General features: G+C 70.7%; 50 protein-coding genes, 2 tRNA genes and 1 pseudogene (2 of these 53 running past the window's edge). 33 read left to right on the top strand and 20 right to left on the bottom strand.

The genetic code is table 11. The features are described 5' to 3' along the window. Positions 1–14, bottom strand: partial view of an iron-sulfur cluster assembly accessory protein gene (locus tag J2X36_RS15515; protein WP_132251394.1) — the 5' end (the start) only. 313 nt of this gene lie to the left of the window's left edge; only the first 14 of its 327 coding nucleotides appear in the window; the start codon lies at positions 12–14; its stop codon lies beyond the left edge, outside the window. Between the two features lie 162 nt (positions 15–176). Here J2X36_RS15515 and J2X36_RS15520 point away from each other — a divergent pair, with 162 nt between their 5' ends. The 12 genes from J2X36_RS15520 to J2X36_RS15575 all read left to right on the top strand — a co-directional run bounded on the left by J2X36_RS15520 (position 177) and on the right by J2X36_RS15575 (position 12,893). Next, a complete protein-coding gene (locus J2X36_RS15520) occupies positions 177–1,424 on the top strand; it encodes a deoxyguanosinetriphosphate triphosphohydrolase (protein WP_310351236.1) in 1,248 nt (415 codons plus the stop codon). Between the two features lie 2 nt (positions 1,425–1,426). After that, positions 1,427–1,867 carry a thioesterase family protein gene (locus J2X36_RS15525; RefSeq protein WP_310351238.1) on the top strand — a complete coding sequence of 147 codons (441 nt, stop codon included), beginning with the start codon at positions 1,427–1,429 and terminating at the stop codon, positions 1,865–1,867. A 104-nt stretch (positions 1,868–1,971) separates the two neighbouring features. After that, on the top strand, positions 1,972–3,729 hold the full coding sequence (gene argS / locus J2X36_RS15530; RefSeq protein ID WP_310351241.1) for an arginine--tRNA ligase: 1,758 nt from the start codon (positions 1,972–1,974) through the stop codon (positions 3,727–3,729). A gap of 30 nt (positions 3,730–3,759) precedes the next feature. Continuing rightward, the gene (locus J2X36_RS15535; RefSeq protein WP_310351248.1) at positions 3,760–5,199 is read left to right on the top strand and encodes an SPOR domain-containing protein; all 1,440 of its coding nucleotides are present in this window, start codon (positions 3,760–3,762) and stop codon (positions 5,197–5,199) included. A 199-nt stretch (positions 5,200–5,398) separates the two neighbouring features. Next, positions 5,399–6,406 (top strand): beta-N-acetylhexosaminidase, encoded by a 1,008-nt coding sequence (nagZ, locus tag J2X36_RS15540; RefSeq protein ID WP_310351250.1) that lies wholly within the window; start codon positions 5,399–5,401, stop codon positions 6,404–6,406. Positions 6,407–6,539: 133 nt separating this feature from the next. Beyond that, positions 6,540–6,833: a twin-arginine translocase TatA/TatE family subunit gene (locus J2X36_RS15545; RefSeq protein ID WP_132251381.1), complete on the top strand. Its 294-nt coding sequence runs from the start codon at positions 6,540–6,542 to the stop codon at positions 6,831–6,833. A 125-nt stretch (positions 6,834–6,958) separates the two neighbouring features. Further along, on the top strand, positions 6,959–7,432 hold the full coding sequence (gene tatB, locus J2X36_RS15550; protein WP_310351256.1) for a Sec-independent protein translocase protein TatB: 474 nt from the start codon (positions 6,959–6,961) through the stop codon (positions 7,430–7,432). Positions 7,433–7,435: 3 nt separating this feature from the next. Then, positions 7,436–8,236: a twin-arginine translocase subunit TatC gene (gene tatC, locus J2X36_RS15555; RefSeq protein WP_132251377.1), complete on the top strand. Its 801-nt coding sequence runs from the start codon at positions 7,436–7,438 to the stop codon at positions 8,234–8,236. 117 nt (positions 8,237–8,353) lie between these two features. Beyond that, entirely contained in the window at positions 8,354–9,637 is a 1,284-nt protein-coding gene (serS, locus tag J2X36_RS15560) for a serine--tRNA ligase (RefSeq protein ID WP_310351259.1), read from the top strand. Then, positions 9,637–10,401: a 5'/3'-nucleotidase SurE gene (surE, locus tag J2X36_RS15565; RefSeq protein WP_132251373.1), complete on the top strand. Its 765-nt coding sequence runs from the start codon at positions 9,637–9,639 to the stop codon at positions 10,399–10,401. Before serS ends, surE begins: the two co-directional genes overlap by 1 nt. A gap of 74 nt (positions 10,402–10,475) precedes the next feature. Further along, positions 10,476–11,153 (top strand): rRNA adenine N-6-methyltransferase family protein, encoded by a 678-nt coding sequence (locus J2X36_RS15570; RefSeq protein ID WP_310351264.1) that lies wholly within the window; start codon positions 10,476–10,478, stop codon positions 11,151–11,153. Between the two features lie 255 nt (positions 11,154–11,408). After that, on the top strand, positions 11,409–12,893 hold the full coding sequence (locus tag J2X36_RS15575) for a peptidoglycan DD-metalloendopeptidase family protein (protein WP_405029796.1): 1,485 nt from the start codon (positions 11,409–11,411) through the stop codon (positions 12,891–12,893). A 70-nt stretch (positions 12,894–12,963) separates the two neighbouring features. Here J2X36_RS15575 and J2X36_RS15580 read toward each other — a convergent pair whose 3' ends face one another. Next, on the bottom strand, positions 12,964–13,839 hold the full coding sequence (locus tag J2X36_RS15580; RefSeq protein ID WP_132251367.1) for an ATP-binding protein: 876 nt from the start codon (positions 13,837–13,839) through the stop codon (positions 12,964–12,966). Between the two features lie 251 nt (positions 13,840–14,090). On the opposite strand from J2X36_RS15580, the gene yajC reads away from it, so the two are divergent. The 7 genes from yajC (at position 14,091) to J2X36_RS15615 (ending at position 21,015) form a co-directional block, all read left to right on the top strand. Then, entirely contained in the window at positions 14,091–14,426 is a 336-nt protein-coding gene (yajC, locus tag J2X36_RS15585; protein WP_132251365.1) for a preprotein translocase subunit YajC, read from the top strand. Positions 14,427–14,490: 64 nt separating this feature from the next. Continuing rightward, positions 14,491–16,098, top strand: a complete 1,608-nt coding sequence (gene secD / locus J2X36_RS15590; protein WP_132251363.1) for a protein translocase subunit SecD — start codon at positions 14,491–14,493, stop codon at positions 16,096–16,098. 124 nt (positions 16,099–16,222) lie between these two features. After that, positions 16,223–17,167 (top strand): protein translocase subunit SecF, encoded by a 945-nt coding sequence (secF, locus tag J2X36_RS15595; RefSeq protein ID WP_132251361.1) that lies wholly within the window; start codon positions 16,223–16,225, stop codon positions 17,165–17,167. A 15-nt stretch (positions 17,168–17,182) separates the two neighbouring features. Next, positions 17,183–17,572, top strand: a complete 390-nt coding sequence (locus J2X36_RS15600) for an Mth938-like domain-containing protein (protein WP_132251359.1) — start codon at positions 17,183–17,185, stop codon at positions 17,570–17,572. Between the two features lie 10 nt (positions 17,573–17,582). Next, positions 17,583–18,464 carry a phytoene/squalene synthase family protein gene (locus J2X36_RS15605; protein WP_310351277.1) on the top strand — a complete coding sequence of 294 codons (882 nt, stop codon included), beginning with the start codon at positions 17,583–17,585 and terminating at the stop codon, positions 18,462–18,464. 153 nt (positions 18,465–18,617) lie between these two features. Further along, positions 18,618–20,336, top strand: coding sequence for an L-lactate permease (locus tag J2X36_RS15610; protein WP_405029797.1), 1,719 nt, complete (start codon positions 18,618–18,620; stop codon positions 20,334–20,336). Between the two features lie 130 nt (positions 20,337–20,466). Next, positions 20,467–21,015: a GNAT family N-acetyltransferase gene (locus J2X36_RS15615; protein ID WP_310351283.1), complete on the top strand. Its 549-nt coding sequence runs from the start codon at positions 20,467–20,469 to the stop codon at positions 21,013–21,015. Positions 21,016–21,072: 57 nt separating this feature from the next. On the opposite strand, the gene trmFO is transcribed toward J2X36_RS15615, so the two are convergent. Continuing rightward, on the bottom strand, positions 21,073–22,509 hold the full coding sequence (gene trmFO / locus J2X36_RS15620) for a methylenetetrahydrofolate--tRNA-(uracil(54)-C(5))-methyltransferase (FADH(2)-oxidizing) TrmFO (RefSeq protein ID WP_310351285.1): 1,437 nt from the start codon (positions 22,507–22,509) through the stop codon (positions 21,073–21,075). A 208-nt stretch (positions 22,510–22,717) separates the two neighbouring features. Here trmFO and J2X36_RS15625 point away from each other — a divergent pair, with 208 nt between their 5' ends. Further along, positions 22,718–23,287: an FUSC family protein gene (locus tag J2X36_RS15625; RefSeq protein ID WP_310351382.1), complete on the top strand. Its 570-nt coding sequence runs from the start codon at positions 22,718–22,720 to the stop codon at positions 23,285–23,287. A 4-nt stretch (positions 23,288–23,291) separates the two neighbouring features. On the opposite strand, the gene J2X36_RS15630 is transcribed toward J2X36_RS15625, so the two are convergent. Then, complete coding sequence (locus J2X36_RS15630; RefSeq protein WP_132254300.1) at positions 23,292–24,266, bottom strand: S1C family serine protease; 975 nt, start codon at positions 24,264–24,266, stop codon at positions 23,292–23,294. 294 nt (positions 24,267–24,560) lie between these two features. Here J2X36_RS15630 and J2X36_RS15635 point away from each other — a divergent pair, with 294 nt between their 5' ends. Together J2X36_RS15635 and J2X36_RS15640 are read left to right on the top strand one after the other, a co-directional pair. Next, positions 24,561–25,112 (top strand): sigma-70 family RNA polymerase sigma factor, encoded by a 552-nt coding sequence (locus J2X36_RS15635; RefSeq protein ID WP_132254299.1) that lies wholly within the window; start codon positions 24,561–24,563, stop codon positions 25,110–25,112. Beyond that, a complete protein-coding gene (locus J2X36_RS15640; protein ID WP_310351292.1) occupies positions 25,109–25,807 on the top strand; it encodes an anti-sigma factor domain-containing protein in 699 nt (232 codons plus the stop codon). Before J2X36_RS15635 ends, J2X36_RS15640 begins: the two co-directional genes overlap by 4 nt. Before the next feature lie 183 nt (positions 25,808–25,990). On the opposite strand, the gene J2X36_RS15645 is transcribed toward J2X36_RS15640, so the two are convergent. The 3 genes from J2X36_RS15645 to uvrA all read right to left on the bottom strand — a co-directional run bounded on the left by J2X36_RS15645 (position 25,991) and on the right by uvrA (position 31,379). Continuing rightward, positions 25,991–26,554, bottom strand: a complete 564-nt coding sequence (locus J2X36_RS15645) for a fasciclin domain-containing protein (protein ID WP_310351295.1) — start codon at positions 26,552–26,554, stop codon at positions 25,991–25,993. A gap of 246 nt (positions 26,555–26,800) precedes the next feature. Then, a complete protein-coding gene (locus tag J2X36_RS15650; RefSeq protein ID WP_310351296.1) occupies positions 26,801–27,751 on the bottom strand; it encodes a transporter in 951 nt (316 codons plus the stop codon). A gap of 559 nt (positions 27,752–28,310) precedes the next feature. Next, positions 28,311–31,379: an excinuclease ABC subunit UvrA gene (gene uvrA / locus J2X36_RS15655; protein ID WP_310351298.1), complete on the bottom strand. Its 3,069-nt coding sequence runs from the start codon at positions 31,377–31,379 to the stop codon at positions 28,311–28,313. Between the two features lie 461 nt (positions 31,380–31,840). Between uvrA and J2X36_RS15660 the strand changes: the two genes are divergently transcribed. Continuing rightward, entirely contained in the window at positions 31,841–33,898 is a 2,058-nt protein-coding gene (locus J2X36_RS15660) for a nitrate- and nitrite sensing domain-containing protein (protein WP_310351299.1), read from the top strand. 84 nt (positions 33,899–33,982) lie between these two features. Further along, a pseudogene (locus J2X36_RS15665) lies at positions 33,983–35,146 on the top strand (efflux RND transporter permease subunit); the annotation flags it as partial. A 1-nt stretch (position 35,147) separates the two neighbouring features. On the opposite strand, the gene J2X36_RS15670 reads toward J2X36_RS15665, so the two are convergent. From J2X36_RS15670 to J2X36_RS15680, 3 genes are all read right to left on the bottom strand, one after another. Next, positions 35,148–37,940, bottom strand: a complete 2,793-nt coding sequence (locus J2X36_RS15670; protein WP_310351301.1) for a PAS domain-containing protein — start codon at positions 37,938–37,940, stop codon at positions 35,148–35,150. 145 nt (positions 37,941–38,085) lie between these two features. Next, entirely contained in the window at positions 38,086–38,904 is an 819-nt protein-coding gene (locus J2X36_RS15675) for a Crp/Fnr family transcriptional regulator (protein ID WP_310351303.1), read from the bottom strand. A 157-nt stretch (positions 38,905–39,061) separates the two neighbouring features. After that, positions 39,062–39,931: a GH25 family lysozyme gene (locus J2X36_RS15680; RefSeq protein WP_132254291.1), complete on the bottom strand. Its 870-nt coding sequence runs from the start codon at positions 39,929–39,931 to the stop codon at positions 39,062–39,064. 212 nt (positions 39,932–40,143) lie between these two features. Here J2X36_RS15680 and J2X36_RS15685 point away from each other — a divergent pair, with 212 nt between their 5' ends. After that, positions 40,144–40,587 (top strand): DUF488 domain-containing protein, encoded by a 444-nt coding sequence (locus J2X36_RS15685; protein ID WP_310351307.1) that lies wholly within the window; start codon positions 40,144–40,146, stop codon positions 40,585–40,587. 8 nt (positions 40,588–40,595) lie between these two features. Here the strand turns inward: J2X36_RS15685 and J2X36_RS15690 are convergent, their stop codons facing one another. The 4 genes from J2X36_RS15690 to J2X36_RS15705 form a co-directional block, all read right to left on the bottom strand. Beyond that, positions 40,596–41,021 carry a DUF6894 family protein gene (locus J2X36_RS15690; protein ID WP_310351310.1) on the bottom strand — a complete coding sequence of 142 codons (426 nt, stop codon included), beginning with the start codon at positions 41,019–41,021 and terminating at the stop codon, positions 40,596–40,598. A 77-nt stretch (positions 41,022–41,098) separates the two neighbouring features. Then, entirely contained in the window at positions 41,099–41,305 is a 207-nt protein-coding gene (locus tag J2X36_RS15695) for a hypothetical protein (RefSeq protein WP_132254289.1), read from the bottom strand. Between the two features lie 120 nt (positions 41,306–41,425). Next, positions 41,426–41,887 carry a hypothetical protein gene (locus tag J2X36_RS15700; RefSeq protein ID WP_132254288.1) on the bottom strand — a complete coding sequence of 154 codons (462 nt, stop codon included), beginning with the start codon at positions 41,885–41,887 and terminating at the stop codon, positions 41,426–41,428. Positions 41,888–42,038: 151 nt separating this feature from the next. Then, positions 42,039–42,320, bottom strand: a complete 282-nt coding sequence (locus J2X36_RS15705; RefSeq protein ID WP_310351313.1) for a hypothetical protein — start codon at positions 42,318–42,320, stop codon at positions 42,039–42,041. A 538-nt stretch (positions 42,321–42,858) separates the two neighbouring features. On the opposite strand from J2X36_RS15705, the gene J2X36_RS15710 reads away from it, so the two are divergent. Beyond that, positions 42,859–45,978: a hypothetical protein gene (locus J2X36_RS15710; protein ID WP_310351316.1), complete on the top strand. Its 3,120-nt coding sequence runs from the start codon at positions 42,859–42,861 to the stop codon at positions 45,976–45,978. 401 nt (positions 45,979–46,379) lie between these two features. On the opposite strand, the gene J2X36_RS15715 is transcribed toward J2X36_RS15710, so the two are convergent. Next, a tRNA-Leu gene (locus tag J2X36_RS15715) sits at positions 46,380–46,464 on the bottom strand. Positions 46,465–46,582: 118 nt separating this feature from the next. Continuing rightward, entirely contained in the window at positions 46,583–46,888 is a 306-nt protein-coding gene (locus tag J2X36_RS15720) for a FliM/FliN family flagellar motor switch protein (RefSeq protein ID WP_132254285.1), read from the bottom strand. A gap of 69 nt (positions 46,889–46,957) precedes the next feature. On the opposite strand from J2X36_RS15720, the gene lipB reads away from it, so the two are divergent. Continuing rightward, a complete protein-coding gene (gene lipB / locus J2X36_RS15725) occupies positions 46,958–47,677 on the top strand; it encodes a lipoyl(octanoyl) transferase LipB (RefSeq protein WP_132254284.1) in 720 nt (239 codons plus the stop codon). Between the two features lie 6 nt (positions 47,678–47,683). Here lipB and J2X36_RS15730 read toward each other — a convergent pair whose 3' ends face one another. Then, the gene (locus J2X36_RS15730; protein WP_132254283.1) at positions 47,684–48,571 is read right to left on the bottom strand and encodes a cation diffusion facilitator family transporter; all 888 of its coding nucleotides are present in this window, start codon (positions 48,569–48,571) and stop codon (positions 47,684–47,686) included. A 129-nt stretch (positions 48,572–48,700) separates the two neighbouring features. Continuing rightward, positions 48,701–48,931 (bottom strand): hypothetical protein, encoded by a 231-nt coding sequence (locus J2X36_RS15735; RefSeq protein ID WP_132254282.1) that lies wholly within the window; start codon positions 48,929–48,931, stop codon positions 48,701–48,703. Positions 48,932–49,102: 171 nt separating this feature from the next. Here J2X36_RS15735 and queA point away from each other — a divergent pair, with 171 nt between their 5' ends. Both queA and tgt read left to right on the top strand, forming a co-directional pair. Then, positions 49,103–50,197 carry a tRNA preQ1(34) S-adenosylmethionine ribosyltransferase-isomerase QueA gene (gene queA / locus J2X36_RS15740; protein ID WP_310351320.1) on the top strand — a complete coding sequence of 365 codons (1,095 nt, stop codon included), beginning with the start codon at positions 49,103–49,105 and terminating at the stop codon, positions 50,195–50,197. Beyond that, a complete protein-coding gene (gene tgt / locus J2X36_RS15745) occupies positions 50,197–51,372 on the top strand; it encodes a tRNA guanosine(34) transglycosylase Tgt (RefSeq protein WP_310351323.1) in 1,176 nt (391 codons plus the stop codon). Before queA ends, tgt begins: the two co-directional genes overlap by 1 nt. Positions 51,373–51,381: 9 nt before the next feature. Here tgt and J2X36_RS15750 read toward each other — a convergent pair whose 3' ends face one another. After that, positions 51,382–53,442 carry an EAL domain-containing protein gene (locus tag J2X36_RS15750; RefSeq protein WP_310351326.1) on the bottom strand — a complete coding sequence of 687 codons (2,061 nt, stop codon included), beginning with the start codon at positions 53,440–53,442 and terminating at the stop codon, positions 51,382–51,384. Between the two features lie 275 nt (positions 53,443–53,717). Here J2X36_RS15750 and J2X36_RS15755 point away from each other — a divergent pair. From J2X36_RS15755 to J2X36_RS15765, 3 genes are all read left to right on the top strand, one after another. Then, positions 53,718–53,793, top strand: a tRNA-Lys gene (locus tag J2X36_RS15755). A gap of 230 nt (positions 53,794–54,023) precedes the next feature. Then, complete coding sequence (locus J2X36_RS15760) at positions 54,024–54,341, top strand: hypothetical protein (RefSeq protein WP_310351328.1); 318 nt, start codon at positions 54,024–54,026, stop codon at positions 54,339–54,341. Beyond that, entirely contained in the window at positions 54,342–55,127 is a 786-nt protein-coding gene (locus J2X36_RS15765) for a CDP-diacylglycerol diphosphatase (protein ID WP_310351331.1), read from the top strand. 134 nt (positions 55,128–55,261) lie between these two features. Here the strand turns inward: J2X36_RS15765 and J2X36_RS15770 are convergent, their stop codons facing one another. Next, positions 55,262–55,441, bottom strand: coding sequence for a hypothetical protein (locus tag J2X36_RS15770; RefSeq protein WP_310351335.1), 180 nt, complete (start codon positions 55,439–55,441; stop codon positions 55,262–55,264). 1,308 nt (positions 55,442–56,749) lie between these two features. On the opposite strand from J2X36_RS15770, the gene J2X36_RS15775 reads away from it, so the two are divergent. Further along, a protein-coding gene (locus J2X36_RS15775) for a hypothetical protein (RefSeq protein WP_310351338.1) crosses the window boundary here: on the top strand, positions 56,750–56,857 show its start. The gene runs 171 nt beyond the window's last position; the window shows 108 of its 279 coding nt (coding positions 1–108); its start codon is at positions 56,750–56,752; the stop codon falls past the right edge of the window.

Consider the following 56,857-nt stretch of genomic DNA (forward strand, 5'->3'; position numbering starts at 1 on the left):
GTGATCTCGGCCATGGTTGCTCGCGAATCTCGTGGCGACGCCCGGACGTCTCGGCCCGGATCGCCTGGGGACACGGGCGGCAGCGGATTGCCAGACGGGCGCCCGGCCACAAGATATGGGCATGATCCCGTCGCCGCAACGCGGCCGGCCGGATCCCGGATGTGTGAGGAGCGGCCTTGCGGCAGAACGGAGAGCGCTGGCGCGCGCCCTACGCCACGGACCCGGCCGCGTGCCGGGGCCGCCTGATCGCGGAAGCCGCCTCGCCGACCCGCAGCGATTTCCAGCGCGACCGGGACCGCATCGTCCACTCCACCGCCTTCCGGCGCCTGAAGCACAAGACGCAGGTCTTCGTGCACCACGAGGGCGACCATTACCGCACCCGGCTCACGCACACCCTGGAGGTGAGCCAGATCGCCCGGGCGCTCGCCCGCGCGCTCGGCCTCGACGAGGATCTGGCGGAGGCTTTGGCCCTCTCGCACGACCTCGGCCACACCTGCTTCGGCCACACGGGCGAGGACGCCCTCGACGCCTGCATGGCCGAGCACGGCGGCTTCGATCACAATGCCCAGGCCCTGCGCATCGTGACGCGGCTGGAGCGGCGCTACGCGGGCTTTGACGGCCTGAACCTCGCCTGGGAGACGCTGGAGGGCCTCGTCAAGCACAACGGCCCGCTGCTGACTCCGGACGGCCGCCCGACCCCGCGCTACGCCGCCGCCGGCATCCCGGCCGCGATCCTCGAGTACAATTCCGTCAACGACTTGGAACTGTCGCGCTTCGCCGGGCCGGAAGCGCAGGGCGCCGCGCTGGCCGACGACATCGCCTACGACAGCCACGACCTCGACGACGGCCTTCGCGCCGGCCTGTTCGACCTCGCCGACCTCGCCGAGGTGCCCTTCCTGAAGGGTCTTCTCGACGAGATCGAGCGGTTGCACCCGGGGCTCGAAACCTCGCGGCGCGTGCACGAACTCGCCCGCCGCGTCATCACGCGCTTCGTCGAGGACGTCATCGCGGAGAGCGGACGCCGCCTGGAGGCCCTCGCCCCCGCGAGCGTCGCCGACATCCGGGGCGCGGGCGCGCCCGTCATCGCCTTCTCGGAGCCGATCGCCGAGGCCGACGCCGCCATCAAGCGCTTCCTCTACGCGCGCATGTACCGGCATCCCGGCGTGATGGCGGTACGCGCCCGCGCCGCGCAGATCGTCGCCGACCTGTTCGCGGCCTTCTGCGCCGACCCCGCCCGCATGCCCGAGGAGTGGAGCGCGGGTCTCGCGGGAGCGGAGGAGGGGCGGGTGCGCCGCCGGATCGCCGACTACATCGCCGGCATGACCGACACCTACGCGGTGCTCGCCCACCGGAAGCTCTTCCCGGAAACGCCGGACCTGCACTGGAGCCCGGAGAGCCGCGGCCTTCCGCTGGCGGAGCCGTGAGGGTGGGCGAGCCCGCACGCCCCGCGCCCGAGACCCGGGACGCCTATCCCCGCCAGATCGCCCTCGGAACGCGCTGGGGCGACAACGACGTCTACGGACACGTCAACAATGTCGTCTATTACGCCTTCTTCGACACGGCGGTGAACGGCTGCCTGATCGAGGCCGGCGTGCTCGACATCGCGAAGAGCTCCGTCATCGGCCTCGTGGTCGAGACGGGCTGCCGCTACTTCTCGGGCGTCGCCTTCCCCGACCGGATCACGGCGGGCCTGCGGGTCGCCCATCTCGGCCGCTCCAGCGTGCGCTACGAGATCGCGCTCTTCCGCGAGGACGAGGAGCGCGCCTCGGCGCAGGGACATTTCGTGCACGTCTACGTCGATCGCGAGACCCGCCGGCCGGTGCCGCTGCCGGATGGGATGCGGGCGGAACTCGCGGGGTGGATGTGAGCCCCCGTCCGTGACACCACCCGCCCCCCTTGCTATGCGGCCGGCCTGAACCTTCGGCCGCGGCGTCCCCGACACCGCGGCCGCGCGAGCGGGCGTTTCGAGACATGAACATCTTTGCGATCTTCGAGGCGCGGGTGCGCGAGGCCCTCGAGAGCCTCACCCGCGCCGGGCAGCTCCCGGCGGGTCTCGACCTCTCGCGCGTCGTCGTCGAGCCGCCGCGGGACCCGAGCCACGGCGACCTCGCCACCAACGCCGCCCTCGTGCTCGCCAAGGAGGCGCGGACGAACCCGAAGGCGCTCGGCGAGGCGCTGGCGGCCGAGCTGCGCTCGGATCCGCGCGTCGTCGAGGCCGGGGTGGCGGGCCCCGGCTTCATCAACCTGCGCCTCGACCCGTCCGTCTTCCACGACGTGGTGCGGTCCGTGCTGGCCGCCCCGGAGAGGTACGTGCGCGCCGAGTTGCCGGGCGGCAAGGTCAACATCGAGTACGTCTCGGCCAACCCCACCGGACCGATGCATGTCGGGCACGGTCGCGGCGCGGTGTTCGGCGACGCGCTCGCGAACCTCCTCGTGGCGGCCGGCCGCGACGTCACGCGCGAGTACTACATCAACGACGCGGGCGCGCAGGTCGACGTGCTCGCCCGCTCCGCCTTCCTGCGCTACCGCGAGGCGCTCGGCGAGGAGGTGGGCCCGGTGCCCGAAGGGCTCTACCCGGGCGACTACCTCAAGCCTGTCGGCGCGGCGCTCGCGCGCGAGCACGGACGCGCGCTGCTCGGCAAGCCCGAGGCGGAATGGCTGCCCCTCGTCCGCGAGACCGCGATCGCCATGATGATGGACATGATCCGGGCGGACCTCGCCGCGATCGGCATCCACCACGACGTGTTCTTCTCCGAGCGGACGCTTCACGGCGAGGGGGCGGGGTCGGTCTCGGCGCTGCTCGCCGACCTGCGCGCCCGCGGCCTCGTCTACGAGGGCCGCCTGCCACCGCCGAAGGGGCAGGTGCCGGAGGATTGGGAGGACCGGGAGCAGACCCTGTTCCGCACCCGGGAGTTCGGGGACGACACCGACCGGCCGCTCCTCAAGTCGGACGGCTCCTTCACCTACTTCGCCTCCGACATCGCCTATCACCGGGACAAGTTCCTGCGCGGCGCCACCGACATGATCGACGTGCTCGGCGCCGACCACGGCGGCTACGTCAAGCGCATGCAGGCGGCGGTCACGGCGGTCACGGGCGGGGAGGCGAGCCTCGACGTGAAGCTCTGCCAGCTCGTGCGGCTGCTGCGGGCGGGCGAGCCCGTGAAGATGTCCAAGCGGGCGGGCGAGTTCATCACCCTGCGGGAGGTGATCGACGAGGTCGGGCGCGACGCGATCCGCTTCATGATGCTCTACCGCAAGAACGACGCGACGCTCGATTTCGACCTCGCCAAGGTCGTGGAGCAATCCAAGGACAATCCCGTTTTCTACGTGCAGTACGCGCATGCCCGCTGCCACTCGGTCTTCCGGCAGGCGCGCGAGGCGATGCCGGACGAGGATCTGTCGGCGCAAGCCCTTGCGCAGGCGGATCTTTCCGTCCTTGCCGATGCCGGGGAGGGGGAGATGATGCGCCTCGTCGCGCAAGTTCCGCGGGTGCTCGAATCAGCCGCCATGGCCCACGAGCCGCACCGGATCGCCTTCCATCTCTACGAAGTCGCAAGTTCGCTTCATAGTTTCTGGAACAAGGGCAAAGACTTGCCGCAATTACGGTTTGTTAATCCAACCGACCGAAAGTCCACACGGGCGAGGTTGGCCCTCGTCGAGGCCGTCCGAGGCGTTCTCGCCTCCGGTCTCGCCATCCTGGGTGTCACCGCGCCGAGCGAAATGCGGTGAGGTGAGTCGGCGTTAGATGAGGATGCTGCCATGACCAACGCATCGCGGGCGCAGATCGATTTCGAGGCCTTCGCGCGCGACCTGCAGCACCCTCAGCCGAGTCACCCGCGCCCGACGGCGGTTCCGGGTGGCGGCTGGGCCGAGCCGCGGATCGAATCGCGACCTGAGACGAAGTCCGACCCGCTGGCCGAGCTTGCCCGCATCGTGGGCCAGGACGACCCCTTCCGGGCGCTGTTGGAGGCTCGCGACGGCCGCCGCGGCGGCGAGAGCGTGCCGGCCCGGCGCGTCGAGCCGAGCTTCGTCACGGAGCAGGTGCCGGCCCATCAGGCCTCCGCCCATTCCGCGGCGGCGCAAGGAACGAGCCCGGCCGACGCCTTCGACCAGTACCTTGCCACCGTCGACCGCGAATACCCGGCCGGGCCCGGCTACGACGGGCACGAGACGGATGATTCGGGAATGGAGGCCGAGGCCGCCTATGGCGGACGCGCCCTGAAGCGGGCCCCGCGGCGGCGGCGCCTCGTCTCGGTCGGCGCCGGCATCGCGGTCGTCGCGATCTCGGTCACGGGTGCGCTGACGTGGCGCAGCCTGCATTCCGGCCGGATCGGCGGCGGCGTGCCCCTCATCCAGGCCGACACGGCCCCCCTCAAGATTGCGCCGAAGACCGCGGACGGCGTCGAGATCCCGGACCAGAACAAGCAGATCTACGAGCCCAAGGCCAAGGACGGCCAGATCCGCATCGTCAACCGCGAGGAGCAGCCCCTCGACGTGGCCCAGGCCGCGCGGGCGGCGCAGGGCGCTTCCGGTCTCTCGCAGGGCGGGCAGGGCACGAGCGAGTCCGGCACGACCCCGGGCGGCCTCACGGACGCCTTCGGCGAGCCGCGCCGCGTCCGCACGGTCTCGGTCAAGCCGGACACGCCGCCCCCGCCGCCCGCCCAGCGCGAGGCGGCCGCGGCCGAGACGGCGACGCCCTCCGTGATCCCGACCATGACCCTGCCGGGCTCCGAGGAAGCGGCCCCCGCCAGGCCGCGTCCCTCCCGTCAGGCGTCCGCGCTGCCGACGCCGGCCCCCACGCCCACCGCACCGCCCCCGGCGGCCGAGAGCACGCCCGTCGTGGCGGCGCCCGCGCCGACGCGACCCAAGGCGCCCCAGCGGGTCGCCTCGGTGGCTCCGGAGACGGCGGCTCCCGTCGAGGCTCCGACCACGACGGCGGCCACCACCGCCGCTCCCGTCGGCGGATTCTCGGTGCAGCTCGGGGTGCGCACCAGCGCCGCCGAGGCGCAAACCGCCTTCCGGCAGATGCAGGGCAAGTACGCCCAGCTTGCCGGCCAGCCCGAACTGATCCGGCAGGCCGAGGTGAACGGCAAGACGATCTGGCGCGTGCGCGTCGGGCCGCTCGGCAAGAACGAGGCGACGAGCCTCTGCAGCCAGCTGCAGGCCGCAGGCGGCCAGTGCTTCGTCGCCAAGAACTGAGGGCGGGCTGAGCGGGCCCGGCACTCTGCCGGGTCCGAGCCACATCGTCCGGAACGCGTCCGATACCCGGATGCAACAGTGGGGTGCCGCTCGCCCGGAACCCCGCCGGTCTCCCCGATTTCGCCTTGTCGCGGGCCGAGAGCCCGCCCGACGCTGATCCCGCGATTCGCCGCAGAGCCCTCCGCGAGCCTGAAACCCGATGACCTCCCGTGCACTCATCCTCGGTTGCGCCGGCCGGACCCTCGCTCCGGAGGAAGCCGATTTCTTCCGGGCGGTCCGGCCCTGGGGCTTCATCCTGTTCAAGCGCAACATCGGCACGCCCGACGAGGTGCGGGCCCTGACCGGGGCGCTGCGCGCGGCCGTCGAGCGGGAGGACGCACCCATCCTGATCGATCAGGAGGGGGGGCGCGTGCAACGGATGGGCCCGCCCCACTGGCCCGCCTACCCGGCCGGGCGGCGCTTCGGCCGCCTCGACGGTTCGGCCGCCGCCATGGCTCGGCTCGGCGCGCGCCTGATGGCGCACGATCTTGCCAGCGTCGGCATCAACGTCGATTGCGCCCCGGTGCTCGACGTGCCGGTGGAGGGCAGCCACGACATCATCGGCGACCGCGCCTACGGCACGAGCCCGTCCGCCGTCGCCGAGATCGGCCGGGCGGTCGCCGAGGGCCTGATGGCGGGCGGCGTGCTGCCGGTGATGAAGCACATCCCCGGCCACGGCCGCGCCGCCTGCGACAGCCACCATGGGCTGCCCGTCGTCGGAGCCTCCCGCGACAGCCTCGCCGCCCAGGATTTCCAGCCCTTCCGCACGCTCGCCGACCTGCCGCTCGCCATGAGCGCGCACGTCGTCTTCACGGCGCTCGATCCCGAACGGCCCGCGACGCAATCGCCGATCGTGGTGCGCGAGATCATCCGCGGCGCGATCGGCTTCGACGGCCTGCTGATGACCGACGATCTCTCGATGCACGCGCTGACCGGCCCGTTCCGGACCCGCGCCGAGGCTGCCTTCGCGGCCGGCATCGACGTCGCCCTCCACTGCAACGGCGACCAGGCGGAGATGGAGGCCGTGGCCGAAGAGTCGCCCGAGCTCTCCGGGGACGCCCTGCGCCGGGCCGAGGCCGCGCTTGCCCGGCTGCGGCCCGAGAGCGACGGCTTCGACGTCCGCGAGGCCCGGGCCCGCTTCGAGGCGGGACTCTCCGCCGCGGCCTGAGCTCGCGCATCCGGCCTCTTGGACGGAAGGCCGCGGACGCCTTGTGTTCGCGGGGTGCGATCCTTAGTTTCGCGCCAACCCGACCACGTAGGACGGCGTCGCCCGGCAGCGGCTCGCGGCGCAGGAGGTTGCCATGGGCAGCATGAGTATCTGGCACTGGATCATCGTCGCCGCGATCGTGATGCTGCTGTTCGGCCGCGGCAAGATCTCGGACCTGATGGGCGACGTCGCCAAGGGCATCAAGGCGTTCAAGAAGGGCATGGCGGACGACGAGGCGCCGCCCCAGGGCACGCCGGCCCAGGCCCCGCCGGTCTCCGCGAACGAACCCGTCCGCACGATTCCGCACGCCGGCCAGCCCGCGAGCGAGCCGAGCCCCGGCACGGCGATCCCGGCGAGCCACCTGCCCGCCCGCGACAAGACCGTCTGAGGGTGTTGCCCGGAGCGGCTGGCACGCAAGCCGCGTTGGTGTAAGGGCTCTTCCCGCGCCGCGCCGGGTCCCGTCCGCCCTGCCCGGGACTGTACGGCTCGCGGGAGCCCAGGAACGTCGACGACATGCTGGACATGAGTTGGGGCGAGGTGATGCTGATCGGCGGCGTCGCCCTCATCGTGATCGGGCCGAAGGACCTGCCGAAGGCCTTGCGCACCGTCGGGCAGATCACGGGCAAGCTGCGCCGCATGGCCGGCGAGTTCCAGATGCAGTTCAACGAGGCGATCCGCGAGGCCGAGCTCGACGAGGTGCGCCGCGAGGTCGATGGGATCAAGCGCACGGTCGGGTCCGGCACGCAGGGCTTCAACCCGGTCCAGACGATCCGCGACGAGCTCAAAGGTGCGATCGAGGCCCGCGAGGGACGCACTGCACCGCAGCCCGGTTCGGGCACCCTCGCTGAGGCGACCGCGCAATTGCGGGCGGAGACGGGATATGGCGGCCAGGGGGGCAGCTACGACGTGCCGCGTCCTCCGCTGCCGGACGCCTCGGCCGTCGATCCGCTCGCTTCCGATCAACCCGCCAGACCGCCGGGCGCCTGAGCCATGATCAACGAGGCGGATGAGGCCGAGATCGAGGCCTCGCGGGCCCCGCTCATCGAGCACCTGATCGAGCTGCGCTCGCGGCTGATCAAGTCGCTCGTCGCGTTCGTGGTGATGTTCTTCGGGTGCTTCTTCTTCGCGAAGGACATCTACAACATCCTCGTCCACCCCTACGTCTCGGTGGTCGGCGCGGAGAACGCGAAGCTCATCGCGACGCACTTCCTCGAGCAGGTCTTCACCAACATCAAGCTCTCGGTGTTCGGGGCGGCCTTCCTCGCCTTCCCGGTGATCGCGACGCAGATCTACGCCTTCGTGGCGCCCGGCCTCTACCGCAACGAGCGCAAGGCCTTCCTGCCCTACCTTGTCGCGACGCCGATCTTCTTCGTTCTCGGCGCGCTGGTGGTGTTCTTCCTCGCCATGCCGCTGCTCATCAAGTTCTCGGTGAGCCTGCAGCAGGTCGGCGTGGCCGGCGAGCCGACGATCGCGCTCCTGCCGAAGGTCGACGAGTACCTCTCGCTGATCATGACCCTGATCTTCGCCTTCGGCATCGCCTTCCAGCTGCCCGTGATCCTGACGCTGCTCGGCCAGATCGGCGTGATCGACTCGGCCTTCCTGAGGGAGAAGCGCCGCTACGCCATCGTCCTCGTCTTCGTGGCTGCGGCGATCCTGACCCCGCCCGACGTGATCTCGCAGCTCTCCCTCGCGATCCCGATGCTGCTGCTCTACGAGGCCTCGGTCCTGTCGGTCTCCCGCATGGAGAAGCTGCGCGCGGCGCGCCGCATCGCCGAGGGGCTGGAGCCTTAGGGCGCATCCTGGTCGGCCTTCCGCTCGGCGGCAGGCCCGGTTCGTCGATGCGCCTCCGGCCTTGTCCCGCGGGGAGCGATGCTGCAAAGCGTCTGCGCCCAGGATCAGAGCCGTCCCATGCACGACATCCGCGCCATCCGCGAGAACCCGTCCGCGTTCGATCACGACCTGCAGCGGCGCGGGCTCCCGCCCCTCTCCGCCGAGTTGATCGCGCTCGACGAGGCCCGCCGCGGCGCCGTCTCGGCGGCGCAGGGAAACCAGGAGCGGCGCAATGCGCTCGCCAAGGAGATCGGCGCGGCCAAGAAGGCGCGGGACGAGGCGCGGGCGCAGGAGCTGATGGCGGAGGTGGCCCGGCTCAAGGAGGAGGCGCCTGCCCTCGACGCGGCGCAAGCGCAGGCCGCCACGGCGCTCGACGAGCGCCTCGCCGCGATCCCGAACCGGCCGAAGGCGGATGTTCCGGAGGGGGCGGACGAGCACGGCAACGTCGAGTACCGCCGCTTCGAGCCGACCCATCCTTGGCTGGAGAGGGGCCGTCAGCATTTCGAGATCGGCGAGGCCGCCGGGCTGATGGATTTCGAGGCGGCCGCCAGACTCTCCGGCTCCCGTTTCGTGGTGCTGAAGGGTCAACTCGCGCGGCTGGAACGCGCCCTCGGCCAGTTCATGCTGAACCTGCACACGGAGGAGCACGGCTACACCGAGGTGGCGCCACCGATCCTCGTGCGCGACGAGGCGATGTTCGGCACGGCGCAATTGCCGAAATTCCGAGACGACCAATTCGCGGCGGGCGACGGCTACTGGCTGATTCCCACGGCGGAAGTCCCCCTGACCAACCTCGTGCGCGAGAGTATCCTGTCCGAGGACGAGTTGCCGCTGCGCTTCACCGCCCTCACGCCCTGCTTCCGGGCGGAGGCCGGTGCGGCGGGGCGCGACACCCGCGGCATGCTGCGCCAGCACCAGTTCAACAAGGTCGAGCTCGTCTCGATCACGGCACCCGAAAAGTCGGCCGAGGAGCACGAGCGCATGCTCGCCTGCGCCGAGGCCGTGCTGAAGGCGCTCGAACTGCCCTTCCGGGTCATGACCCTGTGCACGGGCGACATGGGATTTGCATCGCAGAAGACCTACGACATCGAGGTCTGGATGCCCGGCCAGGAAACCTACCGCGAGATCTCCTCCTGCTCCGTCTGCGGCGATTTCCAGGCGCGGCGGATGAACGCGCGCTATCGCCCGAAGGACGGCAAGCCCGTTTATCTCCACACCCTGAACGGCTCGGGCGTCGCGGTCGGCCGCGCACTCATCGCCGTCATGGAGAACTACCAGAACCCGGACGGCAGCGTCACGATCCCGTCCGCGCTCCAGCCCTATATGGGCGGCCTCAACCGGATCGAGGGACCGAAGATCTGATGCGCATTCTCGTCACGAACGACGACGGCATCCACGCGCCGGGGCTGGAGACGCTGGAGACCATCGCCCGCCACCTCTCCGACGACGTCTGGGTGGTGGCGCCGGAGACCGACCAGTCCGGCGTCTCGCACTCGCTCTCGCTCAACGATCCCCTGCGCCTGCGCCAGGTCTCCGAGAAGCGCTTCGCCGTGAAAGGCACGCCGTCCGACTGCGTGATCATGGGCGTGCGTCACATCCTGCAGGAGCGGGGGCCCGACCTCGTCCTCTCGGGCGTCAACCGGGGCCAGAACGTCGCGGAGGACGTGACCTATTCGGGCACGATCGCGGGCGCGATGGAGGGCACGATCCTGAACGTGAGGTCGATCGCGCTGAGCCAGGCCTACGGCGTGGGCGGGCGCGGGGCGATCAAGTGGCATTGCGCGGCCCATCACGGGCCGACGGTGATCGCGAAGATCCTGGAGACCGGCATCGAGCCCGGCATCCTCGTCAATGTGAACTTCCCCGATTGCGAGCCGGAGGAGGTCGTGGGGATCGCCGTGGCGGCGCAGGGGCAGCGCAACCAAGCCCTGCTGGCCATCGACGCGCGCATGGACGGGCGCGGCAACCCCTATTTCTGGCTCGCCTTCGCCAAGGCCCGCTTCGAGCCCGGCCGCGGCACCGACCTCAAGGCCATCGCCGAGAACCGGATCTCGGTGACCCCGCTGCGCCTCGACCTGACGGACGAGCCGACGCTCACGCGCTTCGCGCAGGCCTTCGCCGAGTAGCCGGAACGCGAAGCGGCGCCTTTCACGCTCCCCGCCACTGGCTCTGACCGTCGCTTCCGTGCGAGCCTGCCCCGGTGACGAGCGCCGATCCGACATCCCTTCCCGACGACGCCGGTAGCCCCGTCGAGAACGCCGCCTTCGTGCTGGCCCTGCGGGAGCGGGGCGTTCGCGACACGGGAATCCTGCGCGCGATGGAGCGCGTGCCCCGGGAGCGCTTCGCACCGGCGGCCCACCGGGAGCTGGCCCGGCGTGACCTCGCCCTGCCGCTGCCCTGCGGCGCCACCATGACGGCGCCGACGACGGTCGCGGCCATGCTGGTCGCGCTCAACCTCGCGCCGGGCCAGCGGGTGCTGGAGATCGGCACCGGCTCCGGCTACGCCACCGCCCTGCTGCTGCAGCTCGGCGCCGCCGCCGTGACGAGCCTCGAACTCTATGCCGGCCTCGCGGCCGCCGCCCGCGAGCGGCTGGGGCCGGGAGAGGGCCTGCGCGTCCTGCGGGGCGACGGACTCACGGCGATGGGGGAAGGGGCTTACGACCGCATCCTGATCAACGGCTCGGTGCCGAGCCTGCCGGAGGGCTTGATCGCGGCGCTGGCGCCCGGCGGCCGGCTCGTCGCCGGCCTCGCCGCGACGGGCCGGGGCGGGATCGGCCGTCTCGTCACGGTGCTGCGGGGGGAGGAGGGGGTGTCCGAATCCCTCGGAGCGCCCCTGCGCCTCGTGCCCCTGCAACCGGGACGCGCCGCGCACGCCTGAGACGGCCCCCTCTCAGGCTCCGAGAGCTCCGTTGGAACCGTACCTCGGCGTCCGGACGGGGCCGAAGGGCTCTCGCGAGGCCCCTCTCCGCCCGCTGTGCCCGGATTGCAACCCAAGGGTCGGCAAAGGTTCCGTCACCTCGCGAAACAGGGTGAACGGGAACGGTTGCTTAACCTGAATCCGATTTGAATGACGGCATCAAGTTGCGTCAGGCAAACGGGTGCGTCGATGCGGGTTCGCGGGGCTGGTCGGGGGATGCGGACGCTGTCGCGCTTCGCCCTCATCGGAGTGATCGGTGGCGGCGCTGCCGCCTGTTCCTCGGACGCCTCGCGGCTCGGGGATCCCTTCGTCAATCCGTTCGCCTCGAACCTGTCGAGCGAGCCCTCCGCCACGGGCAGCCTGCCCGAGAACGAGGCGGCGCCCGCTCCCGCGATCCGCACGGGCCGCATCCAGTCCGAGGCGCTCGGCGCCCCGGCGAGCGCGCCTCTCAGCCCGGCCGCGCCGCGGCCCGCCCTCTCGCGGCCGGCGCAGCCCCCAGCCCAGAGCACCCGAGTCGCGGCGACCGGCGCCGCCGGCTGGAACGCGCAGGGCGGCACCCGGATCACCGTCGCGCAGGGCGACAGCCTGAACCAGATGTCGACCCGTTACGGCGTACCGGCCTCGGCCATCCTCTCGGCCAATGGCCTGACCAGCGCCGCGCAGGTGACGCCGGGCCGCCAGATCGTGATCCCGGTCTACACCGCCTCCGGCATGAACCCCGACGCGATGACGGCCCGCACCGTGCCGGCCGCGCCGCAGGAGCGCCTGCAATTCTCGAAGGGCCCGAAGCCCGCCGACAAGGCCACGGACGCCAAGGCCGCGGACACCAAGGCGCAGGCCGAGAAGGCCCAGGCGGAGAAGCTGCAGGCCGACAAGGACGCGAAGCGCCGGGCCGAGAAGCTGGCCGAGGCCAAGCTCGAAGCCAAGCGCGAGACGGAGCGCAAGGAGGCCGAGGCCCGCAAGCTCGCCGAGGAGAAGGCCCGCAAGGAGGCCGCCCAGAAGGAAGCGGCGAAGAAGCACGTTCGCCCCGGCCAGACCGCGAAGGTCGAGCCGAAGGCTGAGGTGAAGGCTGAGGTGAAGGCTGAGATGAAGCCCGATCCGAAGGCGGAGGCCGCCGCGAAGGCGAAGATCGAGGCCGCGCGGGATGCGGCCAGGAAGCTCGCCGAGGCCAAGGCCGCCAAGGAAGGCGCCGAGAAGGCCGCGAAGGAGGCGAAGGAGGCGAAGGAGGCGAAGGAAGCGGAGAAGGCCGCCAAGGTCGCGGCCGCCAAGCCCGCTCCGGCCCCCGAGAAGACGGAGCCGTCCGCGACGGGTTCGGTTGCCGCGGCCGCGCCCGACCAATCCTTCCGCTGGCCGGCCAAGGGCCGGGTGATCGCGGGCTACGGCTCCAGCGGCAATGAGGGCATCAATATCGCGGTGCCCGAGGGCACGGCGGTGAAGGCCGCCGAGGACGGCACGGTCGCCTATGCCGGCTCCGACGTGAAGGGCTACGGCAAGCTCGTGCTGGTGCGCCACACGAACGGCTACGTCTCGGCCTACGCCCATAACGGCGAGATCGACGTGAAGCCCGGCGAGAAGGTGAAGCGCGGCCAGACGATCGCCAAGTCGGGCGCCTCGGGCAACGTCACCTCGCCCCAGCTCCACTTCGAGATCCGCAAGGGCGGCTCGCCCATCGATCCGATGTCGCAGCTCGCCAGCAACTGACGCGGGCCGTCTCGGACGCAGAATCGCGAAGGGGCGGTCCCGCCGGGGCCGCCCCTTCGCGTTCCGGGCCTCAGCCGAGGCGCTGGCCGAGCCGCCCGGCGAGGTCCTGGATGAACTGGAAGGCGGTGCGGCCGGAGCGCGAGCCGCGGGTCACGGCCCATTCGAGGGCTTCCGCCCGGACCCGCTCGGGCTCGGCCGTCAGGCCGTAGCGCTCCACGTAGGCGCGGATCATGGCGAGGTACTCGTCCTGGCTGCACTTGTGGAAGCCGAGCCAGAGGCCGAACCGATCGGACAGGGAGACCTTCTCCTCCACCGCCTCGCCGGGATTGATGGCGGTCGAGCGCTCGTTCTCGACCATCTCGCGCGCGAGGAGATGCCGCCGGTTGGAGGTGGCGTAGAACAGCACGTTCTCAGGCCGCCCCTCGATGCCGCCGTCGAGCGCCGTCTTCAACGACTTGTAGGAAGTGTCGTCGGCGTCGAAGGAGAGGTCGTCGCAGAACACGATCCAGCGGTGCGGGTCGGCCCGCAGCGTCGCCATCAGGTCGGGCAGCGCCTCGATGTCCTCCCGGTGGATCTCGACGAGCTTCATCGGCAGCGCGCCCTCGGGGGCCTTCGCGTTCGTCTCCGCGTGCACCGCCTTGACGAGGGACGACTTGCCCATGCCGCGCGCGCCCCACAGGAGCGCGTTGTTGGCGGGCAGGCCCCGGGCGAAGCGCTCCGTGTTCTCGGCCAGCGTGTCGCGGGCGCGGTCGATCCCGGTGAGCAGGCCCATCTCGACGCGGTTGACCCGCGGCACCGGGATCAGCCGACGCTCCGGTCCCCACAGGAACGCGTCGGCCGCGCCGAGGTCCGGGGGGGCGGGCTCGCGGGGGGCGGCGCGCTCCAGCGCCGTCGCGATCCGCTCCAGGAGCGGCAGGAGCGTGTCGAGGGTCGTGGGGCTCGTCATGGGAAACGCCGCTTCGCGCCTGTTTCGGGAAGGATGGGCCGCTGTTTAGGAGGATCGAGGCTGGAAATCACCGCCCCCGCGCGACGGAAGTTCCGTCATTGGCGCGGCCGCGGCCGGGGAAGTCCGATTCGCCTCACCCATACGGCGTTGCTTTCACTTAGGCCGTGGCTATAGTCCGCGCGCTTTTCGGCCCGGCCCGGGCAGGCCCAGCAGGCCGTCGGGCAGCCGACGCTTTTTGAGGAGTCACGCGCTTGATCACCCCCGCCTTCGCGCAAGGGGCCGGCACCGCTTCCAGTGGGGCGGACATCGCCTTCCAGCTGGTGCCGTTCGTCCTCATCTTCGTGATCATGTACTTCCTGATCCTGCGGCCGCAGCAGAAGCGGGTCCGGGACCATCAGTCCATGGTCAAGAACGTGCGCCGCGACGACACCATCGTCACGAATGGCGGTCTCGTCGGCCGCGTCGTCAAGGTGACGGACGAGTCGTCCGAGATCGAGGTCGAGATCGCGCCGAACGTCCGCGTCAAGGTCGTGCGGTCCATGATCTCCGAGGTCCGCGTCAAGGGCGGCCCCGTCAAGGCGGCCTGAGCGCCGCTCACGGTGCCGGCCTGATCCCATCCCCGGCACGCAAACGACACAGCAGGACCGGCGGATGTTGCGCTTCTCCCGAACCAAGATCATCGCGACGCTCGCCGTCATCCTGATCGGCCTGAGCCTGGCCGTGCCGAGCTTCTTCCCGGCCGACAGCCGCAAGGCGTTCATGGCCGCGCTGCCGGGCTGGTTCCCGAGCTGGATCATCCCGCAGCGGGCGATCGTGCTCGGCCTCGATCTCCAGGGCGGCTCGCAGCTCCTGCTCGAGGTCGACCAGAACGAGCTGATCGCCTCCCAGGCCAAGGCGCTCCGCGACGACGTGCGCCGCATCCTGCAGCAGGAATCGGTCCGCGCCGAGGGCGGCATCCAGCTCCTGCAGCGCGGCGTTCAGCTGCGCGTGCCCGACGCGGCGGCCCGCGCCAAGGTGCTGCCGAAGCTCCAGGAACTGTCGCAGCCGATCTCGAACCCCCTCGTCGGCCAGACCGGCGGGCGCACCGTCGAGATCGTCGACCAGCCCGACGGGCCGATCCGCCTCACCCTCACCGATGCCGGCGTCAACGAGCGCACCCGCCGCGCCGTGAGCCAGGGCATCGAGGTCATCCGCCGCCGCCTCGACTCGACCGGCACGACCGAGCCCTCGATTCAGCAGCAGGGCGCCGACCGAATCCTGATCCAGGTGCCGGGCGAGCAGAATCCGGAGCGGCTCGAGAAGCTCCTCGGCTCCACCGCCAAGCTCGAGTTCCGGATGCTCGCCGACAGCCCGTCCGGCGACGTCGACCTCCTGCCCTCGAAGGACGAGAAGGGCGCCAAGGTGCCCGTGGAGCGCCGCGTCATGGCCGATGGCGGCGACCTCACCGACGCGCAGCCCGCCTTCGACCAGCAGACGCATGAGCCGATGGTGAGCTTCAAGTTCAACCTGAAGGGCGCGCAGCGCTTCGGGCAGGCGACCTCGGAGAATGTCGGTCGGCGCATGGCGATCGTGCTCGACAACGAGGTGGTCTCGGCCCCCGTGATCCGCTCCGCCATCACCGGCGGCAACGGCCAGATCACCGGCAATTTCACGGTTCAGCAGGCCAACGACCTCTCCGTGCTGCTGCGCGCCGGCGCGCTGCCCGCGAAGTTCACCGTGGTCGAGCGCCGCGTCGTCGGTCCCGGCCTCGGGCGCGACTCGATCGAGGCCGGCAAGCTCGCGACGCTCGTCGCGGCCGTCCTCGTGATCGGCTTCATGTTCCTGACCTACGGGACCTTCGGTTTCATCGCGAACATCGCCCTCATCGTCCATGTCGGCCTCATCCTCGGCCTGATGTCGGTGCTCGAGGCGACGATGACGCTGCCGGGCATCGCCGGCATCGTGCTCACCATCGGCACGGCCGTCGACTCGAACGTGCTCATCTACGAGCGCATGCGGGAGGAGTCGCGGGCCGGGCGCTCCCTGATCTCGGCGCTCCAGGCCGGCTTCGACCGGGCCTTCGCCACGATCATCGACTCGAACTCGACCATGGCGATCGCGGCGCTGATCCTGTTCTTCCTCGGCTCGGGTCCGGTGAAGGGCTTCGCCGTGGTCTTCATCCTCGGCATCCTCACCACGGTCATCACGGCGGTGACGCTGACCCGCATGATGATCGCCGTGTGGTACACTACGTTCCGCCCGAAAGCCCTGCCGTTCTGACGGCGGGGCCTTCGCCGTCGGCTCCTTGGCCGCGCCGCTCGCGACGGCGCGCCGGCCGACCTCAAGATTGACGGGCCAGGAGCCGCTTCCCCGAGCGGCACCGGCCCAGAACCCGAGACCGATCATGCGTCTGCTCCGCCTCTGGCCCGACGAGTCGCACTTCGACTTCATGCGCTACCGGCGCTTCAGCTTCCCGCTCTCGGCGCTGATGTCGGTGGCGACCGTCGTCCTGTTCCTCACGATCGGGCTGAACTTCGGCATCGACTTCAAGGGCGGCACCCTCGTCGAGCTGCAGGCGAAATCCGGCACGGCGGACGTCGCCGCGGTGCGCCACACCGCCAACGGCTTCGGCTTCGGCGAGTCGGAGGTGCAGGAGCTCGGCGGCCAGGGCAACATCCTGGTGCGCTTCCCCCTTCAGGCCGGCGAGCAGGGCCAGACCCAGGTGATGCAGAAGGCGCACGCCGCCTTCGACGCGGATTACGAGTTCCGCCGCACGGAGACGGTGGGCCCCCGCGTCTCGGGCGAGCTCGTGCAATCGGGCACGCTCGGCGTCGTCCTCTCGGTCGTCGCGGTGCTGCTCTACCTCTGGTTCCGCTTCGAGCGGGAACTGGCGCTCGGCGCCATCGTCGGCACGCTGCACGACATCGTGCTCACCGTCGGCATCTTCATCCTCACCCGCATCGAGTTCAACATGACCTCGATCGCGGCGATCCTGACCATCGTCGGCTATTCCCTCAACGAGACGGTCGTGGTGTTCGACCGGACCCGCGAGCTGATGCGCCGCTACAAGACGATTCCGACGGTCGAGCTCCTGAACCTCTCGATCAACTCCACCATGTCGCGCACGGTGATGACCTCGATCTCCACCGCCCTGTCGCTCCTGGCGCTGGTCCTGTTCGGCGGCGAGGCGATCAAGGGCTTCGCGGTGGTGATGCTGTGCGGCGTCGTGATCTGCACCTACTCGGCGATCTTCATCTCGACGCCGGTGCTGATCTATCTCGGGCTGATGCTGTCGGGCACCCGTGCCCAGGCCCGAGACCGGGCCGACCTCGCCCAGGCGGCGGAGTAGGGACGGGCGCGCCGGATGAGCGAGCCCCGCCGTCTCAACGACGGATTCGTCCCCGGACGCCACCTGATCGACGCCTATGGCGGCGGCGGATTCCGCTTCGCGGAGATGAGCCATCGCGGCTCGATCCTGGCGCTGCCCTCCGGCGTCCGCGCCTGGGAGGTGACGGAGGCCTCGACGATCGGCCGCGACGCCCTGCGCCCGGTCCAGGCGGAGGCGGGAGCGATCGACCTTCTCCTCGTCGGCACCGGCTTGGACATCGTGCCGTTGCCGGCCCCCTTGCGCGCCTGGCTCAAGGAGAACGGCATCGGCCTCGACGTGATGCAGACGGGTGCGGCCGCCCGCACCTACAACATCCTCGTGGCGGAGAACCGCAAGGTCGCCGCCGCCCTGATCGCCGTCGCATGAGCGGGATTGCGTGAGCGAGACCGATACCAGCACCAGCACCGGCAACGGGCTCCCCTTCGCCTTCCAGCACTGCGAGGCCCTGGTGCGGGAGGGTGATGCGGACCGCTACTTCGCGACCCTGTTCGCCCCGGCGCAGGAGCGGCCCCACCTCTTCGCCCTCTACGCCTTCAGCCTGACGATCGCCCGCGTGCGCGAGGCGGCCTCGAACCCGATGGCCGGCGAGATCCGCCTGCAATGGTGGCGCGACGCGCTCCAGGGCGAGGCGCGCGGCGACGTGCGCGCCAACCCCGTCGCGGCAGCCCTGGAGGACGCCATCGTCCGGCGCCGGCTCGGCCGCCAGCCCTTCGTCGACCTGATCGATGCCCGCGTCTTCGACCTCTACGACGACCCGATGCCCCGGGTGAACGACCTCGAGGGCTATTGCGGCGAGACAGCCTCCTCCCTGTTCCGCCTCGCGAGCCTCGTCCTCAGCGACGGGGCGGAGCCCGGCGGCGCGGCGGCGGCCGGCCATGCCGGAGTCGCCTACGGCATCACCGGCCTTCTTCGGGCGCTGCCCTGGCACGCGCGCGCGGGTCAGGTCTACCTGCCGGCCGACATCCTGCGCGAACACGGGGTCACCCGCGAGGACATCGTCACCGGCCGCGGCGGCCCCGGCCTCGCCGGCGCGGCCCGGGACCTGCGGGCGCTCGCCCGCCGGCATCTCGCGGCCTACGAGGCGGCCCGGCCTACGATCTCGCCGGCCGCGCAGGCCGCCTTCCTGCCGGTCGCCCTCGTGGAGCCCTACCTCGCGGCGATGGACCGGCCGGGCTACGACCCGCTGAACACGCCCGTCGACATGTCCCGCTGGCGCCGGCTCTGGCGGCTCTGGCGGGCCGCGCGGCGGATCCGCTGAAGCCGGTGGGCCGTCCGGAGTGACAGAGGCGCGTGTTCCTCTGCAACACTCTCTGAATACATGATTAATCCGCGTTGAGCCGCCTCACCGGCTCTGCTAGCAACGCTGGACGGCCCGGCCAGAAGATCGGGCGTACGGAGGAGCGTGACGCCCGTGGAAACCTGGAATCAAGTCTACGACCCGTTCGGGAACGCGTGGCTCTCGACGCTCGCGGCCGCCCTTCCGGTCGTCGCGCTGCTCGGCATGATCGCGAGCGGCAAGGTCAAGGCCCATATCGCGGCCGTCCTGTCCCTCGTCATCGCGCTCCTCGTCGCGATCGTGGCCTTCGGCATGCCGACGGGCCTCGCGCTTCGCGCCTCCGCCTACGGCGTGGCGCTCGGCCTGTTCCCGATCGGCTGGATCATCCTCAACGTCATCTTCCTCTACCGCCTGACGGTGGAGAAAGGCTGGTTCGCCACCCTCCAGCAATCGGTCGCGGGCATCACGACGGACCGGCGCATCCAGCTCCTTCTGGTCGCCTTCGCCTTCGGCGCCTTCTTCGAGGGCGCGGGCGGCTTCGGCACCCCGGTGGCGGTGACCGGCGCGATCCTGATCGGCCTCGGCTTCTCGCCGCTCGCGGCCTCGGGCCTCTCGCTCATCGCCAACACCGCGCCCGTCGCCTACGGCGCGCTCGGCGCACCGATCCAGGGCCTCGCCTCGGTCACGGGCTACGACCCCTACATCCTCGGCGCGATGATCGGCCGGCAGCTCCCGTTCTTCTCGGTGATCGTGCCCTTCTGGCTGATCTGGGTCTTCGCGGGCTTCCGCGGCATGATCGCGATCTGGCCGCCCATCGCCGTCTGCGGCATCTCCTTCGCGCTCGCGCAGTTCCTGATCTCGAACTACATCAACCCCTGGATCGTCGACATCGGCGCTTCGCTCGTCTCGATGGGCGCCCTGGTCCTGTTCCTGAAGGTCTGGCGGCCGGCGCAGGTCTGGACCTCGCCGGCCCTGCGCGGCCACGATCCGTCCATCGGCTACGGCACCGAGCCGCGTCCCGTCGCCCTCGGCGCGGGCGTGCCCGGCGACCTGCCGCGCGTGCATACCGGCGCCCGCACCGCCACCTCGAGCGAGATCGCCTGGGCCTGGGTGCCGTGGATCATCCTGTCGGTCGTCGTCGCAATCTGGGGCACCGGCTGGTTCAAGAGCCTCGTGAACCCGATCTTCACGATCAAGTACGAGGTCCCCGGCCTGCACAACGTGATCATGAAGGTGCCCCCGGTCGTCGCCAAGGCGCATCCGGAGGCGGCGGTCTTCGCCTTCACCTACATGTCCTACACGGGCACGGGCGTGCTCATCGCCGCGATCATCTCCGGCCTGATCATGCGCTTCTCGCCCTGGCGCCTCGTCACCGCCTATCTCGAGACGATCTGGGTGCTGCGCTACTCGCTCATCACCATCGCGGCGATGCTCGCGCTCGGCGTGCTCACCCGCTACGGCGGCGTCGACGCGACGCTCGGCCTCGCCTTCGCCGGCACCGGCATCCTCTACCCGTTCTTCGGCACCCTGCTCGGCTGGCTCGGCGTGGCGCTGACGGGCTCGGACACGGCCTCGAACGTGCTCTTCGGCGGCCTGCAGAAGATCACCTCGGAGCAGCTCGGCCTGTCGGGCATCCTGATGGCCTCGGCGAACTCGTCGGGCGGCGTGATGGGCAAGATGATCGACGCGCAGTCGATCGTCGTGGCCTCCACCGCCACCGGCTATTTCGGCCAGGAGGGCAAGATCCTGCGCTTCGTGTTCTGGCACTCGATCGTGCTCGCCTGCATGGTCGGCGGCCTCGTGATGCTGCAGGCCTACGTGTACCCGTTCAACGCGATGGTCATCCACCCGTAGGGTCGGCCGCACCGGCCATGCCGCAACCCGCTCCGGCCCTCGGCCGGGGCGGGTTTTTCATATCCGCGCGGATGAACGCGGTGCCTGCGGCGTACCTTTCCGCCGCCCGCGGCGGCCCCACCTGAGGGGGATGTTCCTGTTCCGGCGTGCCGCCCAGCCCGACAGCCTCGCGACCCTGCCCGGGCTCGAGACTGGGCGCCTGCGCATCGCGGCCCTCGCCGCGCGCGACGCCGAGGCCCTGCGCCGCCTCACCGACGATCCGGCGATCACCGGCGCCGTCGACTTCCTGCCGGAGCCCTTCACGCTCGCGGATGCGCGCGCGCTGATCGCCTCCGGGCGGAGGGGCAGCGACCGCTTCAACGGTGTCTGGGATCGGGAGAGCCGCACCCTCGTCGCGGTGGTGGGCACGCACCTGCGCGGCGAGGGCGCCATCGAGATCGGCTACTGGGTCGGGGGAGCGGCCCGCGGCCGCGGCATCGCGACGGAGGCGGTGGCGGGCCTCCTCGGCCTCCTCGCCCGCCGCTTTCCCCACCGGAGCGTCGTCGCCGAGTGCCGTCCCGGCAACGTCGCCTCGTGGGGCCTGCTGCGCAAGCTCGGCTTCGAGGATACCGGCGAGGAGGGGCACCGGCCGGGACGGCGGCTCCTGATGAAGGCCGATCCGTTTCGAACACCGATCTGAAGGTCAGCCGCTTCCCACTCCCTCGGAGAGGAGAGTGACGGAGGCGCCCCCGCCCCTCTACTCCGCCGCCGCCCGCGGCGGTTCTCCCGCCTCCGCGATCCAAGCGGCGAGGGCCGCCCGGCCCCGGTCGGTGAGCGCCCGCTTCTTCAGCGCCGCCTTCTCCGGTCCGCGCAGCCGGCGCCCCGTCTCGTTGCGCGGCGCCCGCTCAAGCGGCGGGAACAGCCCGAAATTCACGTTCATCGGCTGGAACGAGCGGGGGGCGTTGGCCGCCGGCTCGCCGCCTTGCACGATGTGCCCGCCGGTGATGTGGGCGATGAGCGCGCCGAGCGCGGTCGTCTGCGGCAGCGGCGGCAGGCGGCGGCCCTGCGCCTCAGCGAGCGCGAAGCGCCCGGCCATCAGGCCCACCGCGGCGCTCTCGACATACCCCTCGCAGCCCGTGATCTGGCCGGCGAAGCGCAGGGAGGGCCGCGCCTTCAGGCGCAGCGTCCCGTCGAGGAGGCGGGGCGAGTCGAGATAGGTGTTGCGGTGCAGGCCGCCGAGGCGGGCGAACTCGGCGTTCTCCAGGCCCGGGATCGTGCGGAAGATCCGCACCTGCTCGGCGTGGCGCAGCTTCGTCTGGAAACCCACCATGTTGTAGAGGGTGCCGAGGGCGTTGTCCTGGCGCAGCTGCACGATGGCGCAGGGCTTCACCGTCGGGTCGTGGGGGTTCGTCAGGCCCACGGGCTTCATCGGGCCGTGGCGCAGGGTCTCGGGACCGCGCTCGGCCATCACCTCGATCGGCAGGCAGCCGTCGAAGTAGGGGGTCGAGGTCTCCCACTCCTTGAAGCTCGTCTTCTCGCCCGCGATCAGCGCCGCGATGAAGGCGTCGTACTGCGCCCGGTCCATGGGGCAATTCAGGTAGTCGGCCCCCGTGCCACCGGGACCCGGCTTGTCGTAGCGCGACTGGAACCACGCACGCCCCATGTCGATCGAGTCGCGGTGCACGATCGGGGCGATGGCGTCGAAGAAGGCGAGCGATTCTGCCCCCGTCAGCGCGCGGATCCCCTCCGCCAGCGCCGGGGAGGTCAGGGGACCGGTCGCCACGATCGTCGAGCCCCACGCGTCCGGCGGCAGCCCCGCGATCTCCTCCCGCACGACGGTGACGAGGGGATGCGCCTCGAGGGCTCCCGTCACGGCAGCCGCGAAACCCTCGCGGTCCACGGCGAGCGCCCCGCCCGCCGGAACCTGGTTCGCGTCGCCCATCCGCAGGATGAGCGAGCCGAGGCTGCGCATCTCCTGGTGCAGGAGGCCGACCGCGTTGCCCTCCGCGTCGTCCGAGCGGAAGGAGTTCGAGCAGACGAGCTCGGCGAGGCTCTCGGTCTGGTGCGCGTCGGTGCCGCGCACGGGCCGCATCTCGTGGAGCACGACCGGATGGCCGCCGCTGGCGATCTGCCAGGCCGCCTCGGAGCCCGCCAGCCCGCCGCCGACGATGTGGATGGGATCTCGCGCCGTCATCCGGAGGACTTAAACCCGCGGGCAGGGGCGATCAACGGTCCACGCCACGGGACTGAACCGGGGCTCCGGCCGCGCCGTTGACGCCCGCATGGGTCCCGGCGAGACGGTGAGGATGAGCGAGTCGAATCCCCGGACGGAGACGCGAGAGGAGCGGCCGTGGAGTGCGGCCTCCGTTGCGGAGGCGGATGCCGACTCGGGCGGGGAGGGGATGCGCGCGTCCGAGCGGCGCACGGCGCGCGACGTCAGCCGTCTCGGCTTGCTGCGCGACCAGCTCGGCCGTGTGGCCAAGCGCCTGCCCCTGCGGCGGCGCCTCAGCCGGGGCACGGCGCACGGCGTGATGTCGGCCTGCGCCGCCATCGTCGCCTACCTGCCGACTCAGGCGCTCGGCCTGCGCGAGGGCTTCTGGAGCGCCATCACCGCCCTGGCCGTGGCGCAGACGGAATTCGGCGCGACCCGCTCCACCGCCCGCGACCAGTTCACGGGGGCTGCGATCGGCGGGATGATCGGGCTCGGCACCTATCTGGCGGCCGGCCCGAGCCTGCCGAGCTACGCCCTCAGCGTGCTTCTCTCGATCGTCGCCTGCGGCCTCGTCAACGTGGCGAGCGCCGGGCGGCTCGCGGCCATCACCGCCACGATCCTCCTGCTGGTCCCCCATCTGGGCAGCGTCGAGCGGATGCTGTGGTCGCGGGTGTTCGAGGTGGGATGGGGGGTGTGCGTGGCCATCGTCACCGTCTGGATCGTGACGCGGATCAACCGGCGCCTCGGCATCGCCCTGTGAGCCCTCAGTGGAGGGGCGGGCTCATCAGATAGCTCTCCCGGTCTCCGGAGACGACGCTCAGGGCGATCGGGCGGCCCTCGCGGCGCACCGAGAGCGGCACCCGCACTCCCGCCTCGCCGAGGGCCCAGACCTGGCGGAAGAAACCGGCAAGGTCGGAAACGGGCTCTCCGGCGACGGCCTCGACGAAGTCGCCCACGCGCAGGTCGCCCGCCTCCGCCGGACCGTCGTCGGCGAGCCCCATCACCGCGATGCCGTCCTCCGTCTCGGTGGCGTAGACGCCGAGCCAGGGCCGGGGCGGCCGGTTCGGGCGGCCCCGGGCGGCGAGATCGTCGAGGATCGGCGGCAGGAGGTCGATCGGCACGACGAGGTTGATCGGCCGCGCGCCCGCGCTGCCGCCCTGCTGGAGTTGCAGGGAGCCGATGCCGACGAGTTCGCCGCCCGGACCGATCAGGGCCGTACCGCCCCAGTGCGGGTGCGACGGCGCGGTGAAGAGCGCCTCGTCGAGGACGTACTCCCAGTAGCCCGCGAATTCCTGGCGGCCGACCACCTGGGTGGCGACGCTGCGCGCCCGTCCCCCCGCGCCCGCCAGCACCGCCCGGTCGCCCATCTTGAGCCCGGCGGAGCGGCCGATCGGCAGGGCCGGCAGGGCGAGGTCGCCGAGCGCCTGCACGAGGCCGAAGCCGGTGGCCGCGTCGAAGCCCACCACGTGGCCGGGGACCGAGCGCCCGTCATGGGTGGTGAGCCAGACGGTATCGGCCTCCATGACCAGGTAGCCCACGGTGAGCACGAGCCCGTCCTCGCGGATCAGCACGCCGTTGCCCGCCCGCTCGGTGCCGAGCGTCTCGGCGGTGAAGGCCTCGGCCGGGACCCGGGTCGAGAGGGCGACGACGGCGCTCAGCGCCCGGTCGAGGTCGTAGCCGTAATCGGCGGGCTTGGGCTGCACGGATGCGGGGATCCTCCAGTCGCCCTGCGAGGCCATGGCGTTTCCGTCCTTCCTGCGTCTCGGGGACATGACGAGACGGCCTGAGATAGGTCGCCGCTCCGGGCCCGACAGGCTCGCGCGGCGACGCCACCCACAGGTTGTGCCAGCGGAAGCGTATGGCGCGCCGGGCGGCTCTGCTCTACGATCCGGCCGCCGGCGGAGAGGGCGCGAGACCCGGGGCGCCGGCTGCGGAAACGCTCCGTCCTTGCCCAGCCAGGCAGGGCTCCCGGGCGCGTGTGCCGCATGTCCTGCCGAGAGCGCCGGCGCGCGCGAGAGGAAGGTTGAAGTCCCGTGCGCGACGACGCGACCCTTGAGCGACTCCTCGACGCGGTCGCGGCCCGGGACGAGGCGGCGCTTCGCGCCCTCTACGATCTCACCGCGCCGAAACTTCTCGGCGTGATCCTGCGTATCCAGCGCGACCGGTCGGCTGCCGAGGACATCCTTCAGGACGTCTTCCTGCGGGTCTGGCAATCGGCGGGCTCGTACGTTCCGGAGGCGGGGCGCCCCCTGTCGTGGCTCTGCACGATCGCGCGCAACCGCGCCATCGATGCGATCCGCCGCAGAACCGAGGCGCAGGGGCCGGTGCACGAGGATGGGGAGGATTGGTTGGAGCGGCTCGCCGATCCTCACGACAGCGAGGACTCGATCCTCGGCCGGGACGCCCTGCGGGCCTGCCTCGCACGGCTCGATCCCGCGCACCGGGATTGCGTCGTGCTGGCCTATTGCGAGGGCTTCTCGCGGGAGGACCTCGCCCAACGCTTCGAGCGCCCCGTCAACACGATCAAGACCTGGCTGCACCGCGCGCTGGCGAGCCTGAAGGGCTGCCTGGAGGCCGTGTCGTGAGCGCGGGACAGGAGGGGCGGGAGCCCGGAGAAGACCGCGCGGGAGAATATGTCCTCGGCACCTTGACGCTCGCCGAACGGGTCGCCTTCGCGCGCGATCTCGCCCGGGATCCGGCCCTCGTCCAGGCGGTGCGCGATTGGGAACGGCGCCTTGGCCCCCTGAGCCTCGTCGCACCCGAGATCCGGCCCGGGCCGCATGTCTGGGAGCGGATCGCCCGTGCGCTGCCCGGAGGCGCGGCGGCCAACGACAACCGCGTCCGTGCGCTGACGCGGCGCCTGCGCCTCTGGCAGGGCGGGGCCGCCGCTGCGGCGCTCGCAGCCGCCGGGCTCGCCCTCGTCATCCTCTCGCCCCGGCCCGAGCGACCGGACGGAGCCCGCTACGTCGCCGTGGTCACGAGCGGCGGTGCCGCACCCGCCCTCCTCGTGAGCATCGACACCGCGACCGGGCAGGCCGCGGTGCGGCCGGTGGCGGCCGAGACGCCGGCTGGGCACAGCCTGCAGCTCTGGTACGTGGGCACCGACGCCGTCCCGAAGCCGCTCGGGCTGATCGGCGCCGACGCGGCCCGCCTCCCCCTGCCGGCGGGCGCCCGGGCGGGCGAGGGCGTCTTCGCCGTCTCGGTCGAGCCGCCGGGCGGCTCCCCGACCGGGCTGCCGACGGGGCCTGTGGTCTACACGGGCAAGCTCATCCGCGAGTGACCGCGATCCGCGAGTGACCGCGAGATCAACGTGAACGGGCCCCGCCTCGGGGAGGCGGAGCCCGCAGCTTGATGTGCCTCGCGTGGCCCTGGAAGCCGGATCCGGCGCTCCGCACCGTCCGGACGGAAGGCCGCACACGCGGACGGGCGCCGACCCCGCCGCGCGGGGCCGGCCCCTTTCCGATCAGGGCTGCAGCACGCCGTTGATGACGTGGATGACGCCGTTCGACTGCATCACGTTGGCGATGGTGACGGTCGCGGTGTTGCCCTTGGCGTCGGTGACGTAGACCTTCTTGCCGCGGGTCGAGACCGTGAGCGGCGCGCCCTGCACGGTCTTGAGCTGACCTTCACCGCCGCCCTGCTTGGCCAGCGCCGTCAGGTCCTTCGCGGTGTAGGTGCCCGGCACGACGTGATAGGTGAGGATCGCGGTGAGCGTCGCCTTGTTGGCAGGCTGGACCAGCGTCTCGACGGTGCCCGGCGGCAGCTTGGCGAAGGCGGCATTGGTCGGCGCGAACACGGTGAAGGGGCCGGGGCCGGCCAGGGTGTCGACGAGGCCCGCCGCCTTCACGGCCGCCACCAGCGTGGTGTGATCCTTCGAGTTGACCGCGTTCTCGACGATGTTCTTCGACGCGTACATCGGCGCGCCGCCGACCATCGGGTTCTTGGCGAGCGCGGCACCGGGCAGCGCGAGGCCGATGGCGAGGGCAAGGGCGGCAGCGCGGGTGCGGCCGGCATGCAGGATGACCATTGAGCGTAACCTCTCTTCTGACCCCTACGGGGGCGGACGCAGGCCTCTACGGGGCTCTGCGAAGGAAGGTTTCGCGCAATCGAACGCCATTGCGGAATTTTTTCAGCTTCGTTCTGCGCGCGCACGCGGATCAGGATCGGTCGGCACGGCCCAAACGAGAAGCCGCCCGACTCCGAAAGGAGCGGGCGGCTTGGTGACCCTGCCGGATCCGGCCCGAGTCGCCTCGGGCCGGGTTCGGAAGATGCCTCAGTACTTGCGGATCAGCGGAGCCGGGGCCGGAGCCGGAGCGGCAGCCACGGTGTAGAGCGGCGCAATCACGCGGAACCAGCCCTCGGTCGCCTCGGCGCCGGCGACGCGGTTCACGATGTGGCGGGCGGCGTAGCCCTGGACCGTGAAGGGTCCGAAGTCGTAGCCGATAAGGCCGCCGAGAGCGAAGTAGCCCTGGCGCGCGCCGCCGAGGGCGACGGGCGAGAAGCGCGAGGTGTTGGAGAGGTCGGTGGTGCCGTAGCCGATCGCACCGATCTCCCACTTGCCGAACTTCTTCGTCGCCGTCAGGTCGAGGTTGAGGGCGTCCGACGGAGCGTACGGGCCGCGCCGGAGCGCGCCACCGGCCGGGAAGAACCCACCGGAGAACGAGGAGGGCGTGTCGTAGAAGTTGTAGGTAAGGTTCGCGGTCAGGTTCCAGCCGTCGCCGGTGTAGCTGATGGCGAAGCCCTGGCGGTAGGTGTTCGACGACAGGATCGGCAGGCAGCCGATGCCGCAGCCGCGACCCGCGTTGAGCTCGTTGAGGTACACACCGGCGAGGTAGCTGACGCCGACGTTGTTGCCCAGATCCCAGGCGAAGATGCCGCCGACGAAGGTGCCGACGTTGATGCTGGTGTCGAGAGCCGCACCGTTACGGCCGCGGCCGAACGAGAAGACGGTCGGCGGGGCGACGGCGAGCTCGACGCGGGCGTCGAGGATCTTCCACGGGGTCGACCACAGCAGGATCGGGATGTTGATCCCGACATCGACCGGCGAGACGTCGGGCGAGCGGTACAGGAACGTGTTCAGCGCGTAGACGCCCTCGGGGAGCGGGGCGCCGACCGCGAGGCCGACCTGCTCACCCGGAACCGTCGTGGTCTGAGCGAAGGCGGCGGTCCCGGTCATACCGACGGAGAGCGCGACCGCTCCCGCGGCGAGCCAGTTCTTCATCATTTTGTCTTTCCTTCCCAAGGATTTCAGGCGTGCGCCCCGTAGCCTTGTGCACAACATTGCCGGTTTGCCGACCGCGTCGGCTTCCGCCCCAATGGTGCCAAGCGCCCCCTTACGGCCCCACCTCAAGTCTCAACGCTGAGAACTATTCTACAGCCGCGCTCGGAATGACAGTGGAATGCCTCGCATCCGGGCAGATCGGATCGGACCGTTGCGCAAAAGCCGCATTTTTGCCGCGTTGCAACAGCCCGGCCGCCGGGAGGCCCAAGGCGCGGGGCGGCGGCCATGGCGCGGGGGCCGGCGCCTCATCCGGAAGAATAACGCAGATCGCTCAAGCTCTTGCCGGGCGTCCGCGATCCGGGACGATTGCGCAGTTGCCCCATGGAAATCGGGCAAGGCCGCGTCGGCGGACGGCCCCGCGGACACGGGAGATCCGGGCTCGAGGGAGGTGCGGGCGGCTACCGCGAGGGCCCGCTTTCGGTCGAATCGGGCGGGGTGGGGCGGTCCCGCGGCGAATCGGACGGTCGCGGCGCCGGACTGCGCCACCCGGCCCCCACCCGTCTCACTCGGCGGCCGCGCGGCCCCCTGCCGGCATCGCGGCCGCGGGACGGCGGGCCAGCACGTCGCGCAGGAAGCGCCCGGTGTGGCTCGCGGTGGATTTCGCGATCTGCTCCGGCGTGCCCTCGGCCACGACGACACCGCCGCCGTCGCCGCCCTCGGGACCCATGTCGATCACCCAGTCGGCGGTCTTGATGACCTCGAGGTTGTGCTCGATCACGACCACGGTGTTGCCCTGGTCCACGAGCTCGTGGAGCACCTCCATCAGCTTGGCGACGTCGTGGAAGTGCAGACCGGTGGTCGGCTCGTCGAGGATGTAGAGGGTGCGGCCCGTGGCACGCTTGGCGAGCTCCTTCGAGAGCTTCACCCGCTGAGCCTCGCCGCCGGACAGGGTCGTCGCCTGCTGGCCGACATGGACGTAGTGCAGGCCGACCCGGGCCAGCGTCTCCATCTTCTCGCGGATCGAGGGCACCGCCTTGAACAGGTCGGCCGCCTCCTCGACCGTCATGTCGAGCACGTCGGCGATCGACTTGCCGCGGTACTTCACCTCGAGCGTCTCGCGGTCGTAGCGCCGCCCCTTGCAGACGTCGCAGGTGACGTAGACGTCGGGCAGGAAGTGCATCTCGATCTTGATGACGCCGTCGCCCGAGCAGGCCTCGCAGCGCCCGCCCTTCACGTTGAAGGAGAAGCGCCCCGCCTGATAGCCGCGGGCCTTGGCTTCGGGGAGCCCTGAGAACCAGTCGCGGATCGGCGTGAAGGCGCCGATATAGGTGGCGGGGTTCGAGCGCGGCGTGCGCCCGATCGGCGACTGGTCGATGTCGATGACCTTGTCGAGGTGCTCCAGCCCCTCCAGCCGCTCGTAGGGGGCCGGGTGCTCCAGCGCCCCGTTCAGCTTCTTGGCCACCGCCTTGTAGAGCGTGTCGATCACGAGGGTCGACTTGCCGCCGCCCGAGACGCCGGTGATGCAGGTGAAGGTGCCGAGCGGAATCTCGACGGACACGTTCTTGAGGTTGTTGCCCCGCGCCCCCGTCAGCTTCAGCTTGCCCTTGCGGGCCTTGCGACGGGCGGCGGGCGTGCGGACGCTGAGCTCGCCCGTCAGGTACTTGGCGGTGAGCGAAGCGGGATGGGCCAGCACCTCCGCGGGCGTGCCCTGCGCAATGATCTCGCCGCCGTGAATGCCTGCGCCCGGGCCGACATCGACCACGTAGTCGGCCTGCAGGATCGCATCCTCGTCGTGCTCCACGACGATGACCGAGTTGCCGAGGTCGCGCAGGCGCTTCAGCGTGCCGAGGAGCCGCTCGTTGTCGCGCTGGTGCAGGCCGATCGAGGGCTCGTCGAGGACGTAGAGGACGCCCGTCAGTCCCGAGCCGATCTGGGAGGCCAGCCGGATGCGCTGGCTCTCGCCGCCGGAGAGCGAGCCGGAGCCGCGGGCAAGCGTCAGGTATTCGAGCCCGACATCGACCAGGAAGGTGAGGCGGTCGCGAATCTCCTTGAGGATCCGCACCGCGATCTCGTTCTGCTTCGGGCTGAGCTTGTCCGGCAAGTCCGAGAACCAGCGATGCGCCTCGCGCACCGAGAGCGCGGTGACCTCGCCCACATCCTGCATGGCGACCTTCACGGCGAGCGCCTCGGGCTTCAGCCGCTTGCCGCCGCAGGCTTCGCAGGGAGTCTCGCCCATGAAGCGTCCGATCTCCTCGCGGGAGGCGTCGCTCTCCGTCTCCTTGTAGCGGCGCTCCAGGTTCGGGATCACGCCTTCGAAGGGCTTGTTCACCGCGTAGGCGCGCATCCCGTCATTGTAGTCGAACCGGATCGACTGGCGGCCGGAGCCGTAGAGTATCACCTGCCGCGCCTCCTCGGGCAACTCGCCCCAGGGCACGGTCGTCTTGAAACCGTAATGCTTGGCGAGCGCGTCGAGCGTCTGACCGTAATAGGGCGAGGTCGATTTCGCCCAGGGCGCGACGGCGCCGCGCTTGAGGCTCAGCGCCGAATCCGAGATCACGAGTTCGGGATCGATCCGCATCTCGTGGCCGATGCCGCCGCAGGTCGGGCAGGCGCCGAAGGGATTGTTGAACGAGAACAGCCGCGGCTCGATCTCGGCGATGGTGAACCCTGAGATCGGGCAGGCGAAGCGCGAGGAGAAGGTGATCGATTCGGGCTCCCCGCCCTCGGGAGCGTCGGCGAATTCGATCAGCGCGACGCCGTCTGCCAGTTCCAGCGCCGTCTCGAAGGATTCGGCGAGCCGCGAGCCGATGTCGTCGCGCACCACGATCCGGTCGACCACCACGTCGATGTCGTGCTTCAGCTTCTTGTCGAGCTTCGGCACGTCGTCGATCGGGACCATCTCGCCGTCGATGCGCAGGCGCTGGAAGCCCTTCTTCTGGAACTCGGCGATCTCCTTGCGGTACTCGCCCTTGCGGCCCCGGACGACGGGAGCGAGCAGGTAGAGGCGGGTCTTCTCCGGCAGCGCCAGAACCCGGTCCACCATCTGGCTCACCGTCTGGCTCTCGATGGGCAACCCCGTGGCCGGCGAGTAGGGGATGCCGACCCGTGCCCAGAGAAGGCGCATGTAGTCGTAGATCTCGGTCACCGTGCCGACCGTGGAGCGCGGGTTCTTCGAGGTCGTCTTCTGCTCGATCGAGATCGCCGGCGAGAGCCCGTCGATCTGGTCGACGTCGGGCTTCGACATCATCTCGAGGAACTGGCGGGCATAGGCCGAGAGCGATTCGACGTAGCGGCGCTGCCCCTCCGCGTAGATCGTATCGAAGGCGAGCGAGGACTTGCCGGAGCCGGACAGGCCCGTGAACACCACGAGTTTGTCGCGGGGAATCGTCAGATCGACGTTCTTCAGGTTGTGCTCACGGGCACCCCGCACCGAGATCACCCGGGTGTCGCGGGCCGCGTCGAACAGGGCACCGAGCTTGGCATCGGCGGCCACCTCGCGGGCCTGCTCCGCCTCGGCCTCGTTCGCGACGGGCGAGGCCACCGCCCGGGGCTTCCTGCCGGATCGCGTGCTCGGGCCCGCATCCGGCTGCGCGGCGGATTTCGGGGCGGCTTTGGCGCTGGCTTTTGCCATGGGCAGGCAGGTCTCTTCGCAGTCTGTCGGTCGGCGGCGAGCCGAATGCGTCCCGGCCGGCGAGCCGGTCCCCGCGACGCGGAACCGCGTCGGCAGGCCAACGCGTCACCGGCCCCGCGTTTCGATCGAGGCGCAGGATTTCTTCGGACAAGGGCAGGGCACTGTCCGACACGATCCTGCTTAGAACAAACACGGTACAGGAGCAAACCCGGGACCGGGCCGGCCGATACGCGGGCGCTATCCCGATGTAGGAAGCGTCAAGCCCGAGTCCAACCGGTCTCCGACGCGCGGGTCCCTGCTGGCCGCGCCCTCCTCGACAGTCCCCGCGCCTCTTCAGGGATCTTGAATGCTCAAATTTGATTCTTATGACCAAATGTTGAGCAGAATCTCGAAACGGAAACGCTGAATTTACATCACCGCGCCGATCCAGATTCGGGCTGCAATTCTGGATTGATATCGGCATGAGAACGGGTGGTTTCATCGCGTCCCTGCGGGGACGCATCCTGGCCGTGGCGCTCGCGCCCTGCCTCGCCTTCGCGGTGGTGGCGGCCCTCGCCGTCTCCGATCGCCTGGAGCAGCGGGCCGGCATGGAAGCGGTCCAGGATCTCGTCGGCCTTGCCTCGCAGGTCAGCGCCTTCGTGCACGAGGCCCAGCGCGAGCGCGGTGCGTCGAGCCTCTTCCTCGGCTCGAAGGGCAGCCAGTTCAGGGCGGAGCTCGCCGCCCAGCGGACGCGTACGGATGCGGCCCGGGCGGACCTCGCGGGCGCGGTCTCGGCATCGGCGAGCGCGGGATCCGGCGGGCCTCTCGCACGGCAGGTGGCGCAATTCCGGGAGGATCTCGGGCGCCTCGAGGGACAGCGGAAGGCGATCGACGCCCTGGAGCCGACCCCGCCCCAGGCGATGGCCTACTTCACCGGGCTCATCGGCCAGGGGCTCGGCATGGTGGGCGAGATGTCGAAGACCGCGAGCCACGCCGGCATCGCGAATCGCCTCGCCACCTACGCAGCTTTCCTCTCGCTCAAGGAATTCGCCGGCCAGGAGCGGGCGGCCGCCTCCGCGATCGTCGCGGGCGGCAGCCTCGATCTCGCCGGGCTGAAGCGGCTGACGACGCTCGCGGCCAACCAGGGGACCTACGAGGCCCTGTTCCGCCTGCGCGCCGAGCCCGCCCAGACCGCCGCCTTCGAGACGGCGGAGGCGGCGGAATCCGCCCGCGAGGTGGCGCGCCTGCGCAAGCTCGTCCTCGACACGCTGCCGGGCGAAGGGCTCGCCTTCCGCGACAGCCCTCTCTGGTTCAAACTCGCCTCCCAGCGCATCGACGCCTTGAAGCGCGTCGAGGACGGCCTCACCGGCGACCTGCTGGCGGTTGCCGGCGCCGTGCGGGCACAGGCCGACCGCAGCCTCGCTCTCTGGGCCGGGGCCGGGCTCGCCACCTTCCTGCTCTCCGGCGCGCTGGCCTTCGGCCTCGGCACCGCCATCGCTCGCCCGCTGGTGCGGATGTCGCGGGCGCTCACGGCGATCGGCCGGGGCGAGGAGGACGTGGCGATCCCCGAGGGCGGCCCGCGCGAGGTCCGGTCCATCGCAGCGGCGGCGGCCGACTTCCGCGACAGCGTGCGCGAGCGGCACCGGATCCGCGCCGAGCAGGAGCGGATGACGCAGGAGAGCGCGGCCGCCCAGCGCGCGGCGGCCTTGAGCCTCGCGGACGGATTCGAGGCGCGGGTCGGCGGCATCGTCGCGGCCGTCTCCTCGGCCGCCACCCAGCTCCAGGCCGCCGCGGGCGGCATGGCGCGGGCCGCAGGCGACACCGCTTCCCTGAGCGCCCGGGTCGCCAACGCCTCGCAGGAGGCAGCCCTCTCGGCCGACACGGTCGCGGCGGCGACGGAGGAACTCTCGGCCTCCGTGCGCGAGATCGGCACCCAGGTCACCGCCTCGGCCGACCTCGCGGCGGCGGCCGAGCGCGACGCCGCGGACATGGCCGGGGAGGTGCACCGCCTCGCGGCCGCCGCTGGCAGCATCGCCCAGATCGTCGGGCTGATCTCGGACATCGCCGGCCAAACGAACCTGCTGGCGCTGAATGCCACGATCGAGGCGGCGCGGGCAGGAGAGGCGGGCCGCGGCTTCGCGGTGGTGGCCGCCGAGGTGAAGAATCTCGCGAGCCAGACCGCGCGCGCCACCGACGAGATCGCCGCGAAGGTCTCCGAGATCACCGCCTCGACGACGACCTCGGTCGCGGCGATCGACGGTATCACGGGCGTGATCCAGCGCCTCGCCAGGATCGGCGGGGACATCGCGGCGGCCGTCGAGGAGCAGGGCGCGGCCACCGCCGAGATCGCCCGCACCACGGCGCAGACGTCGGCAGGCACCCGCGCGGTCTCGGGTCACATCGCGGGGGTGAGCGAGGCGGCCGGAACCGCAAGTGTCGGCTCGGCGCAGGTGCTCGCCGCCGCGGGCGACCTCTCGGCGCAGGCGAACGACCTGCGCGCGGCCGTGGGCAGCTTCCTCGCGACGGTGCGGGCGGCCTGAGGGCGCGCAACGCGTTCTCCTCCTCGGTGGGAGGGGAACGCCGGCTGGCGGCCCGTGCGGGACGCCTCAGTTCCGGGCTTCCGGCGCATCGTCAACCCCTCGCCGCTGGCGGGCCTCGGCTCGATCGGTGGCCTGACGCTGGAGATCCAGGACCGCAACGGCACGGGCGGCGTGAAGCTCGCCCAGGCCGACGACCGCTTCCTGGAGGAGGTGACGAAGCTGCCCTCGATCGGTCGCGCCCTGCCGACGACGAGCTACGGAGTGCCCCAGCTCCACTCGAGATCGACCGGGCCAAGGCCGAGCAGCTCGGCGTGCCCCTGCAGCCCCTGTTCGACGCGCTCGGCACCTATGTGGGCTCGTCCTTCGTCAACCTCTTCAACCGGTTCGGCTACGTCTACCAAGTCTACGTGCAGAGCGAGGCGAGCGGCCGGCGCACCATCGAGGACGTCGAGCGCCTGACCGTCCACAATGGCCAGGGCGAGCCGGTGCGTCTCGGTTCCCTGGTCCGGGCCCGCTTCGTCAGCGGCCCGACCGCGCTCCTCTCCTACAACACCCACCCGGCGATCGAGGTCGCGGTCGACACCGCTCCGGGAGCGAGTTCCGGCACCGTGATCGCGGTGATCGAGCGGCTCGCCTCCGAGAAGCTGCCCTCCGACTACGCCGTCGCCTGGACCGAGGTCGCCTTCCAGGAGAAGATCGCGGGCGGCAACGCGCCGCTGATCTTCGGCCTCGGCGGGCTGATGATCTTCCTGCTGCTCGCCGGGCAGTACGAGTCGGTGCGCCTGCCCTTCGTGATCCTGCTCGCGACGCCGGTGGCGATCTTCGAGGCGGTCGGCTTCCTGGCGCTGAGGGGCTCCCGCTCGACATCTTCGGGCAGATGGGGCTGCTGCTCCTCGTCGGGCTCGCGGCCAAGAACGCGATCCTGCTCGTCGCCTTCGCGGAGGATCTGGCCGGAACCGGGGCGAGGATCCGCTGAAGGCCGCCCAGGACGCGGCCCGACTGCGGCTCCGCCCGATCCTGATGACGTCCTTCGCCTTCATCCTCGGCGCGGTGCCCCTCGCCATCGCCGGCGGGGCGGGGGCCAATGCCCGCCTCTCGATGGGCACGGTGGCGATCGGGGGGTTTTTGGTGGCGACCCTCGTCACCCTGTTCATCACCCCGACCTTCTACGTCGCCGCTGAGCGGCTGCTCGGTCGGAAGCGGGCGGAGGCCGGCATGGCACCGGAGGCGCCGCAGCCGGCGGAGTAGCCTACTCCGCCGCCTGGAAGCCGGAGAGGGGCGCCGTCACCCGGCAGACCACGCCCGCGGGTTCGAAGGCGAGGGCGACCTCGCCGCCGACCGCGCCGGCCAAGCCCCGCTCGATCAGGCGGGAGCCGAACCCCTTCCGCGAGGGGGGCGAGACCGGCGGGCCGCCGCTCTCTGTCCAGGCCATCCGGACGAGCGGCTCCGCGCCGTCGGCCGCGATGTCCCACTCCACGGCGACCCGGCCTTCGGGGACGGACAGCGCGCCGTACTTCGCGGCGTTGGTGGCGAGCTCGTGCATCATCAGGCTGAGCGAGAGCGCCGCCCGCGGGCCGACCTCGACCGCGGGTCCCCGGACGGCGAAACGGCCAGGCTGGCGATCGTCGTGGAGCGAGAGGGCGCCCGCGATCACCGCGTCGATCCCCGCGCTCTCGCGCTCGCCGGTTAGCAGGAGATCGTGAGCCTTTCCGAGGGCGATCAGGCGGGCCGCGAGGGCCTCCTTCGCCGTCTCGAAATCGGGCGCGTTGCGCAGGGTCTGCGCGGCGATGGCCTGAACCATGGCCAGCGTGTTCTTGAGCCGGTGGCTCAGCTCACGGTTGAGAAGGCGCTGCTGGTCCTCGGCCTGGAGGCGGCCGAGCGAACCCCAGACCCGATCGGCCACGTCGCGCGCGAAGGTAACCTCCGCCGGGACCCAATCCCGCGCCGTCGGCGCGTAGACGTAGAGCACGCCGCCGAGGCTGCCTCGCTGGACGAGGGGGATCTTGAGGAGGCTGCGCGCGCCCAGCATCGCGTAGGCCTCAGCCTCCTGGGCCAAGCGCGGATCGGCCGCGATGTCGGCCACCGCCAGGACCTCCCCCCGCCGCAGGGCCTGCAGCGTGCGGGGAAAGCCGGCGAGGGAGCGGGCGCCCGGATCGGCGGGCGAGGGCCAGCGCGCGACCGCGCGGTAGCTGCTGTCCGGCAGGTCGATGTCGCAGAAGCCAGTCTCGGCCACCCCGAGCGTCCGCCCGAGAATGCCCACAGCCTCTGCCAGCATGGATTCGCGGGTGGGGGCATCGCGCAGGACGTCGCCGAGCACGATCAGGGCTGCCTGGCACACGTCGGCGACGCGCTCCTGCGTGATATCCTCGATCATCGCCGTCGTCTGGATCGCGTCGCCGAGAACCTGCGAGACGAGGTTCACCCGCCCCCAGATCAGGCGCCCGTCGGCACGCCGGTAGCGCTTCTCCAGGGTCTCCTGCATGATCTCGCCGTTGGCGAGGCGCCGGTGCAGGGCGTCGCGGGCGACGGAATCCTCCTCGGGCGTCCACTTCGCCACGGAATGGCCGACGATGTCCTCCGGCTCCGCGCCCCAGATCCGGCAGAGCTTGGCGTTGACCCGCAGCGCCGTGAGGCTGCGGGGATCGAGTTGCACGATGCCGACATTGGCGCCCTCGAACACGGCCCGGAACTGCGCCTCGCTCCGGTTGCGCTCGGTCATGTCGAGCATCGCGCCGATCATGCGGAGCGGCTCGCCCTGCTGCCCACGGACCATGTAGCCGCGGTCGAGCACCTCCGCGTAGCTGCCGTCGGCCCGCAGGAAGCGGTACTCGTGGCTCCACTCGCTCTCCGCCCCGTCGATCACGGCGCGAATGTCGGCATGGACCTGTGTTCGGTCATCCGGGTGGACGTGGTCGATCCACCACGCACCGGTCGGCTCGACCTGCTCCGGCGCCCAGCCATAGGCCGTCTGGAGTGCCTCGTTCCAGAGGACGTGATCGGCGACGAGGTCCCAGTCCCAGATCGCGTCGTTGGTGGCGCGGGTGACGAGCTGGTAGCGGTCCCGCGTCGCCTGCAGGGCGAGTTCGGCCTCCTTGCGGGCCGTGATGTCGAGGACGGTGCCGACGATGCGCGTCGCCCGCCCCCCCGACACGACGAGGCGGCCCCGGGCGGCGAGCCAGCGCAGCGCCCCGTCGGGCCCGACGGCCCGATACTCGCTTTCGAAGACGCCGCGGCCCATCGGGTCGAGGGCGGCCTGTAGGGCGGCCTCCACCCGAGCCCGGTCGTCCGGGTGAAGGCGGGCAAGGAAGGTGCCGGCGTAGCTCACCGGCTCGCTCGCGCCGACCCCGAACAGGGCGCGGGTGCGCCCGTCCCATTCGAGGTGGTCCGCCACGAGGTCGTAGTCGTAGATGCCGATGCCGGTCGCCTCGATGGCGAGCCGCATCAGAAGCGCGCTCTCGCCGAGGCGGATCGCACTCGCGTTGCTGATCTCCTGCGTCTCGTGGCGGCGCCGGATATCGTCCTCGCGTCGGGACACGGTCCGGCGCAGCTCGATCAACGCCGTGACCTGGCGGCCGAGCGCGCGCAAGCCCGCCTCCTGGCCCGGCGTCAGCCCTCGGGGTCGCGGCGCCTTGTCGAGGACGCAGAGGGTGCCGAGGCCCAGGCCCTCCGGCGTGTCGAGACGCACGCCGGCGTAGAAGCGAAGGGCCTGCGCGCCGGTGACCAGCGGATTCTCGCGGGTGCGGGGATCGGCGCTGAGATCCGGGATGACGAGAAGCCCGGGCCCGGCAAGGGCATGGACGCAGACCGAGCTGTCGAGCCCGGTCTCGCAGGCCTCGAACCCGACCCGCGCCTTGAACCATTGCCGGTCCGCGGCGACGAGGCTGACGAGGGCGACGGGCGCCGCGCAGAGCTCGCTCGCGACCAGCACGATGTCGTCGAACCCGGCCTCCGGCGGGGTATCGAGGATGTGGTAGCGCGCAAGGGCGGCGAGCCGTTCCTCGGCGGCGCTCGACTCGGCAGCGTTTCGGTCGGCGTCTCTCATCGGGGGGAGATGGGGAGGGTCCGGGCGGGCTCAGGCAAGGGGGTGCGGGCAGCCGCTCATGTCCGGACGACCGAGGCCCGCACCGTCCCGGTCGGCCTAACTTTCGATTGTGCGCAATTCAAGGCATCCCCGTGGATCCGATCCCTCATCGGTCGGCCTTCTCGGTCATCGAGGCCAGGGCGAGCGAGCGCGCCTCTCGGGCATCCTCGGGCGGCCGGACCTTCAGGAGATGTCCCTTCGGCCCGTAGACGGCGCCGAGCACGGTCTCGAAGTGGCGCTTGACGTTGCCGTGACACTCGCAGGCGGCGTTTTCCAGGCTCGTCCGGTTCAGGATGGTGATGCGCCCGCGCCCGACCTCGATCAGCCCCTGCTGCTGGAGCGTGCGCAGGATCCGGGTGAGGTAGGTTCGCTGCACGCCGAGCATCGCGGCGAGCAATTCGTGCGTGATCGGCAGGGTATCGGCGCCGATCCGATCCTGCAGGGTGAGGAGCCAGCGCAGGCAGCGCGCCTCGATTGGATGGAGGGCGTTGCAGGCGACCGACTGCAGAACCTGCGCCAGAAGGCAATCGGAATAGCGGGTGAACAGGTTGCGCAGCGTCGCCGAGCGGCGCTTGGCCTCCTGCAGCCGGGTCGCCTCCATGCGCAGCACGGGACCGCCGATCTGCACCACGGCGTGGGTCGAGGCGGGCAGGCAGCCGTTGCTGACGACGCCGCCAACCGCACCCTCGCGGCCGATCGTGGCCGTCTCGGCGCTGCGGCCATCCTGCATCGCGATCACCAGGGTGGCGACCGTCTGCTCGCAGGGGAACGAGATGGCGGACACGGCGCTGCCCGCCGAGAACAGGGTGTCGCCCTTGGCATAATGATGGCGCTCAAGGTGCGGCCCGAGCAGCGCACGATCGTCATCGTGCAGCGCCTTGAGAAGAAGATTGCCTTCGAAGAGGGGGTCGAACGCCGACGACATAGGCTACGCTGCTGGAACGAGTGCTTACGCATGTTCCCTACAGCAGCGTTTCAGGCTTAGTCTGTCTACTTGTAGACAGACCACTGAACAATTTCGCGGTGCCGCGCGGCAGGGCTGGCGGGGATGCGCCCAGGCCTCGCGGGACGCAGGCGTGTCGCTACTTTCCGGAGCAGAGACCCTGTGCCGTCAGGCTGCGATGCTCGCGCGGATCGCAATCGGTCGCGAGGAAGGAAGCCCACTCGGCGGGCGTCCCGTAGAACGCGTTGCGGTCCACGTCGCCGCGCACGCCGGGCACCCGGCCCGTCGAGGTGAATTGCCAGAGCATCCACTTGCGGTTGGCGAAGCGCTGCTCGGGCTCGGCAGCTGTCGAGCGGACCCAATGGGGATAGTCGGGCAGTTCGTCTTCCAGCACGTCCTTGTGGAAGGTGATGTCGGTGTAGATGATCGGCCGCTTGCCCGTGTAGCGCTCCATCTCGGCGAGCATGAAGCGGATCATGCCGAGCGCCTGCGCCTTCGGCAGACGGCGCGGGCAGGTTTGCGAGTGGCCGTTCCACTCGACGTCGAGCACCGGGGGCAGGGCGGAGGGGTCGTTCGGGACGTTGCGCTTGAACCACTCCATCTGGTCCTGCGCGGAGCGGCACCAGTAGACGAAGTGGTAGGCGCCCCGAGGCACGCCGGCCCGGGCGGCCCCGTCCCAATTCTCACGGAAGCGTTCGTCGACGTGGTCGCCGCCCTCCGTCGCCTTGATGAAGGCGAACTGGGTGCCGGCGCCGCGCACGGACGCCCAGTCGACCGGCCCCTGCCAGCGGGAGATGTCGATGCCCTGGACCGGGTGGCGCTTGGCCCGGGCGACGCCCGGATGGGGCTTCGCGTCGCCCTTGGTGGGATAGAAATCAGTGTTGGCGGCGCAGGCGGCGAGGCTCGCGAGGAGGCCGGCGGCGAGCACCCGCTTCGCGCCGGCGCGCCAGCGGGCCAAGGGGCCGCGCGGAGCGTCAGCTGTCAGGGAGGTCCCGTTCCACTGCGACATCGATGCCCGGCCCATCGTCCTATGCGCCACAATCACGGGTATTCGATGCCCCTTGCGCGGTTAACAGACCTTTGCGGTCATTGCGGCGGAATTCCGGAAGTCGTTGCAGGCCGGTGACATGGAGGCCCGCCGGCGCCGCGGGACCGCCCCTGGCGCGACCGGCCGCTCGCCTTAAGTTGCAGCCGCGCCTCGCGTTTCGAAGGATGGTGCCGTTGAGCAAGACCCTGTTTACCATCGGCTACGAAGGCCTCGACCCGGAGCGGCTGCGAGGGGCGCTGAAGGAGGCCGAGATCGGCCTCCTCGCCGATGTCCGTGCGGTGGCGAACTCGCGCAAGCGCGGCTTCTCGAAGGGCGCCCTTCGTGCCGGGCTGGAGGAGGCGGGGCTCGGCTACGCCCATCTGCGGGAGCTCGGAACGCCGAAGGCCGGCCGCGAGGCCGCGCGCGCGCACGACGCCGCGCTGATGCGGCGGATCTACTGCGAGGAGGTGCTCGACACCGCCGACGGGGGCCTAGCCCTCGAGGCGCTGGCCGAGATGGCGGCCCGGCAGCCCGTCTGCCTGCTCTGCTTCGAGCGCGACCCCGAGAGGTGCCACCGGCGCGTCCTCGCCGAGCGCCTCGCAGGCCACGGCTTCGCCGTGGTCGACCTGTTCGGCTGAGGCGCGCCTCAGCGCCCGCCGTCGAATCCGAGGGAGAAGCGCGGCCGGGCCTGGAGCGCGCGGAGGGACTCGGCCCACAGGGCCCGCCAGCCGCGCAGGCGGCGCTCCAGGCGCGCCCAGTTGGCACGCAGGAGATTGGTCGCGGCAGGAGGACGGATCGCGGCGGCCCGGGGCAGGGCGCGCAGGGGCTCCGGCGCCGCCACGGGCACGTAGATCGCTTCGAAGAAGGAGAGCTCGAAGGCCTCCGCCCCCTCGGCATCGGTGACGACCATGGCCGCGTTGAGGAGGCGCGGCTCGCCCCCGTGCTGGGAGACGAGGGCGCGCACGATGGTGCGTGCGGCCGCCCGCGCCGCCTCGGCGTCGGGCAGGCACTGCCCGGTGCGCTCCGGCAGATAGGCGTCATCGAGGCGGATGTTGAAGAAGAAGCGGGGCATGGCAGGCTCTCCCGGTTCGTCTGGGGCGCAAGGCCCGCGCGGGCCGCCCCTCGTCGGAGGATCGGAACGTCCGCCGCTCAAGCGGCTTCGGCACCCTCGGTGGCCGGACGTGCGGGAGCTTTCGGGCTGAAGGCGTCGGCCAGCCTGTTGAGGCGCTGGGCCATGTCCCGCACCTCGTTGAGGGCGATGGCTTTCTGGCCTTCCTTCACCGCGCGGGTGATGTCGCTGATCTGCGTCGTGGCGATGCGTTTCAGCTCCGCGGCGAGCTGGTCTTTCGTCAGCATTCAGGATCCCGTGGCTGGTCCCTCGGCCGCTTCACCCGGCCGGGCTCGTGCGCGGACCTTGCCTCCGCGCGCGTTACCAGCAGGTTTCGACCCGGGGATCGCCGGACCCGGAACGGCCGCTCACCCGAACAGGTACATCAACCCGGGCACGCACGCCGCGCCGGTCGCGAGGCCGAGCATCCAGCGCTCCGTTCGGTAGCCGGCGATGGCGCGCAGCCGACGCGCGGTGAGATCGGCCCGGAGTTGGCGGCCGTTCACGCAGGAGCAGAGGAGGCGGTGAGCCTGCCCCTCCCGCAGCCCGAAGAAGCGGCGGGCTTCGCCGTAGGTATCGTTCATCAGGCCGCTCGCGCGCAGGAGCGGATCGGCAAGGGCGAGGCCGACCGGCGAATTCTCCGAACGCAGGGTGCCCCGGCGCGGCCAGGGGACCAGTTCGACTTCGGGCAAGGTCGCGAAGACGCGGTGTGGATCGCGCTCCAGGATCTCGGCCCACCGCTCCAGGCGCGCGCGGCGCGTGGCGAGGAGAGGGGGCTGAGACGTGACCTCCGCGACGGCCTGAAGCCGATCGACACCCCTGTGTTCCATGGCGAGCCTCCCGTTGGATCGGGCCCGGGCCAGCGGGCCCGAATGCCCGAAACCGGGAGACTCCGCCCGGCAACGCGGAACCGCCTTCACTTTGTTTAAGAGCGGCAGGCCGGGGACCACAGCACGGGCGATCTGTCGCCGGGTCCCTCGATCAAGCGCGCGCGACCGCCAGATCGTCCGAATCGAGGTCGACCATCGCATCGGGCGCACCGTCCCGGTCGAAGCGCCGGCTCGCTGCCGCCTCGACCACCTCCCGGCAGCGGCCGTAGAGGACGAGGGGATCGGCGGCATCGCCGCCGAGCCGGGCCCGCAACGCGGCGATCGGCACGCGTCCCGCGACGATGCGCTGGCCGTCCGTCATCGAGAAGCGGATGTGCTCGGAAGTGGCCCGGTCGATATGCGGGTCGTCGAAGCGATTGTGGGAGAGCGGCATGCGGCCTCCGGCGTCGACACGGTTAACGCAACCTTTCAAGTGAGCGCGGGCGCGAGCAGTCAAGCATCCGCACGAAACAGTACGAATCTCCACCGTCAGGGCGCTCCGCACGTCGCTAATACCTCCCATCATCGATTGCGGCTGCCTGTTGCCATCCAGCAACAGAAACGCCGCCAAGCCCGCTTCGAAGGTCAATTCAGAGCGGAAATGACCAGACAACACATCAGATGGCGAGACGTCGCTGATGCAATTCCACCAGATCCGGGATGACCAACACAGGGCGATGCCGCGACACGAGCAGGGCATGGAAAACAGAAAAATTCCGCCCCTACAACGGAATTGAGGCGGCTAATCCTATCGTATTCAAGATAATATCGGCATGCGGATGGCGTTTCCATAGTCGAAATGCGTCGAATCGCGGTGTTGTGGAGGGAATTTCAGCACAGCTCCTAGGCTTTTAACCACAGGTTGTAATCTTAACCGCACATTAAGGTTTCCGGGACGTTGAATGGTCCAGAAGACAATCTAGGGTTATCAAATGTTGGACATTTTTCGTTCAAAAGTTGGATCGGCCGGACGTCGTGGCGGGCAGGGCGGAAGCCCGAAACCGATCTCGCTCCTTGCCTGTTCCGTCAGTGCCCTCGCCCTCGTCCCCACGGATGCCAGCGCCCAGGCGCCGGGGCTGATCGACGTCTGTGCAGGGCTCGGCGTGCGTCTGCCGCAACTCCAGAGCGTGGGAGCGGTCACGCCGGGGCTCCCCCTCGGGCTCAACACCGTCCTGGATGGGCTTGTGAACGGGCTGAACCAGAACGTGGTCGCGCCCCTCTCCGACGTCACGCTGCGCGTCGGGGTTCTCGACGCGAACGGCAATCTGGCGAGCGTGGCGAGCCCCGGCGGATGCAACCTCCGCGCGTCCACTCTCTCCCTCGACGCGAGCAGGGGTGTCGCGATCGGCGCCGGCCGCGTCAGCGGGCTCGGCAACCTCACGGCGATCGCGCCGAGCGCGGGCGCCGTGAGCGCCGTCGCGATCGGGGACGGGGCCGTCACGGCGGTGGGAAGCCACGATGCCCTGGCCCTGGGAAACGGCGCCGCGGTGACGGGGGGCGGCGGCATCGCGCTCGGCCTTCGCGGCCGCGTCGAGGGCGATGACGGGATGGCGATGGGCACCGACGCCGCGGCGACGAGCCCCGGAGCGGTCGCACTCGGCGCGCGCAGCACGGCGACCGTCGCGGGCGCGGTCGCCCTCGGCGCGGGCACGATCGCGAACCGGGTCGCCCTCGGCGGTGGCTCGGAAGCGTTCACCGGCACAATCGTGACGTCGACGAGCGGCGCGGTCTCCGTGGGCGCGGTCGGCGCCGAGCGCCAGATCACGAACGTGGCGGGGGGCACGCTGCCGACCGATGCCGTCAACCTGCGACAGCTCGCGAGCGTCGGCGGCAACCTCGCCGCCTCGCTCGGGGGTGGAGCGGCCTTCGATCCGACGACTGGGCGCTACACGCCGCCGACCTTCACGGTGCAGGGGACGGGCTACGCCACCGTCTCCGGCGCGATCGGCGCCCTCGACGGGAGGATCGACGCGAACGCGGCGGCGATCACGACGCTCGGAACCGATCTCGGCAGCCTGCGCAGCGGCCTCGACGGCGGCACGATCGGCCTCGTCCGGCAGGATCCGGCAACCCGCACCCTCACGGTCGGTGCGGGCACGGACGGCGCCACGCTGAATATCGCCGGCACGGCCGGCAACCGCCGGGTGACGGGCCTGTCGGCCGGCCTCGGCGCGAGCGATGCCGTGACCCTGGCCCAACTCGACGCGGCGGTCACCGTCTTCGGCTCCGGTCTCGCCAGCCGGCCGGTCGCGGCGACCAACGAGTCGGGCCGCCTGCCGGCCGCGGCCACCGGCACCGACGCCCTCGCCCTCGGCTTCGGAACGACCGCCGCGGCTGCCCATTCGGTGGCGCTCGGCAACGGCTCGGTGGCGGCCGAGGCCGGCACGGTCTCGGTCGGCACGTCCGGTGCGGAGCGGCGGATCGTCCACGTCTCCGCGGGCACGCTGGCGGTCGGCTCGGCCGATGCCGTCACGGGCGGCCAGCTCTTCGCGACCAACCAGCAGCTCGCCCAGCAGGGGGCGGACACGGCACGGGTGAGCGTCGCGCTCGGACATCTCGGCACCGCCGTCGCGGCAAGCCTCGGCGGCGGCAGCCGCTACGATGCGATGGCGGGCACCTGGAGCGCGCCGGATTACCGGATCCGCGGCAGTTCCTACGCGGATGTCGGAAGCGCTCTCGGGACCGTCGACCTCGCCCTGGCCCGGACCGCGAGCGACCTGGACGCCGTTGCCCAGCAGGTCGCGAGCCTCCAGAGCAGCAGCGTCGGGGGCGCTTCCGGCGGCGGGACCGGCCTCGTGCAGCAGCCCGCTCCCGGCGCGCCAGTCGCGATCGGGCGAGGCACGGGCGGGAGTTCCGTCGACGTCTCGGGCACCGAGGGCCCTCGCCGCATCAGCGGCGTGGCGAGCGGGGTCGCGCCGAGCGATGCAGCGACGGTCGGGCAACTCGATCAGACGGCACAGGCCTTCGAGGCGCGATTGAAGGATTTTCCCGTGCGCGGCAACAACTCGCGCGGGGCCGCGGCGCCGAGCGCCTCGGGCCGGGATGCCTATGCCAGCGGCTACGGGGCGGCGGCTTCGGGCACCGGCAGCGTCGCGGTCGGCTCCGACGCCACCGCACACGGCCTGGAGACGACCGGGCTCGGAACGGACAGCGCGGCGACGGCCGATCGCAGCACGGCGATCGGGGCCCGCAGCGTGGCGAGCGGGACGGACAGCGCCGCCTTCGGCCAGGGCAGCCTCGCGGCGGCGATGGGAGCGACCGCGATCGGCACCGGCAGCCAGGCGACCTGGGAGGGCGCGACCGCGATCGGCACGGGCGCGCGGGCCGTCGCCGATCCGACCACGGCGGTCGGATACCAGGCGCTTGCGGGCGGCAACGAGGCCTCGGCCTTCGGCGCCTACGCGAGCGCCACGGGCGACGATTCCACCGCGCTCGGCCGTTCGGCCACGGCGAGTGCGGCCGGCGCCACCGCCGTCGGCGTCGGGGCGAGCGCGCAAGGGGCGGACAGTCTCTCCCTCGGCCGGGGCGCCCGCGCCAGCCAAGCGAACGCGATCGCGATCGGCGCGGGCGTCGCCACCACGCGAGCCGGGCAGGTCGCGGTCGGGAGCGAGCGCAGCACCTATACGTTGGCGGGCCTCGGGACGGCCGCCAGCCGCGCGGCGCAGACCGGGGCGACGCGGTTCGTGACGGCGGACGCCAACGGCAACCTCGCCCTCGCGGAGTCCGGCCCCGCCAACCTCGCAGGCCTCCAGAACCAGATCGGGGCGCTCGGGGCACAGATCAACGGCCTCGGCCAGTACGCGGCGGCGAGCCGGCGCGAGGCCCGACAGGGCATCGCGGCCGCGATGGCGTCCACCGCCGCCTCGATGCCGTCCCAGCCCGGCCGCACGACCTGGGCCCTCAACGGCGCCACCTTCCGCGGCGAATGGGCCGGCGGCCTCGCCCTCGCCCACCGCCTCGACACGTCGATCCCGATCGCCCTGACGGCAGGCTACAGCTACAGCCAGAGCAGCTCTCAGGGGGTGCGGGCCGGGCTGGCGGGGGAGTTCTAGGGTCCCTGCCGGGGCACCATGGCCTGGGTTCGCTCGGCGAACCGGGCGAAGCGCTCGGCGCAGACCCATGCGCGCAAGCGCGATCGGCAGACCCATGCGCGCAAGCGCGATCGGCAGACCCATGCGCGCAAGCGCGATCGGATGAGTCCATCGTCCACGGTCGGGCCGGATCACGCGCCCCGATCACGCTCGGTCTCGCGGACCGAACTCCTCAGCGTTTCACCAGGCTAACGTGGGAGTCTTTATTTCGCAGGTAGCTCCGCCCTCTCAGGAGCTGGAACCTCGCGCAAACCCGTTCCAAGACATCACCTGACCACACCTCGCAAATCGGTCTCCAGACCGCACTCAGCGAAGCTTCGAAGGATCCGAAGATGAGAGGAGAAACACCAACAAAATCAAGTTGGTGCGGCCAAGAGGACTCGAACCTCCACCCCTCGCGGGACTAGCACCTCAAGCTAGCGCGTCTACCAATTCCGCCATGGCCGCATCGGCGCCCGTGAGGGGCCGGGCTCCCGGTTCGTCCGGTCCGCGGGGCGGGCCGTTTCTCGGGGAGCGGCGCAGCGGATAACAGATCGAATCCGCCCCGACAAGCGCCGCGTTGCAATCAGACCGGCTCCAGATCCGTCTCGATGAGCGGAACCGCCCCCTCGCCGATGCTGACGCCGGGCGTGCGGATCACCTCGGCCTTGCGGATCAGTTCGGTGACCTCGACGGAGATGCGGTTGCCCGTCACCACGATCTGGCCGCGGGCGATCGGGTGGTCGTTGGCGAGGATCTCGACCATATCGGTCTCGGTCGACTCGAGTTCGATCACCGCGCCGCGTCCCATGCGCAGCAGCATGTGCAGCGGCATGTGGCTGCGCCCGAGCACGACCGTGAGATCGACCTTGAGGTCTTCGAGAACCGCCACGCGACGCACGCCCCGCACTGCCGGCGACGGCCGGCTCGGAGCCGACTGTCCACGCATCATGGTGAAGTCTTGGTAAACGACGCCGTCTCCCGCCTCGCCACAGCGCCCGATGCCTTCCGGCCGCGGCCCGGTTCGCCGCCGGTGGCGTGGCGGGTGAGCGAGGATCTCGTCGCCTACGAGGCTGCGGTCGCCGAGATGGAGGCGCTGGCCGAGGCGATCCGAAGCGGAGCCGCGCCCGAATGCGTCTGGCTCCTCGAGCACCCGCCGCTCTACACGGCGGGCACCTCGGCGCGAGAGGCGGACCTCGTCGAGCCCGAGCGCTTTCCCGTCCATCGCACGGGGCGGGGGGGGCAGTTCACCTATCACGGGCCCGGCCAGCGCGTGGCCTACGTGATGCTCGATCTCGCGCGCCGACGCACGGACCTGCGCGCCTACGTCGCCGCGCTCGAAGCCTGGATCATCGCGACGCTTCAGGCCTTCAACGTGCGTGGCGAGCGCCGGGAGGACCGGGTCGGTGTCTGGGTGCGCAGGCCCGGGAAGGGGGAGGGCGCCGAGGACAAGATCGCGGCGATCGGCATCCGGGTGCGGCGCTGGGTGAGCTTCCACGGCATCAGCCTCAACGTGGAGCCGGATCTCTCGCATTTCTCGGGCATCGTCCCCTGCGGCATCCGCGGCCACGGGGTGACGAGCCTCGTCGATCTCGGCCACCTCGTCAGCCTGCCCGAAGTCGACATGCAGTTGCGCGCCGCCTTCGAGACGATCTTCGGCGAGACCGTGCTCGTGCCCTGATCCGGGTCAGATCACGGGCACGCCGCGCTGCTTGGCGTGATCGCCGGGCTCCACGTGGATGACGACGACAGCCCCCTCGATGGCGCCCTCGATCGCACTCTCCAGGCGGTCGCAGATGGCGTGGGAATCGGCCACCGTCATCTCGCCCGGCACCACGAGGTGGAAGTCGATGAAGGTCGCCTGGCCCGCGTGGCGGGTGCGCACGTCGTGGGCCTCCAGCGCGCCGGCGCCATGGGTCGAGATGAGGGCGCGGATCTGCTCGACCATCTCCGGGGGCGCGGCCCGGTCCATCAGGCCGTCGATCGATTCGCGCACCATGCCCCAGCCCGACCAGAGGATGTTGAGGGCGACGAGCCCGGCCACGATGGGATCGAGCACGAGGTAGCCCGTGGCGGCCACGAGGGCGACGCCGACGAGGACGCCCACCGAGGTGAACACGTCGGCGAGGACGTGCCGGGCATCCGCCACGAGGGCGGGCGAGCGCCAGGCCCGGCCCCGCCGCATCAGGCCGGCCGCCCAGGCCGCGTTGATCAGGGTGGCGAGCCCGTTGACGGCGAGGCCGAGCGCGGGCGCGTCGAGGGCCTTCGGCGCCAGGATGCCGTGGTAGGATTCGCGCAGGATCAGGAGCGCCGCCACGATGATGAGCGCACCCTCGATCACCGCGGAGAAGTACTCGGCCTTGTGGTGGCCGTAGGGATGGTCGGCGTCGGGCGGCGCGGCGGCGACCCGCAGCGCCACGAAGGCGCAGCCCGCCGCCACCACGTTGATGATGCTCTCCAGCGCGTCGGAGTAGAGCGCGAGGCTCCCCGTCAGCCAGAAGGCGCCGAACTTGAGGGCCGTGACGAGGGCGCCGACGCCGACGCCGGCGAGGGCGGCTTTCTGGGTGCGTTCCATGGGGGGTTTCGGCGAGGGGATTTGGCGAGGGCGTCCGCCCGGCCGTTGTCCGCCCGCACATAGGCCGGGGACGGCCCGCAAGGCCACGGCAAAGGTGTTAGCCGCAGCTATAGGCGTCCGCGAGCCCTCTCATGCGCCCTCGGACGCGGCGTCCCCGCCGCCCCGCGCGGCCTCGCGGACCCGGCTGCGATCGGCCTGGGCCCGGGCCTGCACCGCCTTGCGCCGGTAGCGCCGCGCCATCCAGCCGAACCGCGCCTGCTCGGCGAGGGCATCGAGGCGGGCCGCCTCCCGATCCCAGTAGCCGACGAGTTGCGCATCGAGCGTCTGACGGATCCGCCGCCTGATCTTGCCGTCCTGCACGGTTCGTCTCCACCTCCAGTGAGGCGCGCATGGTGAACCGGCGCGCGGCGCGGTCAAGCCTTGAGCCAGCCTCGGTCGCCGGCCGGTCCGAGGTGAGGGCAGCCGGCAGCAGGTCAGCCGTGCCACGCGCCGCATTGATCGGAGCGCGCGAAGCGTGCACTTCAGCGCCCCATGCGTGTGGACCTGTTCGATTTCGAGCTGCCGGAGGCGCGCATCGCGCTGCGGCCCGCCCAACCGCGCGATGCCGGGCGCCTCCTCGTCGTGCGCCCCGGCGGCCACCCGTCCCTGGAGGACAGGGCGGTGCGCGACCTGCCGGGCCTGCTGCGGCCGGGCGACGCCCTCGTCTTCAACGACACGCGGGTGATCCCAGCCCGTCTCCAGGCGCTCCGCACCCGGCCCGGCGCCGCAGGCCTGAAGACGGAGGTGATGCTGCACCTGCGCGAGGCGCCGGACCGCTGGCGCGCCTTCGCGCGGCCGGCCAAGCGCCTTGCCCCGGGCGACGTCCTGCGGTTCGGCGATCACCGGGAGGGCGCACCCTGCGAGCTCGGCGGGCTGACCGCGACTCTCGTCGAGAAGGGGGAGGGCGGGGAGATCGTGCTCCGCTTCGATCTCGCCGGCCCCATCCTCGACGAGCGCATCGCCGCCCTCGGCACCCTGCCGCTGCCCCCCTACATCGCGGGCAAGCGCCCAGCCGACGCGCGCGACGCCACAGATTACCAGACCGTCTACGCGGCCGAGCCGGGTGCCGTCGCCGCCCCGACCGCGGGGCTACACTTCTCGGAGGATCTCCTCGCCGGAATCGACGCGGCCGGCCTCTCCCGCCACAGGGTCACCCTGCATGTGGGCGCCGGCACCTTCCTGCCCGTGAAGGCCGACGACACCGCCGATCATCGCATGCACGCCGAGATCGGCCGGCTCGACGCGGAGACGGCCGAGGCCCTCAACGCGGTGCGGGCCCGGGGCGGGCGGATCGTGGCGGTGGGCACCACGGCGTTGCGGCTCCTGGAGAGCGCGGCCGACGCGGACGGCAGGCTGCGCGCCTTCGAGGGGCCGACCGACATCTTCATCACGCCCGGCATCCCCGTGCGCGCGGTCGACGCCCTGATGACGAACTTCCACCTGCCGCGCTCGACCCTGTTCATGCTGGTCTCGGCCTTCTCGGGGCTGGAGACCATGCGGGCGGCCTACGCCCACGCGATCGAGGCGGGCTACCGCTTCTACTCCTACGGCGATTCGAGCCTGCTCTTCCCGGACAGACGCACCTGATGCAAGACCCGACCCCGCAGGATCCGCGCCCGACCGAGTTCACCTTCCGCGTCGACGCCGCCGACGGCCATGCCCGCACCGGCGCCATCGCCCTGCCGCGGGGCACCATCCGGACGCCGGCCTTCATGCCGGTCGGCACGGCCGCGACCGTCAAGGCGATGTACCCGGAGCAGGTGCGCGACCTGGGCGCCGACGTCGTGCTCGGCAACACCTATCACCTGATGCTGCGCCCCGGCCCCGAGCGGATGGCCCGCTTGGGAGGCCTGCACCGTTTCATGCGCTGGGACGGGCCGATCCTCACCGATTCCGGGGGCTTCCAGGTGATGTCGCTGTCGAGCCTGCGCAAGCTCGACGAGCAGGGCGTCACCTTCCGCTCGCATGTCGACGGCACCGCGCACCACATGAGCCCGGAACGCTCGATCGAGATCCAGGGGCTGCTCGGCTCCGACATCCAGATGCAGCTCGACGAGTGCGTGCGCCTGCCGGCCGAGCCGGAGGCGATCGAGCGGGCGATGCACCTGTCGCTGCGCTGGGCCGAGCGCTGCCGAAGCGCCTTCGGCGAGCAGCCGGGCAAGGCGATGTTCGGCATCGTGCAGGGCGGCGACGTGCCGGCTCTGCGCGTCGAGAGCGCCCGGGCGCTCGTCGGCCTCGACCTCAAGGGCTACGCGATCGGGGGGCTCGCGGTCGGCGAGCCGCAGGCGGTGATGCTCGCCATGATCGAGGCGGTGGAGCCGCACCTGCCTTCGGCCAAGCCCCGCTACCTGATGGGCGTCGGCACGCCGGACGACCTCCTGCGCTCGGTCGAGCGTGGAATCGACATGTTCGACTGCGTGATGCCGACCCGGGCCGGGCGGCACGGTCTCGCCTATACCCGCCACGGCCGGGTCAACCTGCGCAACGCCCGCCACGCCGAGGACGCGCGCCCCCTCGACGAAACCTCCGCCTGCCCGGCCGCCCGCGACTATTCCCGGGCCTACCTGCACCACCTCGTCCGCTCGGACGAGATCCTCGGCATGATGCTGCTGACTTGGAACAACCTCGCCTATTACCAGGAGCTGATGGCGGGCATGCGCGCGGCGATCCGGGCCGGGCGGCTCGCCGACTTCGCGGGCGAGACCCGCGAGACCTGGGCGCGGGCCGAGATGGAGCGCGCGTCCCGTCGGGAATCGGCGTAGGGCGGCCGCTCAGGCTGCGCGGGCGGTCGGGCGGGTGGCGAGGAAGGGCGCGAGGTCCGAGGCGGGCAGGGGCCTGCTGAACAGGAAGCCCTGCGCCTCCTCGCAGTCGAGGCCACGCACGAAGGCGAGTTGCTCCTGCGTCTCGATGCCCTCGACGGTGATGGCGGCCCCGAGATCCGCGGCCAGCGCTCGGACGGCGCGTACGATGGCCACGTTTTCCGGTCGGCCGATCTCGCGGATGAAGGAGCGGTCGATCTTGATCCGGTCGAACGGGAACAGGCGCAGGTAGCTGAGCGACGAGTGGCCCGTTCCGAAATCATCGAGCGCGACGCGCACGCCCATCCTGCGCAGGCGGTGGAGGCAGGCGACGACCGCCTCGCTGTCGCTCATCAGGACCGATTCGGTGATCTCGAGCTCGAGCCGATGCGGGGCGAGGCCCGAGACGGCGAGGGCGAGGGTGACGACCTCCTCCAGGCTGCCACGGGCGAACTGCACGGCCGAGACGTTGACGGCGACGCGGATCTCCTCCGGCCAGACGGCGGCCTCCCGGCAGGCCTCGCGCAGCACCCAGGCCCCGAGTCTCGTGATGAGACCCGTCTCCTCGGCGATGGGGATGAAGGTGTCGGGCGGCACGGAGCCCCGCTGCGGATGCGGCCAGCGCAGGAGCGCCTCGAACCCTCCGACCCCGCCGCGCCTCAGGTCCATGACCGGCTGGTAGTGAAGGCGCAGCTCGCCCGTCTGCACCGCGTCGCGCAATTCGAGCTGGAGCAGGTTCCTGGCAGCCGCCAGCGCATCCATGCCCGTCTCGTAGAAGCGGTACGTGTTCCGCCCGGCGGCCTTGGCCCGGTAGAGGGCGATGTCGGCGTTGCGGAACAACGTGTCGGGATCGGCTCCGTCGCGCGGCCCGACCGCGATGCCGACGCTGACCCCGACATGGGCGAGATGTCCGTCGATCTCGAGGGGCTGGCCGACCGCCTCGATGAGGCGCTCGGCCAGCCCCTCGATCGGGCGTCCGTCCCCCGTCCCGGCGAGGGCGACGACGAACTCGTCGCCGCCGAGCCGGGCGATCATGCCGCTGCCGCGCAGCACGCCCCGCAGGCGTTCGGCCACGGTCCTCAGCAGCGCGTCGCCCGCCGGGTGACCAAACGTGTCGTTGATCGCCTTGAAGCGGTCGAGGTCGAGGCAGAGCACGGCCGTCGCACCGTTCGCCGCGAGCGCGCGCTCCAGGTGAGCGCCGAAGGCGGTCCGGTTCGGCAATCCGGTGAGCGCGTCGTGGTGCGCCATGTGGAGGATGCTGTCCTCGATCCGGCGCCGCTCGGTCACGTCCTCGACGGTGGAGACCCAGCCCCCGGTCGGCAATGCGCGCGTGGTGACCGCGATCGTTCGGCCCTGGCGCGTGAGGTCCCGGGACAGCGGGATCGCCGCGCCCGCCGGCCGGAACGGGCGCAGCGGACGCGCGCCCGGCTCGCCGGATCCCACGCCTTCGTCCCGGATGAGGCGCCGCAGGATGGCGGAAAGCGGCGTGCCCCGCTGGGTCAGGGCGGCGTCGAGGACGAGGATCTCCCGGAAGCGGGCGTTGCAGAGGATCAGCCGGCGGCGTGCGTCGACGAGGCACAGGCCCTGCGACATGTGCGCGAGGGCGAGGTCGAGATTGGCGGAGGTCTCCTCAAGCCGTTCCGCCTGCAGACGGCGCTCGGTGCAGTCGCGGGTGATCTTCGCGAAGCCGAGCAGGCGACCGTCCTCGCCGTGGATCGCCTCGATCACGACGTGCGCCCAGAAGCGGCTGCCGTCCTTGCGGACGCGCCACCCCTCCGCCTCGAAGCGCCCCGTGCGGCGGGCCGTCTCCAGCCCCTGATGCGGCACGCCCCGGGATCGCTCCTCCTGTCCGTAGAAGCAGGAGAAGTGCCGGCCCACGATCTCGTGGGCCCGATACCCCTTGGCTCGCTCAGCCCCGGCGTTCCAGTTGCTGATCACCCCCTGCGGATCAAGCATGTAAATCGCGTAGTCCGTCACGCCCTGAACCAGGAGGCGGTACATCAGGTTGGCATCGACGGCGTCGGGCGCGGCCATGTGGAGGGGTCCTCGAACTGCCGCCATGAGACGATCAACAGGCAGAACGACAGGTTAAAGGGGGATCGGTGCGGCTCGTGTTTCTCGCTCGGACTTGCCCGAAATGTGATCAGTCCCGATCAACCTAAGGACAGGTTCGGTGCATCTGCCGCGACGCCGAGATCATCGCCCGACGCGAAGTGCCGGGACGGGCCGGTTGACCCCTCGAAGCCGCTCCCCTATTGCGAGCCACGCTTCCCCGGACGCGGCCCGACAGCCACGCCCATGGCGGATGCGAGCGCGTAGCTCAGCTGGTAGAGCAACGGACTTTTAATCTGTAGGTCCTGGGTTCGAGTCCCAGCGCGCTCACCACAGATTCTGCCCGCTTTGTCAACGACTTAGCGGGCATTTTCATGCCCGAAGCTGCCGCAAGAGGCTTGCAACACGCCGCAACACAAACCCTGATTTTACAACGAGTTACGGTCTAGGGCCGGCAGCTCCGTGCAACACACGCGCAACACATTTTAGCACCAAGTCTCGCCAGCCCGGCGGCACAACGAAGCCGTCATTGGCGTAGGCAAAGCGCTTACTCGGGATGCTCTATGACCCCAGCCTTGCAGGCCGAGATGCTGAAGGAGCGTATGGAAGGCATCGAGCAATCGGTCAGCCGCATCAGTGAGGGAAGCGATCCCGCCGTCGAGGCTGAGCACGTGCGCGCCAACCTGATCGACGTGCTCGGTCTCCTAGGGCGAAATCCTGGCCTTGATGCCGCGGCCGATGACCTGCACGGAAGCGTCCGTGCCCTGATAACTGCCGACGCGAACGAAGCCGGGATGGCAACTCGGCGTGTCAGGTTACTGCAAGAGGCGCATTTGCGGTTTCGCGCGCGGCTCGAAGCTGCGATCGCTCCGAGCACATGAATGCGAGGGATCAGCGAAGTGACTGCAACCCCGTGGCTGTGTGCACTTCTGCTTTGCGCGGCATTGATTGCCACTCCTGCTCACGCCGTCCCTGACCCTTCTCGTGATGTCCTCTGGACAGCTCTACAGGGCTGCATCTTGGCCAAGAAGACGCTGGGACGGACCTTTCCCTGTCTCGCCGTCGACCTCGGCGACAAGGGCTATCCAGGCACGGCCGTCCTACGCGCACCTGGGCAGCCAACCCACACCGTTGTCATGCCGACCGACAATGTCGTGGGCCTCGAGGCACCTGAGCTCCAGGGCGCCAGTGGCAACACCTACTGGCGAGCGACGCTGGCAGCGCGCAGCTACGTGACGGATGCCCTCAAGGGCCGCCTGCCGATCGAGGAGGTCGGCATGGCGGTGAACTCGGCGGGCGGCCGCAGCCAGGACCAACTGCACATCCACCTCGACTGCATCAAGCCGGGCGTGCGAGCGGCTCTGCAGCGGTACGGCCACAGCGTGAAGGGCCAGTGGGCGCCGCTGCCGATCGCACTTCAGGGGAGCCGCTTCTTCGCGATGCGGATCAGCGCAGGCGAGGCGGCCAGCTTCAACCCGTTCGCGGCGCTGGCGCATCTGCCAGGACGTCAGACGAGCCCCCGCGCGACCAGCGTGGCGGTCATCAGCACCTCCCAGCATGAACCCGACAAGGGCTTTTACGTGCTGGCCCACCGCGCTCCGGACAGCCATGCCGAGAAGCTGCTCGATCACTCCTGCGCGGCGGCTTCGAAGTCTGCAACTCGTTGAGCGCCAGGACGAGTGGCCGAGGCCGGGGGCGACGCACCGTCAGTCCTGGGCCGCAGCGGCAATCGAGAAGACGGCCGCCAGCGCGAAGTTGCCGGCCACGAGCAGTGTGAGCAGGGTGAGCATCGGCTGTCGTCTCAAGCCGCACAGGTCCGGATGACCGAGGCCCACTGCGGCGGGCACGAACGGGCCGGCTTGGACACGCTCGAGGTCTTGCTGGACTGAGAGGCGGCTTGCGCCGAGGTCAGCGCCGGCAGGTGAGCCGTGCCGGCCATGATGGCGCCGGAGATGACCAAGCGAAGACCGATATCGAGCATTGTCCTACCCCTCATGCGGCGCTTGATGGCCGTCTGTGAGCTAGGGTGTAGAGGCTGTGCCTTTCCGCGTGATTGCGTGGTTTGTTGCGTAGGCAGCCGAGCGATCACACTGATGAGCCCAGAGCTAGGCGCCTTGGTCACGCAGGGTCGCCGTGGCATAGCGGCGCCTATGAAGACCAAGAGCCCAAGCGTGTGCGAAGTGAAGACAGACGGTGTGTGGAAGGTCGCAACGCTCGCTGAGGCGCACAGTACCTACCGGATGGCGCCTCGGCGGTGTCCAGCCTGTCACGGGCCGGTGATCGTTTACGGCGCCTACACGGGCGATCGGCGCCTGACCCTAGGTCATCGCAAGCGGCACAGTGGATGCCCGCTGATACCGAAACTGTACTCGGGCACCCCGACGCCTCATCCAGATGCCCTTGCATGATCCGCGGAGCCCTCACCGAGCACCTGGAGGCCAAGGGCTATCTGAAGTGAGCGGCTGCTAGCTTACGGCTCGCGTCGTTTGCGGCCTGACCCATTTGCGTCTCGCGCCATCACTCGAAGGGTCCCTGCATCGCTACTAGGATCGCCCCCCACATCCCCGCGGACAGGGCCGCAGTTAGGCTCAAGGCGACGAGGATGGTGGGCAAACGAGGCATGGCGCGGACCTTCCAGGTCGGTCTTTTGCTCATCGTCGCATCCAGCGGCCGACCTCCGCGCGTCCCCGATCGCTCGCCAAGCGAGAACCAAGAACCGGCACTAGATGAACAGGCGCCGGATCACGCGTCTGAAGCCCGTCGCGTCGGTGTCGCTGACGAGGGACATCCTGTACCAACGCCGGATGCCGAGCGCCGTCCTCTCGGATTATGCGGTGGTCAGGAATGGTACTCGGCCGGCGTCGTCTTCATTGAGGAGATTGGCGGCAGGCCCGGAGGTTGAGGGAGGCGGACGCCGGATTGAACAACCGGCCCCACTGCCGGTTGGTCGAGCAGCATGGCACCCTCATGAACTTCAGCCCGCCCGGTTCGCCGGGGGGCTTTTCCTTCAGGCGAGCAGCCCTTTAATCCGCTGCTGTTGCAGGCATGCTGTGATTGTGGCTGTTTGGCTACGGCTCGTTGATCAGCATTGTTCTATACAACCAGCAGTTCGCTTTCTGAGACCCGCGAGCCGCCTTTCGCCCGCCCGGCCCAGCCGAGGCGGGCATTTCTTTGATCTGCGTCAACGGGAGCCGCAGTCAGAGAATAATTCGAGCCAAGCCGGAGCAACTATCAACGCCACGCCCCGTTGGCCGCCCCTGAGCTGGAATCCCGCCAGCAAGGAGACACCATGAAGAAGCTTGTCACGCTCAGCGTTCTGACATTGACCACTGCCGCTCCTGCCCTCGCGCAGACTTCCACCTATCCGCGCTCACCCGATACCTCCGGTACCGTCATC

Origin of the sequence: Methylobacterium sp. BE186 (assembly GCF_031457035.1) — a bacterium.
Lineage (GTDB): Bacteria > Pseudomonadota > Alphaproteobacteria > Rhizobiales > Beijerinckiaceae > Methylobacterium > Methylobacterium segetis.

Bases quoted from the DNA above. Each gene is read 5' to 3' on its own strand.
- J2X36_RS15645 (WP_310351295.1), bottom strand. From the start codon at position 26,554: ATGGTCATCCTGCATGCCGGCCGCACCCGCGCTGCCGCCCTTGCCCTC.
- J2X36_RS15710 (WP_310351316.1), top strand. From the start codon at position 42,859: ATGTTGGACATTTTTCGTTCAAAAGTTGGATCGGCCGGACGTCGTGGC.
- argS (WP_310351241.1), top strand. From the start codon at position 1,972: ATGAACATCTTTGCGATCTTCGAGGCGCGGGTGCGCGAGGCCCTCGAG.
- J2X36_RS15700 (WP_132254288.1), bottom strand. From the start codon at position 41,887: ATGGAACACAGGGGTGTCGATCGGCTTCAGGCCGTCGCGGAGGTCACG.
- J2X36_RS15750 (WP_310351326.1), bottom strand. From the start codon at position 53,442: ATGGCCGCGCCCGACGCCGTCGATGCCAACCTGATGTACCGCCTCCTG.
- secF (WP_132251361.1), top strand. From the start codon at position 16,223: ATGCGTCTGCTCCGCCTCTGGCCCGACGAGTCGCACTTCGACTTCATG.
- J2X36_RS15580 (WP_132251367.1), bottom strand. From the start codon at position 13,839: ATGACGAGCCCCACGACCCTCGACACGCTCCTGCCGCTCCTGGAGCGG.
- nagZ (WP_310351250.1), top strand. From the start codon at position 5,399: ATGACCTCCCGTGCACTCATCCTCGGTTGCGCCGGCCGGACCCTCGCT.
- trmFO (WP_310351285.1), bottom strand. From the start codon at position 22,509: ATGACGGCGCGAGATCCCATCCACATCGTCGGCGGCGGGCTGGCGGGC.
- J2X36_RS15625 (WP_310351382.1), top strand. From the start codon at position 22,718: ATGCGCGCGTCCGAGCGGCGCACGGCGCGCGACGTCAGCCGTCTCGGC.
- tgt (WP_310351323.1), top strand. From the start codon at position 50,197: ATGCAAGACCCGACCCCGCAGGATCCGCGCCCGACCGAGTTCACCTTC.
- J2X36_RS15615 (WP_310351283.1), top strand. From the start codon at position 20,467: ATGTTCCTGTTCCGGCGTGCCGCCCAGCCCGACAGCCTCGCGACCCTG.
- serS (WP_310351259.1), top strand. From the start codon at position 8,354: ATGCACGACATCCGCGCCATCCGCGAGAACCCGTCCGCGTTCGATCAC.
- J2X36_RS15760 (WP_310351328.1), top strand. From the start codon at position 54,024: ATGACCCCAGCCTTGCAGGCCGAGATGCTGAAGGAGCGTATGGAAGGC.
- J2X36_RS15695 (WP_132254289.1), bottom strand. From the start codon at position 41,305: ATGCTGACGAAAGACCAGCTCGCCGCGGAGCTGAAACGCATCGCCACG.
- J2X36_RS15675 (WP_310351303.1), bottom strand. From the start codon at position 38,904: ATGTCGTCGGCGTTCGACCCCCTCTTCGAAGGCAATCTTCTTCTCAAG.
- J2X36_RS15730 (WP_132254283.1), bottom strand. From the start codon at position 48,571: ATGGAACGCACCCAGAAAGCCGCCCTCGCCGGCGTCGGCGTCGGCGCC.
- J2X36_RS15765 (WP_310351331.1), top strand. From the start codon at position 54,342: ATGCGAGGGATCAGCGAAGTGACTGCAACCCCGTGGCTGTGTGCACTT.
- J2X36_RS15630 (WP_132254300.1), bottom strand. From the start codon at position 24,266: ATGGCCTCGCAGGGCGACTGGAGGATCCCCGCATCCGTGCAGCCCAAG.
- J2X36_RS15545 (WP_132251381.1), top strand. From the start codon at position 6,540: ATGGGCAGCATGAGTATCTGGCACTGGATCATCGTCGCCGCGATCGTG.
- J2X36_RS15770 (WP_310351335.1), bottom strand. From the start codon at position 55,441: ATGCTCGATATCGGTCTTCGCTTGGTCATCTCCGGCGCCATCATGGCC.
- J2X36_RS15535 (WP_310351248.1), top strand. From the start codon at position 3,760: ATGACCAACGCATCGCGGGCGCAGATCGATTTCGAGGCCTTCGCGCGC.
- J2X36_RS15600 (WP_132251359.1), top strand. From the start codon at position 17,183: ATGAGCGAGCCCCGCCGTCTCAACGACGGATTCGTCCCCGGACGCCAC.
- uvrA (WP_310351298.1), bottom strand. From the start codon at position 31,379: ATGGCAAAAGCCAGCGCCAAAGCCGCCCCGAAATCCGCCGCGCAGCCG.
- tatC (WP_132251377.1), top strand. From the start codon at position 7,436: ATGATCAACGAGGCGGATGAGGCCGAGATCGAGGCCTCGCGGGCCCCG.
- tatB (WP_310351256.1), top strand. From the start codon at position 6,959: ATGCTGGACATGAGTTGGGGCGAGGTGATGCTGATCGGCGGCGTCGCC.
- J2X36_RS15690 (WP_310351310.1), bottom strand. From the start codon at position 41,021: ATGCCCCGCTTCTTCTTCAACATCCGCCTCGATGACGCCTATCTGCCG.
- J2X36_RS15705 (WP_310351313.1), bottom strand. From the start codon at position 42,320: ATGCCGCTCTCCCACAATCGCTTCGACGACCCGCATATCGACCGGGCC.
- J2X36_RS15680 (WP_132254291.1), bottom strand. From the start codon at position 39,931: ATGTCGCAGTGGAACGGGACCTCCCTGACAGCTGACGCTCCGCGCGGC.
- queA (WP_310351320.1), top strand. From the start codon at position 49,103: ATGCGTGTGGACCTGTTCGATTTCGAGCTGCCGGAGGCGCGCATCGCG.
- J2X36_RS15660 (WP_310351299.1), top strand. From the start codon at position 31,841: ATGAGAACGGGTGGTTTCATCGCGTCCCTGCGGGGACGCATCCTGGCC.
- surE (WP_132251373.1), top strand. From the start codon at position 9,637: ATGCGCATTCTCGTCACGAACGACGACGGCATCCACGCGCCGGGGCTG.
- J2X36_RS15650 (WP_310351296.1), bottom strand. From the start codon at position 27,751: ATGATGAAGAACTGGCTCGCCGCGGGAGCGGTCGCGCTCTCCGTCGGT.
- J2X36_RS15670 (WP_310351301.1), bottom strand. From the start codon at position 37,940: ATGAGAGACGCCGACCGAAACGCTGCCGAGTCGAGCGCCGCCGAGGAA.
- secD (WP_132251363.1), top strand. From the start codon at position 14,491: ATGTTGCGCTTCTCCCGAACCAAGATCATCGCGACGCTCGCCGTCATC.
- J2X36_RS15575 (WP_405029796.1), top strand. From the start codon at position 11,409: ATGCGGACGCTGTCGCGCTTCGCCCTCATCGGAGTGATCGGTGGCGGC.